This is a genomic window from Burkholderia alba (assembly GCF_034721475.1).
GTDB classification, from domain to species: domain Bacteria; phylum Pseudomonadota; class Gammaproteobacteria; order Burkholderiales; family Burkholderiaceae; genus Burkholderia; species Burkholderia alba.
Genome location: NZ_JAWJWL010000011.1, coordinates 1 through 57,671, shown reverse-complemented (window position 1 = coordinate 57,671; position 57,671 = coordinate 1). Strand labels below are relative to the sequence as shown.

48 protein-coding genes and 1 pseudogene (1 of these 49 running past the window's edge) are annotated in these 57,671 nt (G+C 68.6%); 25 read left to right on the top strand and 24 right to left on the bottom strand.

The genetic code is table 11. The features are described 5' to 3' along the window. The 5 genes from RZR99_RS14460 to RZR99_RS14440 all read right to left on the bottom strand — a co-directional run. Positions 1-629, bottom strand: partial view of an MDR/zinc-dependent alcohol dehydrogenase-like family protein gene (locus RZR99_RS14460; RefSeq protein WP_323120604.1) — the 5' portion only. The gene continues 436 nt to the left of window position 1, outside the view; 629 of the gene's 1,065 nt are visible here — the first part of the coding sequence; it begins with the start codon at positions 627-629; the stop codon falls past the left edge of the window. Between the two features lie 134 nt (positions 630-763). Further along, positions 764-1,534 (bottom strand): SDR family oxidoreductase, encoded by a 771-nt coding sequence (locus tag RZR99_RS14455; protein WP_323120461.1) that lies wholly within the window; start codon positions 1,532-1,534, stop codon positions 764-766. Between the two features lie 13 nt (positions 1,535-1,547). After that, positions 1,548-2,576 (bottom strand): substrate-binding domain-containing protein, encoded by a 1,029-nt coding sequence (locus RZR99_RS14450; RefSeq protein ID WP_323120460.1) that lies wholly within the window; start codon positions 2,574-2,576, stop codon positions 1,548-1,550. Positions 2,577-2,620: 44 nt separating this feature from the next. Beyond that, the gene (locus tag RZR99_RS14445; protein WP_323120459.1) at positions 2,621-3,610 is read right to left on the bottom strand and encodes an ABC transporter permease; all 990 of its coding nucleotides are present in this window, start codon (positions 3,608-3,610) and stop codon (positions 2,621-2,623) included. Further along, on the bottom strand, positions 3,607-5,088 hold the full coding sequence (locus tag RZR99_RS14440) for a sugar ABC transporter ATP-binding protein (RefSeq protein ID WP_323120458.1): 1,482 nt from the start codon (positions 5,086-5,088) through the stop codon (positions 3,607-3,609). Before RZR99_RS14440 ends, RZR99_RS14445 begins: the two co-directional genes overlap by 4 nt. Before the next feature lie 269 nt (positions 5,089-5,357). Between RZR99_RS14440 and rpiB the strand changes: the two genes are divergently transcribed. The 9 genes from rpiB (at position 5,358) to RZR99_RS14395 (ending at position 14,773) form a co-directional block, all read left to right on the top strand. Then, positions 5,358-5,852, top strand: a complete 495-nt coding sequence (rpiB, locus tag RZR99_RS14435; protein WP_323120457.1) for a ribose 5-phosphate isomerase B — start codon at positions 5,358-5,360, stop codon at positions 5,850-5,852. A gap of 37 nt (positions 5,853-5,889) precedes the next feature. Further along, positions 5,890-6,858, top strand: a complete 969-nt coding sequence (locus tag RZR99_RS14430; RefSeq protein WP_323120456.1) for a sugar-binding transcriptional regulator — start codon at positions 5,890-5,892, stop codon at positions 6,856-6,858. Between the two features lie 144 nt (positions 6,859-7,002). Further along, positions 7,003-7,230, top strand: coding sequence for a hypothetical protein (locus RZR99_RS14425; protein ID WP_323120455.1), 228 nt, complete (start codon positions 7,003-7,005; stop codon positions 7,228-7,230). A 395-nt stretch (positions 7,231-7,625) separates the two neighbouring features. Beyond that, on the top strand, positions 7,626-9,902 hold the full coding sequence (locus RZR99_RS14420) for a TonB-dependent hemoglobin/transferrin/lactoferrin family receptor (protein WP_323120603.1): 2,277 nt from the start codon (positions 7,626-7,628) through the stop codon (positions 9,900-9,902). Between the two features lie 49 nt (positions 9,903-9,951). Next, positions 9,952-11,040 carry a hemin-degrading factor gene (locus tag RZR99_RS14415; RefSeq protein ID WP_323120454.1) on the top strand — a complete coding sequence of 363 codons (1,089 nt, stop codon included), beginning with the start codon at positions 9,952-9,954 and terminating at the stop codon, positions 11,038-11,040. Continuing rightward, positions 11,037-11,951 (top strand): heme/hemin ABC transporter substrate-binding protein, encoded by a 915-nt coding sequence (locus RZR99_RS14410; RefSeq protein ID WP_323120453.1) that lies wholly within the window; start codon positions 11,037-11,039, stop codon positions 11,949-11,951. The genes RZR99_RS14415 and RZR99_RS14410 overlap by 4 nt, the downstream gene beginning before the upstream one ends. 27 nt (positions 11,952-11,978) lie before the next feature. Then, positions 11,979-13,103: a FecCD family ABC transporter permease gene (locus RZR99_RS14405; RefSeq protein ID WP_323120452.1), complete on the top strand. Its 1,125-nt coding sequence runs from the start codon at positions 11,979-11,981 to the stop codon at positions 13,101-13,103. A gap of 401 nt (positions 13,104-13,504) precedes the next feature. Then, positions 13,505-14,326, top strand: a complete 822-nt coding sequence (locus RZR99_RS14400; RefSeq protein WP_407655451.1) for a heme ABC transporter ATP-binding protein — start codon at positions 13,505-13,507, stop codon at positions 14,324-14,326. Between the two features lie 54 nt (positions 14,327-14,380). Further along, on the top strand, positions 14,381-14,773 hold the full coding sequence (locus tag RZR99_RS14395) for a VOC family protein (protein WP_323120450.1): 393 nt from the start codon (positions 14,381-14,383) through the stop codon (positions 14,771-14,773). A gap of 98 nt (positions 14,774-14,871) precedes the next feature. Here RZR99_RS14395 and RZR99_RS14390 read toward each other — a convergent pair whose 3' ends face one another. After that, positions 14,872-15,480: a trimeric intracellular cation channel family protein gene (locus tag RZR99_RS14390; RefSeq protein WP_323120449.1), complete on the bottom strand. Its 609-nt coding sequence runs from the start codon at positions 15,478-15,480 to the stop codon at positions 14,872-14,874. 28 nt (positions 15,481-15,508) lie between these two features. Beyond that, positions 15,509-17,665: a penicillin-binding protein 1A gene (locus RZR99_RS14385; protein WP_323120448.1), complete on the bottom strand. Its 2,157-nt coding sequence runs from the start codon at positions 17,663-17,665 to the stop codon at positions 15,509-15,511. Between the two features lie 151 nt (positions 17,666-17,816). On the opposite strand from RZR99_RS14385, the gene RZR99_RS14380 reads away from it, so the two are divergent. After that, entirely contained in the window at positions 17,817-18,728 is a 912-nt protein-coding gene (locus RZR99_RS14380) for an HTH-type transcriptional regulator ArgP (protein ID WP_323120447.1), read from the top strand. Between the two features lie 252 nt (positions 18,729-18,980). Further along, positions 18,981-19,226 (top strand): annotated as a pseudogene (locus tag RZR99_RS14375) (PAAR domain-containing protein); the annotation flags it as partial. Between the two features lie 76 nt (positions 19,227-19,302). Here RZR99_RS14375 and ltaE read toward each other — a convergent pair. The 4 genes from ltaE to RZR99_RS14355 all read right to left on the bottom strand — a co-directional run bounded on the left by ltaE (position 19,303) and on the right by RZR99_RS14355 (position 22,775). Then, positions 19,303-20,316: a low-specificity L-threonine aldolase gene (ltaE, locus tag RZR99_RS14370; RefSeq protein WP_323120446.1), complete on the bottom strand. Its 1,014-nt coding sequence runs from the start codon at positions 20,314-20,316 to the stop codon at positions 19,303-19,305. A gap of 153 nt (positions 20,317-20,469) precedes the next feature. Beyond that, positions 20,470-21,084 carry a hypothetical protein gene (locus RZR99_RS14365; protein WP_407655447.1) on the bottom strand — a complete coding sequence of 205 codons (615 nt, stop codon included), beginning with the start codon at positions 21,082-21,084 and terminating at the stop codon, positions 20,470-20,472. A 16-nt stretch (positions 21,085-21,100) separates the two neighbouring features. After that, positions 21,101-21,463 (bottom strand): hypothetical protein, encoded by a 363-nt coding sequence (locus tag RZR99_RS14360; RefSeq protein ID WP_323120445.1) that lies wholly within the window; start codon positions 21,461-21,463, stop codon positions 21,101-21,103. Positions 21,464-21,857: 394 nt separating this feature from the next. Next, positions 21,858-22,775 (bottom strand): LysR substrate-binding domain-containing protein, encoded by a 918-nt coding sequence (locus RZR99_RS14355; RefSeq protein WP_323120444.1) that lies wholly within the window; start codon positions 22,773-22,775, stop codon positions 21,858-21,860. A 130-nt stretch (positions 22,776-22,905) separates the two neighbouring features. Here RZR99_RS14355 and RZR99_RS14350 point away from each other — a divergent pair, with 130 nt between their 5' ends. From RZR99_RS14350 to scpB, 3 genes are read left to right on the top strand one after another with little or no spacing between them, the layout of a single operon-like run. Beyond that, the gene (locus tag RZR99_RS14350; RefSeq protein WP_323120443.1) at positions 22,906-24,228 is read left to right on the top strand and encodes an MFS transporter; all 1,323 of its coding nucleotides are present in this window, start codon (positions 22,906-22,908) and stop codon (positions 24,226-24,228) included. A gap of 43 nt (positions 24,229-24,271) precedes the next feature. Further along, on the top strand, positions 24,272-25,522 hold the full coding sequence (locus RZR99_RS14345) for a CaiB/BaiF CoA transferase family protein (RefSeq protein ID WP_323120442.1): 1,251 nt from the start codon (positions 24,272-24,274) through the stop codon (positions 25,520-25,522). A 5-nt stretch (positions 25,523-25,527) separates the two neighbouring features. Beyond that, positions 25,528-26,316 carry a methylmalonyl-CoA decarboxylase gene (gene scpB / locus RZR99_RS14340; protein WP_407655450.1) on the top strand — a complete coding sequence of 263 codons (789 nt, stop codon included), beginning with the start codon at positions 25,528-25,530 and terminating at the stop codon, positions 26,314-26,316. Between the two features lie 98 nt (positions 26,317-26,414). On the opposite strand, the gene RZR99_RS14335 is transcribed toward scpB, so the two are convergent. From RZR99_RS14335 to RZR99_RS14305, 7 genes are read right to left on the bottom strand one after another with little or no spacing between them, the layout of a single operon-like run. Then, positions 26,415-27,773, bottom strand: a complete 1,359-nt coding sequence (locus RZR99_RS14335; protein WP_323120440.1) for a hypothetical protein — start codon at positions 27,771-27,773, stop codon at positions 26,415-26,417. A gap of 21 nt (positions 27,774-27,794) precedes the next feature. Next, the gene (locus tag RZR99_RS14330; RefSeq protein WP_323120439.1) at positions 27,795-28,559 is read right to left on the bottom strand and encodes an outer membrane lipoprotein-sorting protein; all 765 of its coding nucleotides are present in this window, start codon (positions 28,557-28,559) and stop codon (positions 27,795-27,797) included. Between the two features lie 43 nt (positions 28,560-28,602). Next, positions 28,603-29,829 (bottom strand): ABC transporter permease, encoded by a 1,227-nt coding sequence (locus RZR99_RS14325; RefSeq protein ID WP_323120438.1) that lies wholly within the window; start codon positions 29,827-29,829, stop codon positions 28,603-28,605. Continuing rightward, a complete protein-coding gene (locus tag RZR99_RS14320; RefSeq protein ID WP_323120437.1) occupies positions 29,829-30,533 on the bottom strand; it encodes an ABC transporter ATP-binding protein in 705 nt (234 codons plus the stop codon). The genes RZR99_RS14325 and RZR99_RS14320 overlap by 1 nt, the downstream gene beginning before the upstream one ends. A 17-nt stretch (positions 30,534-30,550) precedes the next feature. Beyond that, positions 30,551-31,573, bottom strand: coding sequence for a zinc-dependent alcohol dehydrogenase family protein (locus tag RZR99_RS14315; RefSeq protein WP_323120436.1), 1,023 nt, complete (start codon positions 31,571-31,573; stop codon positions 30,551-30,553). Further along, positions 31,570-32,910, bottom strand: a complete 1,341-nt coding sequence (locus RZR99_RS14310) for an aminotransferase class I/II-fold pyridoxal phosphate-dependent enzyme (RefSeq protein ID WP_323120435.1) — start codon at positions 32,908-32,910, stop codon at positions 31,570-31,572. The genes RZR99_RS14315 and RZR99_RS14310 overlap by 4 nt, the downstream gene beginning before the upstream one ends. Positions 32,911-32,947: 37 nt before the next feature. Further along, on the bottom strand, positions 32,948-39,280 hold the full coding sequence (locus tag RZR99_RS14305) for an SDR family NAD(P)-dependent oxidoreductase (RefSeq protein ID WP_323120434.1): 6,333 nt from the start codon (positions 39,278-39,280) through the stop codon (positions 32,948-32,950). Positions 39,281-40,291: 1,011 nt separating this feature from the next. Between RZR99_RS14305 and RZR99_RS14300 the strand changes: the two genes are divergently transcribed. The 4 genes from RZR99_RS14300 (at position 40,292) to RZR99_RS14285 (ending at position 43,352) form a co-directional block, all read left to right on the top strand. After that, on the top strand, positions 40,292-40,498 hold the full coding sequence (locus RZR99_RS14300; protein WP_323120433.1) for a hypothetical protein: 207 nt from the start codon (positions 40,292-40,294) through the stop codon (positions 40,496-40,498). A 272-nt stretch (positions 40,499-40,770) separates the two neighbouring features. Then, complete coding sequence (locus RZR99_RS14295) at positions 40,771-42,183, top strand: cytochrome ubiquinol oxidase subunit I (protein ID WP_323120432.1); 1,413 nt, start codon at positions 40,771-40,773, stop codon at positions 42,181-42,183. Positions 42,184-42,208: 25 nt separating this feature from the next. Continuing rightward, positions 42,209-43,216, top strand: a complete 1,008-nt coding sequence (gene cydB / locus RZR99_RS14290; RefSeq protein WP_323120431.1) for a cytochrome d ubiquinol oxidase subunit II — start codon at positions 42,209-42,211, stop codon at positions 43,214-43,216. Further along, positions 43,188-43,352 (top strand): hypothetical protein, encoded by a 165-nt coding sequence (locus RZR99_RS14285; protein WP_323120430.1) that lies wholly within the window; start codon positions 43,188-43,190, stop codon positions 43,350-43,352. Before cydB ends, RZR99_RS14285 begins: the two co-directional genes overlap by 29 nt. Before the next feature lie 30 nt (positions 43,353-43,382). Here the strand turns inward: RZR99_RS14285 and RZR99_RS14280 are convergent, their stop codons facing one another. Both RZR99_RS14280 and RZR99_RS14275 read right to left on the bottom strand, forming a co-directional pair. Further along, a complete protein-coding gene (locus tag RZR99_RS14280; protein ID WP_323120429.1) occupies positions 43,383-43,574 on the bottom strand; it encodes a YqaE/Pmp3 family membrane protein in 192 nt (63 codons plus the stop codon). Between the two features lie 208 nt (positions 43,575-43,782). Further along, the gene (locus RZR99_RS14275) at positions 43,783-44,832 is read right to left on the bottom strand and encodes a phytoene/squalene synthase family protein (RefSeq protein ID WP_323120428.1); all 1,050 of its coding nucleotides are present in this window, start codon (positions 44,830-44,832) and stop codon (positions 43,783-43,785) included. 261 nt (positions 44,833-45,093) lie between these two features. On the opposite strand from RZR99_RS14275, the gene RZR99_RS14270 reads away from it, so the two are divergent. Together RZR99_RS14270 and RZR99_RS14265 are read left to right on the top strand one after the other, a co-directional pair. Continuing rightward, positions 45,094-45,378 (top strand): hypothetical protein, encoded by a 285-nt coding sequence (locus RZR99_RS14270; RefSeq protein ID WP_323120427.1) that lies wholly within the window; start codon positions 45,094-45,096, stop codon positions 45,376-45,378. 121 nt (positions 45,379-45,499) lie between these two features. Next, positions 45,500-45,892 carry a VOC family protein gene (locus RZR99_RS14265; protein ID WP_323120426.1) on the top strand — a complete coding sequence of 131 codons (393 nt, stop codon included), beginning with the start codon at positions 45,500-45,502 and terminating at the stop codon, positions 45,890-45,892. Between the two features lie 112 nt (positions 45,893-46,004). Here the strand turns inward: RZR99_RS14265 and RZR99_RS14260 are convergent, their stop codons facing one another. Continuing rightward, complete coding sequence (locus RZR99_RS14260) at positions 46,005-46,541, bottom strand: carboxymuconolactone decarboxylase family protein (RefSeq protein WP_323120425.1); 537 nt, start codon at positions 46,539-46,541, stop codon at positions 46,005-46,007. 135 nt (positions 46,542-46,676) lie between these two features. On the opposite strand from RZR99_RS14260, the gene RZR99_RS14255 reads away from it, so the two are divergent. From RZR99_RS14255 to RZR99_RS14235, 5 genes are all read left to right on the top strand, one after another. Next, positions 46,677-47,618, top strand: a complete 942-nt coding sequence (locus tag RZR99_RS14255) for an AraC family transcriptional regulator (RefSeq protein ID WP_323120424.1) — start codon at positions 46,677-46,679, stop codon at positions 47,616-47,618. Positions 47,619-47,878: 260 nt separating this feature from the next. Beyond that, complete coding sequence (locus RZR99_RS14250; protein WP_323120423.1) at positions 47,879-49,552, top strand: alkaline phosphatase family protein; 1,674 nt, start codon at positions 47,879-47,881, stop codon at positions 49,550-49,552. A 151-nt stretch (positions 49,553-49,703) separates the two neighbouring features. Next, complete coding sequence (locus RZR99_RS14245; RefSeq protein WP_323120422.1) at positions 49,704-49,922, top strand: hypothetical protein; 219 nt, start codon at positions 49,704-49,706, stop codon at positions 49,920-49,922. Between the two features lie 478 nt (positions 49,923-50,400). After that, positions 50,401-53,010: a glycoside hydrolase family 15 protein gene (locus RZR99_RS14240; protein ID WP_407655449.1), complete on the top strand. Its 2,610-nt coding sequence runs from the start codon at positions 50,401-50,403 to the stop codon at positions 53,008-53,010. Continuing rightward, positions 53,004-53,345, top strand: a complete 342-nt coding sequence (locus RZR99_RS14235; RefSeq protein ID WP_323120600.1) for a hypothetical protein — start codon at positions 53,004-53,006, stop codon at positions 53,343-53,345. The genes RZR99_RS14240 and RZR99_RS14235 overlap by 7 nt, the downstream gene beginning before the upstream one ends. A 73-nt stretch (positions 53,346-53,418) precedes the next feature. Here RZR99_RS14235 and RZR99_RS14230 read toward each other — a convergent pair whose 3' ends face one another. The 3 genes from RZR99_RS14230 to RZR99_RS14220 all read right to left on the bottom strand — a co-directional run bounded on the left by RZR99_RS14230 (position 53,419) and on the right by RZR99_RS14220 (position 56,695). Further along, positions 53,419-53,682 carry a hypothetical protein gene (locus tag RZR99_RS14230; RefSeq protein ID WP_323120421.1) on the bottom strand — a complete coding sequence of 88 codons (264 nt, stop codon included), beginning with the start codon at positions 53,680-53,682 and terminating at the stop codon, positions 53,419-53,421. Between the two features lie 77 nt (positions 53,683-53,759). Continuing rightward, the gene (locus RZR99_RS14225) at positions 53,760-54,176 is read right to left on the bottom strand and encodes a hypothetical protein (protein ID WP_323120420.1); all 417 of its coding nucleotides are present in this window, start codon (positions 54,174-54,176) and stop codon (positions 53,760-53,762) included. Positions 54,177-54,376: 200 nt separating this feature from the next. Beyond that, on the bottom strand, positions 54,377-56,695 hold the full coding sequence (locus RZR99_RS14220; protein ID WP_323120419.1) for a galactose oxidase-like domain-containing protein: 2,319 nt from the start codon (positions 56,693-56,695) through the stop codon (positions 54,377-54,379). Positions 56,696-57,671: the final 976 nt, after the last annotated feature.

Here is a 57,671-nt window from a genome sequence, read left to right as displayed (position 1 = left end):
TCCGGCTTCATGTCCAGCACGATCAGCCGCTTCGGATTGCGCATCCGCACCGCGCCGACGATGCCGAGCCCGAGCGTGCCCGCGCCGGCCACCACCACCACGTCGTCGAACCCGACGTCGGCCCGGTCGGCGGCATGCAGCGAGCAGGCGAGCGGTTCGATCAGGATCGCCTCGCCGGGTGGGATCGCGTCGGGCACCCGATGCACGATGCCTTCCTTCGTGAAGATCATGTACTCGGCCATCGCGCCCTGCACGTTGTTCTGGAATCCGTACAGATCGTGCTTCTGGCACATCCAGTACTGGCCGTGGTTGCAGAACCGGCAGCCCCAGCACGGCACGATTTGCTCGGAAATCACCCGGTCGCCCACCCGCACGCCGCGGCTTTCCGCACCCGGCCCCAGCGCGACCACCCGGCACACGAACTCGTGCCCGGGAATCATCGGCGGCTTCACGTAGCGCGGCTGCACCGCGCTGCCCCAGAACGACGGCGCGCCCCGGAACGTCTTGATGTCGCCCATGCAGATCCCGACCAGCTCCACCCGCGTGAGGATTTCGTGCGGGCCGGGCACCGGCACCGGCACCTGTTCCAGCCGGTAGTCCTGCGGCCCGTGGCACACTACCGCGCGCATCGTGTCCGGCAGCGCGCGCGCTTCGTCCCGCCCGTCCGGCTGCCGCGCCGGCGCAAGCGTTTCGACTATCGACGCCATGCAATGTCTCCTGGTTGTCCGTGTTTCGATCCGTGTCCGCGGCGGGTCGGCGCGGATCAGCGCACCGTGTAGCCGCCGTCGATCACGACGTTCTCGCCGGTCATCATCGCGGCCGCGTCGCTCAGCAGGTACAGCACCAGCGCCGCGATCTCGTCGGGCTGCGCGAACCGTCCGGCGGGAATCTCGCGCTTCGCGCGCTCGCCCGCCTCGCCCGCCCACGCCTTTTTGCCCAGCTCCGTTTCCACGATGGTGGGCGACACCGCGTTGACCGTGATGCCGTGGCACGCCCATTCGAGCGCCAGCACCTTCGTCATGCCGACCACCGCCGCCTTGCTCGCGCAGTACGCGACATGGCGGTCGAGCCCGATCACGCTCGCCTGCGACGCGAGATTGACGATCCGCCCGCCGCGCCCGCCCGCGATCATCTGCCGCGCCGCCGCCTGCGCGATGAAGAACGACGCCTTCAGATTGATCGCCATCGTCGTGTCCCACGCCGCCGCATCGACGTCGAGCGCGGGACCGAGCAGCGCGACGCCCGCGCTGTTGACGAGCAGATCGACGCCGCCGAAGCGCGCGCTCGCCAGTTCGACCGCCGCCTGCGCGGCGGCGCCGTCGCGCAGGTCGAGCGCGAAGCCCGCATGGCGATCCGCGCCGCCCGGCAGGGCGGCCGCGATCCGCGCGGTGTCCGGATTCAGGTCCACCAGCGCGACCCGTGCGCCGCGCGCGGCCAGCAGCTGCGCGCACGCGTGCCCGATACCCGCGGCGCCGCCCGTGACGAGCGCGACGCGCCCGTCGAGATTGAAAGCCCTATCCCAGAGATTCGACATGGCCGCCTCGCGCTCAACCGCCCGTGACCTGCTTGTACAGCTGGTCGGCATTGGCCGGCGTGACCGGCACCCACGGCAGGATGTAGCGCTTCGCGGTGCCGTCGTCCCACTTCAGATCTTTCGCGTAGCGCTGCCAGATCACCGACTGCGGCTTGTAGCTCGACCCGACCAGCTGCCGCAGCACCAGATCGAGCGCCCCCTGCGACTGTGCCTGCGCGTCCTGCAGGAAAGTCGTGATCTCGCCCTTCTTGGCCGCCTGGATCGCGTCCGGCATCCCGTCGATCGACGTGATCGGAATGTCCTTCGGCGTGAGGCCGCGATTCTTGATCGCCTGCAGCGCGCCGAGCGCCATGTCGTCATTCTGCGCGATCACGCCGTTGATCTGTTTCGGATGCGCGTTGAGCCAATCCTCCATCAGGTTCATCGCTTCCGCGCGCGACCAGTTCGCGGTCTTCTTCTCGACGATCCTGATGCCCGGATATTTCGCGAGCACTTCCATCTCGCCCTTCTCGCGATCGATCTGCGCCGACTGTCCGATCGGCCCCTGGATGATCACGATGCTGCCCTTGCCGCCCAGCTGCTTCGCGAGCGCCTCGGCCTGCAGGCGGCCGCCCTGCACGTCGTCGTTGCCGATGTACGGCACCTGCGGCGTCGCGAGCATGGTGTTCGACGCGATCAGCGGCGTGTCCGACGACGACGCGCGGGTCGCGACGCCGATCCCGGCCTTGGTGTCGATCGGCACGAACAGGATGCCGCTGTACTGCTGCGTGAGCATCGTCTCGATCTGGTTGTTCTGCGTGAGCGCGTCGTAGTTGCCGTCGAACACCGTGAGCTGCACGGTGCCGTTCTTCACGGCGGGATGCGCCTTGATCTCGCGCACCCAGTTCTGCATGAACTGCCCTTTCATGCCGTACACCGCCGCGCCGACGCGATACGGCGTGCCGGCGGCCTGCGCCGCGCCGCTTGCCGCCGCGGCGGCGAGCGCGGCGGTCAGCATCGCGGCCGCCGCGACGCGGCCGATCCAGTTCCTGGTCGTTGTCATGCTTGTCTCCTCCGGTTGGAATGCTTGTGTCGGCGCCGCGTGAATCAGCGCTGCTGTTTGCGCGCGACGTCGACGAGGACCGCCAGCACGATGATGAGACCCTTGGCGATCTGCTGGTAATACGACGACACGCCCAGCAGGTTCAGCCCGTTGTTGATCACGCCGATCAGCAGCGCGCCGAACAGCGTGCCGACCACGCCGCCCTGCCCGCCCGACAGGCTCGTGCCGCCGATCACGACGGCCGCGATCGCGTCCAGCTCGTACGACACGCCCGCCTGAGGCAGCGCCGACGTGGTGCGCGCGGCGAGGATCATCCCGGCCAGTCCGGCGAGCGCCCCGGACACCACGTACACCGAGAACACCACCTTGCGCACGCCGATCCCCGAGGTTCGCGCGCTCTTCTCGTTGCCGCCGACCGCATACAGGTAGCGGCCGTAGGTCGTGTAGCGCAACACCCACCAGCCTGCCAGCGCGACCGCCGCGAAGATCAGCACCGGCATGCCGAGCGGGCCGAGCTTGCCGATGCCGAGCGACAGATAGCTGTCGGGCAGGTTCGCGACCGGGCTGCCGTCGTTGACGATGTAGGTGACGCCGCGCGCGATGCTCAGCATGCCGAGCGTGACCACGAACGGCGGCACGTTGAAGCGCGCGATCGTGATGCCGTTGAGCGCGCCGAGCGCCGCGCCGCATGCGATGCCGGTGGCCAGCGTCGCGACGAGGCCGTGCCCCGCCGCGCCCGCGAGCCCGCTCACGATCCCCGCGAGCGCGAGCACCGATCCGACCGACAGATCGATACCCTTGGTCAGGATCACGTAGGTCATGCCGATCGCGAGGATGCCGTTGATCGACGTCTGGCGCAGGATGTCGCCCCAGTTGCGCCACGTGAAGAAGTACGGACTCGCGAACGCGAGCACGATGCACAGCACGACGAAGATCAGCGGAATGCCGAAGCGGCTCGCGAGATCCGCGAGATTCACGCGCTTCGGCGCGGCGTCGACGGAGGAGAGGGTCTGGGTATTCATGGGCTCGTTCATGAAGCGAGATGCAGCAGGGTTTCCTGGGTGGCCTCGTCGCCCGCGCACACGGCGGCGATGCGGCCGCCCTTGAACACGGCGATGCGGTCGCTCACGTACAGCAGCTCCGGCGCCTCGGACGACACGACGATCACGGCGCCGCCGTCGCGCGCGAACGCGTCGAGCAGCCGGTAGATCTCCTGCTTCGCGCCCTCGTCGATGCCGCGCGTGGGCTCGTCGCACAGCAGCAGCACGGGATCGGTAGACAGGCACTTGGCGAGCACGACCTTCTGCTGGTTGCCGCCGCTCATCGCCGCCACCGGCATCCGCAGCGACGCCGCCTTGATCCGCAGCCGCTCGGCCATCGACTCGGCGAGCCGGCGCACCCGCGCGCGGCGGATCACGCCCGCGCGCGACAGCCGGCCGTAGGCGGACATCGCGATGTTGTCCTGCACGCTGCCCGACAGCACCAGGCCGGACGCCTTGCGATCCTCGGTGACGAGCGAGATGCCCGCGCGGATCGCGCGCGCCGGATCGCCCGGCGGCAGCGGCGCGCCGTTCAGCGTGAGCGCGCCCGACGCGGGGCGCGTCAGCCCGTACACGCAATTGAGGAATTCGCTGCGCCCGGAACCCATCAGCCCGTAAATGCCCAGGATCTCGCCGCGCCGCACGTCGAGGCTGATGTCGTCGAACTCGCCCGCGCGCGTCAGGTTGCGGACCGACAGGCACGGCGCGCCGTCCGCCGGACGGCATGCCTTGTCGACGACCGGCATTTCCCGGCCGACGATCGTGCGCACCAGATGCGCGCGATCGATGTCGGCGATCCGGCCGCTCTCGACATACGCGCCGTTGCGGAACACCGTGTAGTCGTCGGCGATGTCGAACAGTTCGCTCAGACGGTGCGACACGTAGATGATGCCGGCGCCCTGCGCGGTGACGTTGCGGATCGCGGCGAACAGCGTCTCCGTCTCGCGCTCGCCGATCGCGGAGGTCGGCTCGTCCATGATCATCACCTGGCAGTCGTGGCTGAACGCTTTCGCGATCTCGACCAGCTGAGTCTGCGCGAGGCTCAGCCGATGCATCGGCGCGCCCGCGTCGATCGCGAAGCCGAGCCGGTCCAGCAGGTCCTGCGCGCGCCGCCGCAGCGCGCGGAAATCGACCACCACGCGCGCCAGGGTCGGCTCGCGGCCGAGGTAGAGGTTTTCCGCGACGCTCATGCCCGGCACCGGCGACAGCTCCTGCGTGATGATCGCCATCCGGTGCGCGAGCGCATCGGCCGGCGAGGCGAAGTCGACTTCCCGGCCCTGCAGGCGGATCGTTCCTTCGTCGCGCCGCAGCAGCCCCATCAGGATGTTCAGGAAGGTGGACTTGCCCGTGCCGTTGCCGCCGCACAGCGCATGCACGCGGCCCGCCGACAGGGTCAGGCGGCCGTCGCGCAGCGCGCTCACGCCGTTGAACCGTTTCGCAACCTGGCTTGCTTCGAGCAGAACAGGAGTCACTGTCGTATCCCGGATGATCTTTTGTTCACCAACGATGATTTGATACAGCGTGAACGGATGGTAGTCATCGTGATTTCAGCATGTCAATTACAGGTAAACGCTAGTCGTCACTAGAAAATCATCATCAAATCATTGATATATAAAGAATAATTATGATCACATCAAGCCGTGAGCAAAAATTCGCCCTTTGCCAAATGTTCATTTCGATCGTTATAATTGCTCACACTTGCACATTTGCGCACCCGATGCGCGCGTCACGGAGGCCCACCATGAAAGTGGCGATCGGCTGCGATGAAGCGGCCTACACGCTCAAGGAGTCGATCAAACGGCACCTGCGCGCGACTCATCCCGATGTCGAGCTGGTCGACTTCGGTACGCACAGCGCGGAACAGTCGGTGCTGTACCCCGACATCGCGATCGACGTCGCGCAGCGGGTCGCCGCCGGGGATTTCCCGCGCGCGATCCTGCTGTGCGGCACCGGCATCGGCGTCGCGATTTCGGCGAACAAGGTGCCCGGCATCCGCGCCGCGCAGTGCCACGACACCTATTCGGCCGAGCGTGCGCGGCGCAGCAACGACGCGCAGATCCTCACGATGGGCGCGCGGGTGATCGGCAGCGAACTGGCGAACAGCATCGTCGACGCGTGGCTTAAGGCAGAATTCGACGGCGGACGCTCGCAGCCGAAGGTGCAGCGGATCGCGGAATACGAACGCAGGGCCGGCATGACCCCCGCCGGCCCGAACGATGCGCCGTGCGGTTCATGACCGCGCGCGGCGCGGCGCCACAAGCGAACAAGACAACATGACAAACGACGAACTCACACAACTCGCGAAGTGCTACTACGTCGACGGGTTGACCCAGGAAGAGCTCGCGCGAAAGTTCGCCATCTCGCGCCCGAAGGTGGGCCGGATGCTCAAGCGCGCGATCGAGGAGGGCATCGTCGAGATCCGCGTGCGCCATCATCCGCGCGCGGTCCAGGATCTCGAACAGGAGCTGGTCGCGCGTTTCGGCATCCAGCGCGCGATCATCTCGGTCGACCACAAGGATCAGGACAGCCAGCGCGAGCTGCTGGCCGGACTGGTCGCGAGCTATCTCGACCGGGTGCTGACGGACGGCACCATCGTCGCGGTCGGGATGGGCCGCAACGTCAGCGCGGTGTCGCGCCACGCGGTGTCGACGACGCAGCGCAACTGCTCGTTCGTATCGGGGATCGGCGGCTCGTTCCGCGGCGGCGAGACGATGAACGCCGACCACATCTGCCGGCGCCTCGCCGCGCGCTTCGGCGGCGAAAGCGAAACGCTCTACGCGCCCGCGCTCGTCAACGATCCGCAGCTCTTTCAGGCGCTGCTCGACAACGACATCGTGCGCCAGTCGCTGAACAAGGCGCAGCGCGCGTCGGTCGCGCTGGTCGGCATCGGCGACATCCTCGAGGACAGCAACATGGTCCGGATGGGCTGGTTCACGCCGGAGGAAATGGCCGACGCGAAGCGCGCCGGCGCGGTCGGCGACATCATGGGCTACGACTTCATCGACATCCACGGCCGCCCGGCGACGACCATGCTGCGCGGCCGCGTGATCGGCCTCACGCTCGACGATCTCAAGCGCATCCCGAACGTGATCGCGACCGCCAGCGAGCCGACCAAGGCCACCGGCATTCTCGGCGCGCTGCGCGCGGGCGTGATCAACACGCTCGCCACCACCCAGTCGATCGCGCAGACGGTACTGAGTCTCGCGCAGGCGACGGAGCCGATCGTGGCGGCCGCCGAGTGAGCGCGAAGGGAGGCGGACGCACGGCGGGCCTCGCGGCGCGGGCGACGTGACGCGTTGCGCGTCCGCGCTCGGCTTTTGCAGCCGGCAGTCCTAGTATGGAAAGACCGGCGCCGCGCGGCGCCGGTTTTCTCGACGGAGGTCGGCATGAACGTCCAGGCGCTGTCCGGCGTGCTCCACGCCCAGGAATTGCTGCTCGTGTCGGTGATCCGCGCGCTGCCGCCCGACGCGCGCCGCGCGCTGGGCGACGAGTTCGAACGTCAGATCGAGCTGGCCGAAACGTCGCACCTCGACACGCGCGGCGATCGCGAAGCCCATGACGCGTATCTCGCGCACATCCGCAAGCTGCTGATCCGGCTCGAATCGATTTCGTGAGCCCGGCGCCGCGCCGGAACGGCATCGCCCTCGGCGCGATCCGCATCGCGCATCGCCGCCCTGCCGGCTGCCGGCTGCCGGTATCCGGCGCCGGCGCGGCATCGCGGGCGGCCTCACTTCGCGGATGCCGGGCGACTAGACCGTTAGTTGCACATCGAATCACGCACTACCTCATCTTCCATCATCAATTCAATGAATTGATTCGAATTACGCATCGACAGCATGCGTTGTATTGATAATCATTCTCAATTACACTGGCGTTTTACTGTCGAATTCTTTCATTTCTTTCCGCTCGCCGCCGCTCGCGGCGCGAGCGGCCAGCCAGGTGTACGCGTTCACCCAGCCAGCCTCGAGGCTTATTCACCACTGGGAGACCATCCGTGCATCCACATTTGTTGGCGCGGCGGCCGCTTTGCGCCGCGCTGTTCGGCGCGTTCGGCGCATTCAGCCTTTACGCCACCGCCGCCCACGCAGCCGATCCGGCTGCCGCGGCCGATTCGTCCGCAGTCAAACCGGCACCCGCCATCCAGCTGGCCACCGTGCGCCACGACGGCCAGCAGTTCGACCCGATCACCGTCACCGCGACACGCACCGCCACGGCCGCGAGCCGCACGGCCGCCAGCGTGTCGGTCATCACGTCCGAGGATCTGGAGGAACAGCAGGCCACCAACATCAAGGATGCGCTGCGCTACGAGCCGGGCGTCACCGTGCGCCGCACGACCTACCGGCCGGGCAGCGCCGCGCTCGGCGGCGGCCGCGACGGCGATTCGAGCATCAACATCCGGGGCCTCGAAGGCAACCGCGTCCTGCTGATGGAAGACGGCATCCGCCTGCCGAACTCGTTCTCGTTCGGTCCGCTCGAAGCAGGCCGCGGCGACTACGCCGATCTCGACACGCTGAAGCGCATCGAGATCCTGCGCGGACCCGCCTCGGCGCTGTACGGCAGCGACGGGCTGACGGGCGCGGTCAACTTCATCACGAAGGATCCGAAGGACCTGCTGTCGGTCTACGGCAAGAAGACGTACTTCTCGTTCCGGCCGAGCTACGACTCGACGGATCGCAGCGTCGGCGCCACCGTGTCGGCGGCGGCGGGCAACGATCTCGTGCAGGGAATGATCGTCGCCGACGGCCGGCGCGGCCATGAGGTCGACACGCGCGGCAGCAACAATTCCGCCAGCACCAGCCGCACGACCGCGAATCCTCAGGATACCTATACGGAATCGGTGCTCGGCAAGCTGGTCCTGACGCCCACCCCGTACGACACGATCAAGTTCACCGCCGAGGCGGTGCGCCGCCGCATCGACACGAACGTGCTGTCGGCGATCAATCCGCCCACCACGCTCGGCCTCGCCGCCAACGACCGGATGGAGCGCAACCGCTACAGTGTCGACTACGACTTCCGCAATCCCGACATGCGCTGGTTCCAGACCGCGCACGTGCAGTTCTACTACCAGGACGCGAAGCAGGATCAATATTCGTTCGAGACGCGCGGCGGCCGGCTGTTGTCGCGCTCGCGGGACAACCAGTACTCGGAGCGCGCGATCGGCGGCTCCGCGTTCGCGGAAAGCGGCTTCGCCACCGGCCCGCTCGCGCACAAGCTGCTGTACGGCGTGGACGGCAGCGTCACCCGGGTCAAGAGCCTGCGCAACGGCACCGTGCCGGGCGTCGGCGAATCGTTCCCGAACAAGGCGTTCCCCGACACCGACTACACGCTGTTCGGCGCCTTCCTGCAGGACCAGATCAGCTTCGGCAAGCTGATCGTCACGCCGGGCCTGCGCTTCGATTCGTACCGCCTGAGCCCGACGGCCGGCGATCCACTGTTCACCGGCAAAGCCGTGAAGTCGAGCGACCACGAGCTGTCGCCGCGTCTCGCCGTGCTGTACGAGGTGACGCCCGCGCTGATTCCGTACGCCCAGTACGCGCACGGGTTCCGCACGCCGACGCCCGACCAGGTCAACAACAGCTTCTCGAATCCGGTCTACGGCTATACGTCGATCGGCAATCCGAACCTGAAGCCGGAAACCAGCGACACCGTCGAGCTGGGTCTGCGCGGCAAGCTCGGCACCGGCTACGGGCCGCTGCGCTACAGCGCCGCCGCGTTCGCGGGCAACTATCGCAACTTCATCTCGCAGCGCACGATCAGCGGCAGCGGCCGGCCGAACGATCCGCTGGTGTTCCAGTACGTGAACTTCGCGAAGGCGCGCATCCACGGCTTCGAGGGCCGCGCCGAATGGGTGATGCCGAACGGCATCACGCTGAAAACCGCGATGGCCTTCACGAAAGGCTCGTCGCAGGACAACGGCGCCGCCAGCCAGCCGCTCAACACGATCAACCCGTTCTCGGCGGTGTTCGGCGTGCGCTACGAACCGGGCGAACGCTGGTTCGTGCAGACCGACCTGCTGTACCAGGCCGCTAAAAAGCAGCAGGACATCGCGACCGACGCCTGCTCGAACAAGACCTGCTTCTCGCCGCCGTCGTCGTTCATCGTCGACCTGCGCGGCGGCTACCGTTTCAACAAGCACGTGAGCGCGACGCTCGGCGTCCACAACCTGTTCGACCGCAAGTACTGGAACTGGTCCGACGTGCGCGGCATCGCGTCGGATTCGACCGTGCTCGACGCCTACACCGCGCCGGGCCGCAGCGTGTCGGTCAGCATGAAGGTGGATTTCTGATGCCGTGCGCGCGTACTTTTCTCTAATCCGGCCACCGAAGGAGCCAGACATGATGAACACCGTCAACCCGGGCACGCCGCCCGCCGCCAAACTCGCGCCGCGCGAGCTGCGCGACGCGTTCCTGCATCTGAAGACGTCGCAGAAGCTGCGCAACCGCGAGGCCGCGCACGTGCTCGGCATCAGCGAGGGCGAAGCGCTCGCGGCGTTCGTCGGCGAGCACGTCGTGCGCCTGGAGCCGACCTTCACCGAGCTGTTCGAGGACATGCCGAAGCTCGGCCGCGTGATGGCGCTCACCCGCAACGAAGCGGCCGTGCACGAAAAGGACGGCGCCTATGGGCAGATGAGCCACGACGGCCCGGTGGGGCTCGCGCTCGGCGCGATCGACCTGCGGATCTTCTATCGCAACTGGGCGTCGGGCTTCGCGGTGCGCGAACAGACCGCGCACGGCACGATGAAGAGCCTGCAGTTCTTCGACGCGCAGGGCTGCGCCGTGCATAAGGTCTATCTGCGCGAACACAGCGATCACGCGGCGTTCGACGCGTTCGTCGAGCGCTGGCGGATGGCGCTGCAGTTGCCGGGCCTGAAAGTCGAACCCGCCGCGCCCGCGGCCGGCGAACGGCCGGACAGCGAAATCGACGTCGCGGGCTTCCACGCGGCATGGGATGCGATCACGGACATCCATCAGTTCCTCGGCATCACCCGCAAGTTCGGCGTCACCCGCACGCAGGCGCTGCGGCTCGCCGAGCCGCGCTACGCGCAACGGGTCGGCGTCGACGCGCTGCGCCGCGTGCTGGACGGCGCGGCCGCGAGCGGTTTGCCGATCATGGTGTTCGTCGGCAACCACGGCATGATCCAGATCCACACCGGTCCGATCGCGAACGTCCGCGACATGGGGCCGTGGCTCAACGTGCTCGATCCGGGTTTCAACCTGCACCTGCGCGAGGACATGATCGCGTCCGCGTGGGTCGTCAGGAAGCCGACCCGCGCCGGCATCGTCACGTCGCTCGAACTGTTCGACCAGGCCGGCCAGAACATCGCGATGCTGTTCGGCGAAGGCAAGCCAAAGCGTCCGGAACTGGCCGGCTGGCGCGATCTGATCGCCACGCTGCCCGCCGCGACCGCCGAGGCCGCGAAGTGAGCGCCGCCCGCTTCGACGCCCGGCGGCGCACGTGGCTCGCCCGCGCCGGCGCGCTCGCGCTCGCGGTGCCCGTCGCGGGCCGTGCGGCGCCGGCGGGCGCGAAGCCCGCCCGCGTGGTCGTGATCGGCGGCGCGCTCGCCGAAACCATCTATGCGCTCGGCGGCGCGGACACCGCGCGCTATGCGCTGGTCGGCGCCGACACGACCTGCACGTACCCGGAGGCCGCGCGCAAGCTGCCGAAGGTCGGCTATCAGCGCGCGCTGTCCGCCGAGGGGCTGCTGTCGCTGCGCCCCGATCTCGTGCTCGCCTCGGCGGAAGCCGGCCCGCCCGCCGCGCTCGCGCAGGTGAAAAGCGCGGGCGTGACGGTCCGGACCTTCGGCGAAGGGCACGACGTCGAATCGGCGCGCGGCAAGATCACCGGCATCGCGCAGGCGCTCGACGTGCAGCCGAGCGGCGCCGCGCTGCTCGCGCGCTTCGACGCGGACTGGCAAGCGGCGCGCGGCGCGGTCGCCGCGCGGCCGCCCGGCCGCAACGGCACGCCGCCGCGCGTGCTGTTCGTGCTCAACCATACCGGCAACCAGGCGCTGGTCGCCGGTCAGCAGACCGCCGCCGACGCGATGATCCGCTATGCGGGCGCGCGCAACGCGATGCAGGGTTTCGATCACTACAAGCCGCTGACGGCGGAGGCGCTCGTCGCGGCCGCGCCCGATCTCGTGCTGATTTCCGACGAAGGCCTGAGTGCGGTCGGCGGCACGGACGCGCTGCTCGCGGCGCCGGGTTTCGCGACGACGCCCGCCGGCCGCGCGCGGCGCGTGGTGTCGCTCGACGCGCTGTTCCTGCTCGGCTTCGGCCCGCGGCTGCCGCAAGCCGTCACGACGCTGCACCGGCGTCTGGCCGATGCCTTCGCCTAACTGCCTTTCGTTCCGCGAGCCGTCCCGATGAACTCCATCGCCCCGCCCTCTCCGCTCCATCCGTCGCCCGCGCCGCGATATCCGGCGTCCGGGCTGAACGGCATCGCCGCCCGGCGCCGACGGCTCGCGCTGCTGGTGCTCGTCGCGCTGTCGGCGGCGCTGGCCTGCGCGGTCATGGCCGCATTCTGCATCGGCGCCTACCGGCTCACGCCGGGTCAGGTGCTGGCCGCGCTGTTCGCGAGCGCGGACGCGCTCGCACAGGATCCGGCGCTCGCGCAAGCGCGCGCGGTGCTGCTCGATATCCGCGCGCCGCGCGTCGTGCTCGCGCTGTTCGTCGGGGCAGGCTTCGGTGCGGCGGGCGCGGCGATGCAGGCGCTGTTTCGCAATCCGCTCGCGGACCCTGGGTTGATCGGCGTGTCGAGCGGCGCGGCGCTTGGCGCGTCGACCCTGATCGTGCTCGGACCGGTGTTGATCGCGGGTCCGGTCGCGCTCGGCTATCTGCCGGTCGCCGCGTTCGCGGGCGCACTCGCGGTCGCCGCGATCGTCTATCGTCTCGCCGCGTCGCGCGGACGCCTGGCGCTGCCGCTGCTGCTGCTCGCGGGCATCGCGATCAACGCACTGGTGGGCGCCGCGATCGGGCTGCTGACCTATGTCGCCGACGACGCGCAGCTGCGTTCGTTGACGTTCTGGAGCCTCGGCAGCGTCGGCGGCGCACAGTGGAGCGTGATCGCGGCGGTCGCGCCGTTCGCGCTCGCCGGGTGCGCGCTGCTCGCGCGCGAGCGGCATGCGCTCAATGCGTTGCAACTCGGCGAGACCGAAGCGCTGCATCTGGGCGTGCCGGTTCAGCGGGTCAAGCGGCGAGTGCTGGCCGCCACCGCGATGTGCGTCGGCGCGCTGGTGTCGTGCACCGGCGTGATCGGGTTCATCGGACTCGTCGCGCCGCATTGCATTCGGCTCGCATGCGGGCCGGACCAGCGCGTGGTGATGCCGGGCGCGGCGCTGCTCGGCGCCCTGCTGACGATCGCGGCCGATCTCGCCGCGCGGACCGTGGCGGCGCCCGCCGAAATTCCGCTCGGTATCCTCACGGCACTGCTGGGCGCGCCGTTCTTCCTCGCGCTGTTGTGGCGCGGGCGCGGCACGTTGGGCGGTTAACGTGATTCGCCGCGCGACACGCCGCCTGCGCGGTGCCGTCCGGCCCGCCGGGCGCGCCGTTCTTCCCCGGGCAGCCAAGGCGCGAGCGCGACACGTTGGGCGGCCAGGCACGATGCGCCGCGTGAAACGGTGCTTGTGCATCGCCGTCCGGTGCATCACCCGGCCGGCGCGTCTCGGGCGTCTCGGGCGTCTCGGGCGTCTCGGGCGTCTCGGGCGTCTCGGGCGTCTCCGGCGTCTCCGGCATCTCCGGCATCTCCGGCATCTCCGGCATCTCCGGCATCCCGGGCATCTCCCGCATCTCCCGCATCCCGCGCACTCCATGCGCACCGACGCCGCGCCGCGACCGCCCACGATGAACCGGACGCGGCCCATCGCGTTCCCCGCCTCTCCTTTACTCAAGCATTGACATGCTGATCGCCGACCATCTTCACGTCGCCCGCGGCGACGCCTCCATCCTCCGCGATCTGTCCATCCGCATCGAGCCGGGCAAGGTCACCGCACTGCTCGGGCGCAACGGCGCCGGCAAAAGCACGCTGCTGAAAGTGCTGGCCGGCGAACTGCGCAACCAGGGCGGGGTACGCGTCGAAGGCGACGTATCGGTCAACGGCATGCCGCTCGAGCGAATCGACTCGCGGCGTCTCGCGCAATTGCGCGCCGTGCTGCCGCAGGCGTCGCAGCCGGCGTTTCCGTTCAGCGTCGACGAAATCGTGCTGCTCGGCCGCTACCCGCATACGACGCGCGCCGGCGGCCTGACCCGCGACGATCGCGACGTGGCGGCGCAAGCGCTGGCGCTGGCCGGCGCGGAAGCGCTCGAAGGACGCGACGTGACCACGCTGTCGGGCGGCGAACTGGCCCGCGTGCAGTTCGCCCGGGTGCTCGCGCAACTGTGGCCGTCGAGTACCCGGCTGACGGCGAGCGTGCCCCGCTATCTGCTGCTCGACGAGCCCACCGCCGCGCTCGATCTCGCGCATCAGCATCTGCTGCTCGGCACCGTGCGGCGCCTCGCGCGCGACTGGGGGATCGGCGTGATGACCGTCGTGCACGATCCGAATCTCGCCGCGCGGCACGCCGATCGCATCGCGCTGCTCGCACAAGGAACGATCTTCGCGCACGGCATGCCGAGCGACATCATGGAGCCGGCTCTGTTCGAGCGCTGCTACGGCTTCGCGGTCAAGATGCTCGACGGCGGCGACGGCGCACCGCCCGTCATGGTGCCGGCCTGATCCGCGGCATTCGTTACCCTCTTCCCGGCAGTCAACCCATCAGGAGCCCTCGACATGACCTCGCCCGCTTCATCCGCCGCGACGCTTCGTCCGTTCATTCCCGCGCTGGATTTCGACAGCAGCAAGCAGTTCTATCTGGATCTCGGCTTCGCGCTCGCATACGACACGCCCGACCTCGCCGCCCTCACGCTGGGTGCGCACGGCATCCTGCTCCAGAACTTCTACGTCAAGGATTTCGCGGAAAACGCCATGCTGCAATTGGTCGTCGACGATCTCGACGCATGGTGGCGGCGTATCCAATCGCTCGATCTCGCCGGCCGCTACGCGGTGAAATCGCCGATCGCACCGAAAATCCAGCCGTGGGGTGCGTATGTCGCGTTCCTGTTCGATCCGGCGGGCGTGCTGTGGCACATCACGCAGGCGGACACCCCCGTCACGGGGACGTGATTGCGACGCGGCCGCGCGCGGCTCCGTCTTTTCCGAGCCGAGTCTTCCCGAGCCGCTTCTTCTCGGCCCAATCGCCTCCCGTGCGGTGAACGCGACGCTCACTCCGCATCCGCGGTTCCGAACGTCTTCATCTTCCAGCCCAGCCGCACCGCCAGCATCCGCGCCCCAAAACCCGCAACCAGCGCGACCACGGTCGCGACACCCGCGTCCACGCCGATGTGCTGAAGCGCGACGTACAGCGCGCCCGTCAGCACCGCCACGCTCGCATACAGTTCCTCGCGCAGGATCAGCGGCATCTCGTTGCACAGCAGGTCGCGCAACATCCCGCCGCACACGCCGGTAATGACGCCCGCGAGCACGACGACGACGGGATTGCCGTTGACCGTCGACGCCACGTCGCAGCCGATGATCGAGAACGCCGCCAGACCCAGCGCGTCGACCGTGACGAACAGCGTGTTCAAGCGGGTCAGGTGAGTGGCCGTCCACGATGCAAACGTCGCCGCGCACAGCGTGATCAGCAGATATTCCGGATGGGCGACCCAGGTCAGCGGATAGTGTCCGAGCAGCACATCGCGCACGGTGCCGCCGCCCAGCGCGGTCACCGCGCCGACCAGCGCCAGCCCGAAGCGGTCCATCCCGCGCCGCATGCCCATCAGCGCGCCGGACATCGCCTCCGCCACGATCGCGATCAAATACAGGGTGTGCATCTCATTCAGCCTTCACGTCCAGTCGGTTTCAATCTTCGGTTCGAAACAGTTCCAGCACCCGCGCGCGCTCGGCCGCATCGACGGGCGGCAGCGGCGCCGGCACGGCGGACGAAGCATCCGCGCCCCAGCCCTCCCGCGTCGCGGCGGCGTCGCTGCGCGTACCGCCGCACGCGAACGCGGAGCGGATATACGGCGGCGGCGCGTCGACGCATTTGCCGCCGGGGTATTCCGCATACACGTAATCGCCGTCGATCAGCGCGACGTCGTTCGGCATCGCGGGGTCGACCGGCATCCGGCCGTCGACCGCCACCTTCATGTAGGCCAGCCAGACCGGCAACGCCAGCGTCGCGCCGGTCGCGCGGCCGAGACTGCGCGGCGCGTCGTAGCCCAGCCACGCGACCGCCACCACGCCCGACGAATAGCCCGCGAACCACACGTCCTTCGACCCGTTCGACGTGCCGGTCTTGCCGGCGGTGTCGGTCCGCCTCAACGGCAGCGCGCCCCGCGCGGTGCCGAACCGCACGACGTCGCGCAGCATGCTGTCCATCACGAACGCATTGCGCGCGGAGATCGCCCGGGTGGTCGCGGGCTCCGGCGCGCGGAACAGTTCGCCGCCGTTGCGCAGCCGCACCGTTTCGATGAGGCGCGGCTCGGCGCGCAGGCCCCCGTTCGCGAACGCCCCGTAGGCGCTCGCCAGTTGCAGCGGCGTCACGGAGCCCGCGCCCAGCGCGAGCGGCAGCGATGCCGGATTGCGCACGTCCTCGAATCCGAAGCCCAGCGCATGCCGCTGCACGAACAACGGTTGCGCGGCCTGCATCAGACTGACGGCCACCAGGTTTTTCGAGCGCATCAGCCCGCGCCGCATCGGGATGAACCCTTCGTAGTTGTTCGCGTAGTTGCGGGGCCGCCAGCGGTTCGCGCCGGTTTCCTCTTTCGACAGCGTCCGCTGCGTATCGTCGACCAGCGTGCCGGGGAAGTAGCCCTTCTCCAGCGCGGCGGAATAGACAAAGGGCTTGAAGCTCGAACCCGGCTGCCGGTAAGCCTGCAGCGCATGATCGAACGGATTGCGCCGAAAATCCGCGCCGCCCGCGAGCGCGAGGATGTCGCCGGTGCCGGCGTCGAGCGAGACCAGCGCGCCTTCCAGCGTATCGCCTTGCGCCGCCGCGTCGGCCGCGCGCGGCGCACCCGGCCGCGCACGCCGCATCCGCGCGTCGAGCACCGCGTGCCGCAGCGCCGCCTCGGCGGCGAGCTGATCGCGCATCGTCACGGTGGTGGTCACGTCGAGGCCGAGCGTATAGGCGTCGTCGCGATACCGCTCGACCATCATCCGGCGTGCCCGTTCCGCAACGTACGGCGCGGCGACGATGCCCGGCGGCGGCGTGTTCGCCAGCGTCAGTGGCATATCCGCCGCCTGCTGGTACGCGGCGCCGTCGAGATAGCCCAGTTCGTGCATCCGGCGCAGCACGTACTGGCGGCGTGCGTGCGCGCGCGCCGGATTGACGGCCGGATTGAAGGCCGACGGCGCTTTCGGCAGCCCGGCAAGCACCGCCGCCTCGGCATCGCTCAATTGATCCAGCGGCTTGCCGAAGTAGATCGACGCGGCCGCCGCGAAACCATACGCGCGCTCGCCCAGATAGATCTGGTTCATGTACAGCTCGAGCAGCTTGTTCTTCCCGTACGCGGATTCGAGCTTGTAGGCCATCAGGATCTCGGCGAGCTTGCGGCTGATCAGCTTGTCGCGCGTCAGATAGAAATTACGGGCGACCTGCATCGAGATCGTGCTGCCGCCCTGCGCCGAATGGCCGGCGACGAGGTTCGTCAGCGTCGCGCGCGCGAGACCGCCGAAATCCACCGGTCCGTGCTCGTAGAAACGCGCATCCTCGGCGGCGAGCAGCGCATGGCGCACGCGCGGCGGGATCTGCCCGATCGGCACGAACTCGCGCCGCTCGATCCCGTATTCGGCAAGCAGCACGCCGTCGCGCGAATAAATCCGCAGCGGCATCGCGGGGCGATAGGTCGCGAGGTGATCGACCGCGGGTAGTTGCCGCCAGATGCGATCGACGGTCCACGCGCCGATCGCGATGCCCGCGACCGTCAGGCCGAGCAACGCGCCGGCGAACGTGCGCAGGTAGCGGCGGGCGCGGGTCGGCGCGGCGGGTGGCGGGGGCGAGGCAGCTGGCGTCATGACGATTCCCTTCAACGTTGCGGCAGCGGCGGCACGAACGTATTCGCTCATGCCGCCCGCTGCGATAAGCCGCCCATTGTCGGGGGATCGGTGTTAACCCGGTACAATCTTTAGCTGAATTTGCAGAGGCTTAATTTTATTTAGGAAGCGCATGGATATCGATCCCAGACAGGCTGCCGCGTTTCTCGCCGTCGTCGAGACAGGCAGCTTCGAACAGGCGGCGCTGCGTCTGCACGTGACGGCATCGGCGGTCACGCAGCGGGTGCGGGCGCTGGAGGCGGGGCTGGGCGCGCCGCTGGTGCTGCGCACGCGGCCGTGCCGCGCGACGGCGGTCGGGCAGCGCGTGCTGCAGCATCTGCGGCGGGTGCTGGTGCTGCAGGCGGACTTGCAGGCGGAACTCGCCGCCGACCGGCAATCGCCGGCCTCGGTGGTGGTCGCGCTCAACTCCGACAGTCTCGGCACCTGGTTCCTGCCCGCGCTGTCGTCGATCCTGGCGGGCGAGCGCCTGCTGTTCGAGCTGATCATGGAAGATCAGGACCACACGTTCTCCCTGCTCGAGAGCGGCATGGCGATCGGCTGCGTGACGACGGTGCAGAAACCGATGCGCGGATGTGCCGCGACGCCGCTCGGCACGATGCGCTATCGCCTGCTCGCCGCGCAGGCTTTCGCGGCGCGCTGGTTTCCGCGCGGCCTGAACCGCGCCGGTGCGCGGCAAGCGCCCGTCGTCGCGTACTCGCGGCGCGACACGCTGCAGTCGGCGTTCCTGCTGGAGAAGTTCGGCCTGCCCGACGGCGCGTACCCGTGCCACTACGTGCCGGGCACGCATACCCATTTCGCCGCCGTCCGGCACGGGCTCGGCTATGCGATGGTGCCGGAGCTGCTGCTCGGCGCGGCGCCGCTCGCCGACCAGGGGCTCGTCGATCTCGCCCCGTCGCATCCGACCGACGTCGCGCTGTACTGGCACGCGTGGAAAGTGCAGTCGCCGAGCATGCTGTCGTTGTCGGCGCGCGTGGTGGAGGCCGCGCGCGGGCTGCTGAGAGCGCCGGTGAAGGGCGCGGACTGACGGGGGTGCCGGGTTTCCTGTTGGCTTCTTGCGCTCACGCTTTGCCGCAAACCCTGGTTTGACGCCCTGGATTGTCCAGCATTGTTCTTGAATGCTTACCCAAAATCGGCAGTTTGCTGTGCTTGAAGGATCCGTGGCGGATTGCCCTCTCAGTCGCGTGCCGGGCCTGTCGGCGTACTTGCCTTGGTGGGGCAAGCGCTACGACACCGACTACAGCGGCTACGGTCAGGACTACGGTTTCCAGGAGCGGCGATGCGCGGCATCATTCGGGGCGGCGACCGGCACAGCCACGGCGGACGGGTCGAGGCGGGCGCGCCGCATAGCGAAGTGATGAATCGAGCTGTCGCTCGTCAGGGCGACCGCTGTAGCTGTCCGATGCACGGTGAATGCGTGATCGCCGAGGGTGATCCGGATTTCATCGTGGACGGCGCCGAAGTCGCATTCGAAGGTCACAAGACATCCTGCGGCGCTACCCCGACGTCGCCGCGCCCCCTCTCATCGCTCGGCATGCGACTTCGTGCCCCCTCCGCCCGGCACGGCGTTCATCGGCAAGCGACGAACGCCGCCCGCCGGCTCAACCCGCGCGCTTCGCGAAATAGTCGCGCACCGCGGCGACAACCGTATCGATATCGTCGCGCGACACGTCGCAATGCGTGACGAAGCGCGTCGCGTACAGCATCTGCGTGAGGATGCCGCGCGCCTTGAGCCACGCCTCGATCGGCGCGCAGTCGGCTTCGGGAAACCGCGCGAACACCATGTTGGTCGCCTGCGACAGTACCGTCACCTGATCGATTTCCGCGAGACCCCGGGCGAGCCGCTCGGCATTCGCGTGATCGTCGGCGAGCCGCTCGACATTGTGCTCGAGCGCATACAGGCACGCCGCCGCCAGCACGCCCGCCTGCCGCATGCCGCCGCCCAGCACCTTGCGCCAGCGATGCGCGCGCTCGACGATCTCGCGGCTGCCGACCAGCACCGAGCCGACCGGCGCGCCCAATCCCTTCGAGAAACAGATCGACACCGAATCGAACGGCGCGCACAGCGCCGCGACCGGCCGGCCCGCCGCGACTGCCGCGTTGCAGACGCGCGCGCCGTCGAGATGGGTCGACAAGCCGTGGCGGCGCGCGAGCGCGACTGCCTCGTCGACGTAGCCCGCGGGCAACAGCTTGCCGCCGATGGTGTTTTCCAGTGCGAGCAGCCGGGTGCGGGCGAAGTGATTGTCGATCGGCTTGATCGCGGCGGCGATCTTGTCGAGCGGCAGCGAGCCGTCCGCCGCGTTCTCGATCGGCTGCGGCTGGATGCTGCCGAGCACTGCCGCGCCGCCGCCTTCGTATTTGTAGGTGTGCGCGAGCTGGCCGACGATATACTCGTCGCCGCGCTCGCAGTGCGCCATCAGCGCGGCGAGATTGCTCTGCGTGCCGCTCGGAAAGAACAGTCCGGCAGCCTTGCCCGCGCGCGCCGCGACGGCATCCTGCAAGCGCAGGACGGTGGGATCGTCGCCCCAGACGTCGTCACCCACTTCGGCGGCGGTCATCGCGGCCAGCATCGGCTGGCTCGGGCGCGTCACGGTATCGCTGCGTAAATCGATCATCGGAGATTCCTGTCTGAGAAGCGGCACGCGGGCGCGGCCGGAAGAGGAACTTGGAAGTGTACGCAAATCGGCCCGAGGCTGCCCGGCGTCAAAACGCGCGACCGCGCCTGAGCGCGGTCGTGTATCCGCATGAACGAAGCGGCGCGGCGCCGCTCAGTAGCCCGGGGGCGGAGGCTGATAGCCGGGCGGCGGCGGGGGCTGATAGCCGGGCGGCGGCGGCGGCGGCGACGCATAACCGCCGCCTCCGCCATATCCCCCGCCGGCGCCGCCGTAACCGCCGCCGTTGCCGTAATAGCCGCCGCTCGGACGGACCCGGCCCGGCACGGGCACGCGGTCGCCCGCCGCGTACATGCACTGCGTGTACGCATAGTCGTAGCGGCGCTGCACTTCGTAGGAAGAGCCCTGCGACGCACCGAGGCCCAGCACGCTGCCCGCGAGCAGGCCGGCGCCCGCGCCGACCGCCGCGCCGCGGCCGCCGTTGAACGCCGCGCCCGCGGCCGCGCCCAGCGCGGTACCGACGGCCGCGCTGCCGAGCGCGCTCGCCGTCGACGCCTGATTCGCCGACACGCCGCCGATCTGGTCGAACGCGTACTGCCGGCAATTGCCGTCGTCGACGCGGAACTGGTCGAAGCTCTTGCCGGTACCCGGCAGCGCCATCACGCTCGGACCGGTCGGCACGACCGCGCATGCGCCCAGCAAGCCGAGCGATGCGAGCACGGCCGCTCGACCGATCATCGTCCGACGCGAATACTTGATTGCTTGGTTCATCTCGGTTGCATCCTGATCATTGAGGGCGGGCCGGCACCGCGCGCCAGCCTGACGCGCATTGCTTCACGTACGGGTAGTACCGCTTCGCGGCGTCGCAGTAGTACCAGGCGTTGCCGTCCTGCGGTGGCGCGCCGGCATCCGGCTGGCCCGGGCCGGGCCCCTGCTGGACCTGTCCCTGCTCGATGTATTCCGGCGGCGGCGGCGGATCGACCGGCACCGCGATGACGGGCGGCGGGTAGTAGTACGGCGCGGGTACGACCGGGTAGTAGTACGGATATCCCGGCCCGATATACACACCGACCCGCGCGGCCTGCGCCGCACCGCTGGCGCAGGCCGCGGCCAGCGCCGCCGCGCCCAGCACAATCTTCAACTTGTTCACATCAATCTCCGCCGCATCGCGAGGGTTGAACATCCATTCGGGTTTCGACACCTGAACGCTATGCCGCTCGCCTGCGCGCATCAATTACACGGACGCCGCGCGATCTTGCCGCGCGTTACAGCTGTGACGAAATACGAACGGCCGCACGGGCGCGCGCCTTCGCCGCTGTTACTTCGTAATGTGTGGAAACAAAGCTGTCAGTTGGTTAACGCCGGCGGACGCGGCCGGAAGGCGCGGCTTGCGACCGGATGCTGTCATTGCGGTTACCGCGGCATGCCGCCGGGGCGCGGCGTGCGCGGCGCCCGACACGGGATGCCGAACGCGAAGCACCGCGTGCCGGGCGCCCGGCGACAAGCGGCCCGGCTCCCCGAAGCACGCCGCCGGCGTCCCGCCTTCAGCCCCCCGCCGCCCACTCCGGCCGCCGGCCGAGCCGCTCGAACAGCTCGACGATGGTCTCCTTCACCTTGAGCACCGCGTTGCTGACGAGCCCCGTGTCGTGCCAGCACAGCGACAGGTCGCGCACGAACAGCCGGTGCGCGACGCGCGCGAGCTTCAGCTTGCGCTCGTCGAGCTCTACATGCGCCGCGGTCCACGGCAGGATCGTGACGCCCAGCTGCGCCATCACCGCCGCGAACAGCAGCCCGGTCGAGCTGGCTTCGAAACGGATGTCGTAAGCGAGCCCCGCCTCGCGCATCGCCCAGTCGACGCGATTGCGGATCGTGTTCGGCGCGCTCGGCAGGATCAGCGGCATGCGCGCCACCTCCGCGAGCGGCACCGGCGCGTCCGGCAGCGGAAAATCCGGCCAGCCGATCAGGTACAGCGCCTCGGTCAGCAACGGCTGCACCGCGACCCCGCGCGTCGCAACGGCATCGACACCGATCGCCAGATCCACCCGCGAGCGGCCGATCAGGTTGTCGAGATCGGCGCTCGGCGCGTCGATCAGCTCGAGCATGATGCCCGGATAGCGCTCGTGCACGAGCCGCGCGAGCGGAATCGCCAGTATCCGCGCCGTGCTCGACGGCATGCCGACCGACACCCGCCCCTGCGGCAGTTCGGCATCGCGGCGCAGCAGCTCCTGCGTGCCGTCGGCCTGCCGCAGCAATTCGATCGCGTGCCGGTACAGCGTGCGCCCCGCCGCGGTCGGCGCGACGCCGTGCGGGCTGCGCTCGAGCAGCTGCATCCCGAGATCGCGCTCGAGGTTGCGCATCTGCTGGCTGACCGCCGGCTGGGCGATATGCAACGCCTCGCTCGCATGCGTCACGTTGCCGTACTCGACCACCTTGACGAAATACCGCAGCTGCCGCAGGTCCATCCATGCCTCCCGTTCCGCGCGCCATAAGCAAATCCTATGGAGCAAGACAAATATCATATTTTTCGGCGATTTCCAGCGTTCCTATACTGAGTCAATAAAAAAACCGGCGCCGGCCGGCAAGGAGACAACGATGTTCAAAGCAATCACCGCATCGGCACACGATGCGAAGCCAGCGCGCACACCGCTCACGCGCGACCAGATCAAGGGATTCTGGGCGGTCTATGCGGGCTGGGTGCTCGACGGCGTCGATTCCGTGATCTACGCGCTGGTGCTGGTCCCCGCGCTCACCGAACTGCTGCCCGCGTCCGGCATCGCCGCGACGCCCGGCAACCTCGGCCTGTACGGGTCGGTCCTGTTCGCGCTGTTCCTGATCGGCTGGGGCCTGTCGTTCATCTGGGGGCCGCTCGCGGACCGCTTCGGCCGCGTGAAGACGCTCGCCGCGAGCATCCTGATCTACTCGGTCTTCACCGGCGCGGCGGCGTTCGCGCACAACGTCTGGGAGCTTGCCGCGTTCCGGCTGATCGCCGGCATCGGCGTCGGCGGCGAATGGGCGCTCGCCGGCACCTACGTCGCGGAAAGCTGGCCCGAGGATCGCCGCAAGATGGGCGCGGGCTACCTGCAGACCGGCTACTACTTCGGCTTCTTCATCGCCGCCTGCCTGAACTACACGATCGGCGCGACCTACGGCTGGCGCGCGATGTTCCTGTGCGGCCTCGCGCCCGCGCTGCTCGCGATCTTCACCGTGATGCGCGTGAAGGAGCCGGACCAGTGGCACAAGCGCGGCGCGCGCGCCGGCGATCCCGCCGCCGCGCCGGCCCGCCACCCGCTGCGCGAGATCCTGTCGCCGGCGTACCGGCGCCGCACGGTGACGAGCGCGACGCTCGTCGGCGTGGCGATCATCGGCCTGTGGGCGGGCTCGGTCTACGAAGCGAGCGCGGTGGTGACGCTCGCGACGCGCGCGGGCATCGACCGGATCGGCGCGCTGCACCTGGCGTCGATCGGCGCGGCGATCCTCTCGTTCGGCACGATCGCCGGCTGCCTCGCCGCGCCGTGGCTGGCCGAACGCATCGGCCGCCGCGCGGCGCTCGGCGTCTATTTCGCGGGCATGGCGCTGTCGATCGCGATCGCGTTCGGCTGGGTGTTCTATTGGCCGAACGGCCTGCGGGCCTTCATGGTCGCGCTGCTGTTTCTCGGTTTCTTCGGCGGCAATTTCGCGATCTTCTCGCTGTGGCTGCCCGAGCTGTACCCCACCCGGATCCGCGCGACCGCGTTCGCGTTCAACGCGTCGATCGGCCGCTTCATCGGCGCGGGCGTCAATTTCCTGCTCGGCGCCGCGATCCACTGGCAAGGCTCGCTCGGCATCCCGATCGCATGGACGGCCGCCGCCTTCGTGGCCGGCATCCTGATCCTGCCCGCCGCGATCGAAACCCGTCACGACACGCTGCCCGCGTAGCCGCCTCCGTCCCGTCTTCTCGTCTTTTCCGCAGGAGCATTGCATGCAAGCGTTACAAGGAATCAAGGTCGTCGATCTGAGCCGCGCGCTGTCCGGGCCGTTCTGCTCGATGGCGCTCGCCGACCTCGGCGCCGACGTCGTCAAGGTCGAGCCCGGCCCCGCCGGCGACATGAGCCGGACCTGGGGGCCGTTCGACCGCGGCATCAGCACCTACTACCTGTCGTGCAACCGGAACAAGCGCAGCCTCTGCGTCGACTTCCGCCACCCGCGCGGCATCGACGCGGTGCGCCGCCTGATCGACGGCGCCGACGTCGTGATCGAGAATTTCAAGCCCGGCACGATCGACAGCATGGGGCTCGGCTACGACGTGCTGAGCGCCGCGAATCCGCGGCTCGTGATGGGCAGCATCACCGCGTTCGGCGCGCAGGGACCGCTGCGGAACTGGCCCGGCTTCGATCAGATCGCGCAGGGCTACGCCGGACTGATGAGCCTGACGGGCTTCGCTCACGGCGAGCCGACCCGCACCGGCACCGCGATCGGCGACCTCAGCTCCGGCATGTGGCTCGTGACCGCGATCGTCGCCGCGCTGTTCGAGCGCGAGCGCACCGGGCGCGGCCAGCATGTCGGCACGTCGCTGCTCGAAAGCCTGGTCGGCCTGCTGAGCGTGCACGGCCAGCGCTACCTGAGCCTCGGCGACGTGCCGCGACGCACCGGCAACGCGCACGCGGTGATCGCGCCGTACGGCGTGTTCGAGACCGCCGACGGCCCGCTCAATCTCGCGCCGATCACCACCGGCATGTGGCAGCGTCTCTGCCAGGTGCTCGACCTGCCCGGCCTGCCGGACGATCCGCGTTTCGCCACCAACGAGGCGCGCGTCACGCACCGCGATGCGCTGAAGACGATCCTCGAAGGCCGTCTCAAGACGCGCGGCAAGCGCGAATGGACCGCCTGCTTCGTCGACGCCGGCCTGCCCGCCGGGCCGATCCATACGCTCGACGAGGTGTTCGACGATCCGCAAGTCGCGCATTGCGGGCTCGTCGAAACGCTCGACCATCCGTCGCTCGGCGCGCTGCGGCAGGTCGTCACGCCGCTCGCGCTGGCGGCCCGCGAAGCCCCCGAGGCGACGACGGCGGCGCCGGTGCGCCGCGCGCCGCCCGGCCTCGGCGAACACACGGTCGAAGTCCTGCGCGAGGCGGGCATCGCCTCGGCGGACATCGACGCGCTGCTCGCCGCGCGGGCTGTCTTCCAGCAGGCGCCGGAAGCCGCCGCCATCGCCGAGGGAGCCGCATCGTGAACGACATTCCGACGACCTCCTTCGTCACCGCGGAGCCGGTCAACGACCGGATCTGGCAAGTGCGGTTCGGCAACCCCACGCGCCGGCACGCGCTCGACGCCGGCCTGCTGGATGCGCTCGACGCCCGCCTGGCGGATCTCGCGATCAGCCGGATTCCCGTCGTGGTGATCGGCAACAGCAGCGGCGACGACGTGTGGAGCGCCGGTCACGATCTCGGCGAACTGGCGCTCGACCGCGATCCGATCGCCCACGACAAGCCGCTCGAACGCGTGCTGCGGCGCATCCGCGCGTATCCGGGCGTCGTGATCGCCTGCGTATCGGGTTCGGTGTGGGGCGGCGCGGTCGATCTCGTGATGAGCTGCGACCTCGTGATCGCCGACCGTCGCGCGAGTTTCGCGATGACGCCGGTCAACATCGGCCTGCCGTACACGACGAGCGGCCTGCTGCGCTTCTTCCACAACCTGCCGATCCACGTGCTGAAGGAAATGTTCTTCAGCGCGCTGCCGATCGACGCGGAACGCGCCGAGCGCTTCGGCGTCGTGAACCGGCTGGTCGATACCGACCAGCTCGATGCGACGACGCTCGAACTCGCGCGCACGATCGCCGCCAAGGCGCCGCTCGCGGTGCAGGCGGTGAAGGAGCAGCTGCGCGTGCTGGAGGATGCGCGGCCGATGCCGGTCGATGCGCTGGAGCGCATCGCCGAGCTGCGCCGGCAGGCGTGCGCGAGCGACGATTTCAGCGAAGGACTGCGGGCGTTCGGCGAACGCCGCAAGCCGTCATTCCGGGGGAAATAGGCGCGAAACCAAGCTACGCGGGCGAACGGTCCGCGCCGCGCGCCGCCGTGACATCGGCCCGCTTCCGATGCGCGCGGGCGATCTTGCCGCGCGCATCGTCAGTTCCAGTAGTAGCGCAAGCCGCTCATGATCGAGAAGCGCGACAGCTGCACGAACTCCGACTGCGGGTTGCCGACGTTCCATTGCGCGAACGCGAACCATTCGGTGCTCAGCCCCAGCTTGTAGTTGAGCGACAGCGCGACATTCCCGCCGCGCGGCGCATCGAACGCCTGCGTATAGCGCAGCGTGACGTCGAGCTTGTTGAACAGATCGGTGCGGTTGAGCTGATACATCGCATAGCGCCGGCCGAGCAGATTCTGCTGCGGATTGAGCGCCTGCCCCAGCAGGCCCGCCGCCGCGAGATTGCCCGCCGCGAACGCCGCGTTGCCCGCGCGGATCGCCTGCTGATACGCCTGCCGTTCGCCGCTCGTATAGCCGTCGCCGTTGTAGAGAAGCTCCAGCGTCTGCGTCCACCCGGAGACGAGCGTATAGCTCGCGCCAAGCAGCGCGCTCGCGTGGAACGCGTGGTCGCCGGTCTGGTTCTGCACGAAAGTCCAACCGCCCGGCGCACCGGGTTGCGCAACGGGGAACAGCGCATTGTTGCCCTGCCCGAGCGATGCGTCCGCGTAGAGCAGCAGCGCGTTCGACGCAGTCCACGTGCCGTACGCGCCGAGCCGGTTCACGCCGTTGTCGCGATGCGACGCCAGCACGCTCGCCGACGCCGCGTCGCCTGTCCAGTTGAGCTTCAGCGCGCCGACCGGCGAGAAATACGCTTTTGTCGTGTCGCGCGTGTCGACGTGGAAATTGCGGATGGCTTCGATGCTCCAGGCCGGCGCGAGCTGCGCGGTGACCCGCACGAAATCCCGGCCCAGCAATTCCCGCACGGGATCGGTCTTGCCGGTTTCGGCGAAGAACGGATTGCTCGGCGACAGCAGGATCGCACTCCCCCACAGCAACACGCCGCGCCCGGCTTCCGCGTTGATCGCGCCGGACACGCGGCACGACAGCCGCCCTTCGTTCAAATAGGCATCGGCCGAGCCGTAGCCGGCCGATGCGGGCGTCCCGCTCTGCCAGACGAAGAACGCGCGAGGCTTCAATTGCAGAAAACACGGCTTGGTCTTGAAGGTCAGATCCAGGCGCGGGTCGATCTCGGCCTTGCTGTCCGAGAGGGCGGCGATGCGGTTGCCCGGGTTGGCGAGCGACGCGCGATTCGGCACGGTCTCCGTCCCGTAGCCGAGCACCTGCAGATTGGACTGGAACGACAGCCAGTCCATCATGCCGCTGCCGCCGCCGTCAGTGCTGCCGCCGGCGGCCCGGGCAGGCGCCGCGACGCCCGCCGCGCCCATCGCGGCCGCCGCGAGCAGCCACGCGGCCGCGCGCAGTCCGCGTCGCCCCCTCCGCCCCCCGGTCGGATTCATCGTCGAGCCCGGCATCCGCCGTCAGGGTCGATTGAGCGCATCGATGCCGAAGGTATCGGCGTCGAATTTCTTCGTCCTGACGTCGCGATACTGCAGCACCGAGTAGTTCGACTTCTCGATCGTGTCCTGGATGGTCATCTTGCTGACGAAGGTCTGGGGCTTGCCGTCGATGTCCAGCCGGTTGTCCATTTCGAACGCGGCGGTCTTGAAGAGCTTGCCGGACACGGTATAGAACTCCGCCTTGAGCGGCACGAGCCGCGCCACGGACACGTAATAGACGATCCGGTCGTAGGTGACGAACTTGCTCCTCGCGACCAGGTTGATCACGTAGGCGTTCTCGCCGTCGACGGGCTCGGTGCGCAGGATCGTCGCGTCGTAGTCCTTCGCGTAGTTCGTCGACGCGATGTCGCCGTTCGACGCGGGGCCGACCATCTTCTGCCGCGCGGAGATCGACACCGGCTTGGTCAGGCTGGGCTTGCCGAACCACATGCTGCGGCCGTTCTGCAGCAGCCGGCTGCCGGAATCGCGGGGCGGAAAGGTCGATTCCGCGAGGCTGTCGTCGTCGCTCGCGCGCACCACGTAGCTGCGCTTGTCGATCGGGCTGCCGCCGTCCTGACCGGTGATGTCGAGCTGCCATTCGACGCCGCTCAGACCGCCGCCGCGCGCGCGGTCGCTGGCCGCGACGATGCGGGTGACTTCTTCCGCCGACGGCGCAGCCGCCGCGAGCGCCGTGTGGAGGCCGGCCAGGGAGGCCGCCAGGACGACCAGGTGCTTCATACGTTGCATGATGGGAAATCCTCGAAAATGGGGCGACGGCATCGCATGCCGGTCAGACGAAGGTGAGCGCGTCGACGATCTCGATCCGCGTGGCGCGATACGCCGGATAGGCGGCGCACAGCACGGCGAAGCACACGACGACGAGCGCGATCAGCGCCATGCGGGCCCAGTCCAGGTCGATCTGCAGCAGCACCTGCTGCGACGAATTGGGCGGCACGTAGCCGATCTGCGCGGCATTGAGCGCGACGGCGACGACGAGCGTGACGACGAACCCCAGCAGCGCGCCGAGCAGCGCGATCCAGAAGCCCTCGAGCGCGAACAGCCTGACCACGCCGCCGTGCGTCAGGCCCAGCGCGCGCAGCGTGCCGATCTCGCGGGTGCGCTCGACCACCGCCATCGACATGGTGTTCGCCACGCTCATCGCCGAAATCACCAGCACGATGCTGGCGATGAACGAGAAGATCATGTCGAACAGCCCTTTCACCTGGGTGTAGAAACTCGACAGCTCCTGCCACGTCCTGATCTCGACGTCGAAGCCGGCGGCCCGCAGGCTGTCGCCCAGATCCGTCCTCGCCCGTGCCGTCAGGTCGGCGCGATCGAGCAGCACGACGAAGCGCTCCACCGCATCGGTATTCATCAACGATTGCGCCAGCGCGAGCGGCACCAGCAGGTACTTGTCGTTGGTGCCCGCGTTGCCGGTATTGAAGACGTCGGACACTTCCGCGTCCACCGCGTTCGCCTGCCCGTCGAAAGTCGACGCGAGCAGGCTGAACACCTCGTCCTTCTTCAGGTTCAGCAGCTTCGCCAGATCCTCCGACACCGCGACGCCGTTTTCCCGCCCCGCGTTGAGCCGGCCGCTGGAGTCCCCCGGCGTCGAGCCGCCCAGCGCGTCGTTGTGCGCGGGCACGATGCCCTCGCCGATGAAGATGGTCGACGCCTGGCCGTTCGACGCCAGCCCGTCGAGGCTGAGCCGCGGCGACACCAGCTTCACGCCCGGCTCCCGGCGGATGATCGACTCGACCCGGCGCGTCTCCTCCGGCGTGAATAGATAGCGCTTCGGCTTCAGCTTGCCCTCCAGCATGAAGCCGCGCTTGAAGATGGTCAGGTGTCCGAGCCGTTCGCCCATCACCGCCTGCTGCTCCAGCCCCGCGTAGACGTTCGCGATGTAGCCGCTGAACAGATTGATCGCCGCGAGCCCGAACGCGATCGCGGTGAGCGTGACGAAGCTTCGGCGGCGGTTTCTGAACGCGTTCTTGAGCGCGAGTACAAAGGAATGCATCAAAGTTCACCTCGATCGGGAAGCAGGCCGTCGCACAGGGTCAGGCAGCGGTCCATATAGCCCAGCGCCCGTTCGTCGTGCGTCGAAAACACGAAGGTCACGCCGTGGCCGCGATTGAGCCGCTGGAACAGCTGCATCGCGGCGCGGGTGTTCTGGCTGTCGAGGCTCGCCGTCGGCTCGTCGGCGATCACCAGCCTCGGCTGCGCGATCAGCGCGCGCGCGATCGCCACCCGTTGCCGCTGGCCGCCGCTCATCTGGTCGGGGCGCTTGTGGATCTGTTCGATCAGCCCGACCTCGCCGAGCAGCGCCTGCGCCCGCTCGCGCTCGGCCTGCGTCGTGCGGCCGTTGAGCCGCAGCGGCAGCAGCACGTTGTCGAGCGCGTCGAGCACCGGGATCAGGTTGTAGCTCTGGAACACGAAGCCGATCGCGCGGCGGCGGCGCTCCGCATACTGAGCGGGACTCAGCGAGGTGGTCGATTCGCCGAGCAGTTCGATTTCGCCGACCGACGGCCGGTCGAGCAGGCCGATCAGGTTCAGCAGCGTGGTCTTGCCGCTGCCCGACGGCCCGACGATCGCCAGCATCTCGCCGTTCCTGACCGTCAGGTCGATGCGGCTGAGCGCCTCGACGTCGCGATAGCGCTTGCTCACCCCGATCAGGCGCGCGATCGGGGTGCCGCCCGGCGCGATCGCGCCGGGGGAGGACATGTCATGCGATTCGATTTTCATGGTGCGGGCAGGGAGGCGGCGGCAAGCGCCTGGACAGGGCCGTTCGGCAGCAGGTACACCCTGCCTTGCCGTCCGGGTTCGTCGGCATGACGCAGCGCCTTCGCGATGGCGTCCAGCGGATAGACGGCGGCGACTTCGGCGCGCAGCACGCCCGCGCTCAGCAGCTCGACCGCTTCGCCGAGCAGCGCGTCGCGCTGCGCATGGGTCATCCGCGACAGCCGCTGCGTGAGCCAGAAACCCTTCAGCGTCATGCCGTGGAAGATCAGCGCGTCGCCGGCGACGCGCACCGGCTGGCCCGACAGCATCCCGTAGTTGACGATCGTCGCGCCGGGTTCGAGCAGTTCGGCAAGCCGCAACGCGGCGTCGCCGCCGACCGCGTCGAGCGCGAGGGGCGCGGCGTCGCCGCCCATCGCGGCGCGGGCGAGCCGCGCCATCTCCGGGCCGTCCTCGACGGCGGCGTCGCCGCCCGCGGCGAGCACCTGCCCGACGGCTTCCGGACGCCGCACGATGTTGAGCGTGCGCAAGCCGTCACGCCGGGCCACCTGCATCACCGCCCGACCGACGCTCGACAGCGGCGCGTTCTGGACCAGCCACGCCCCGCGTTCGAGCGGCCGCTCGCGCCGCACCAGTTCGAGCGCGGTGCAGGCGCTCACCTTGAGCGACGCGAGCTGCAGCACGTCCAGCTCCGGCGCGACCTTGTGCACGAGCGACGCGGCGATCCGCCGGCGCTGGCACCAGTTGTCGTTGCCGACCAGGATCACGCGCGCGCCCACCGCGACATCGCGCACCGATGCCCCGCAGGCCGCCACCCGGCCGACGGCCTCGAGGCCGAGCGTCGCGGGCAACTTCGGCAGCTCGCCGTAGCGGCCGGCGAGCCGCGCGAGATCGGCCGGGTTCACGGCGCAGGCGTCGATGTCGACCAGCACCTCCCAGGCCGACGGCGGACCGGGATCGTCGACGTCGCAGCAACGGGCCGCCAGCGCGGGGGAACCGAAGGCACTGAAACGGATCTGCTTCAAATCAACCCCTTGCTGGCCGGCGCCCGCTGTTTCAGCGCCGCGAGCAGGTCGATCGTCGTGTCGATGTGCTCGCGGGTGTGCGCCGTGTTGATGAAGAAGCGCAGACGCGCGGCATCGCGCGGCACCACCGGAAAGATCATCGGGAACGTGAAGATCTGCCGGTCGAACAGCTGCGCGGTCAGCCAGAGCGCCAGCTCCGCGTCGGGCAGCATGATCGGCACGACGCCCGAGCCGTGGCTCATGCCGATGTCGAGGCCCGCCTGTTGCGCGCGCGACCGGAAGTAGTCGGCGTTCTCCACGACGCGCCGCGCGCGCTGCGGCTCCGCGCGCATGATGCGCAGCGCCTCCAGCCCGGCCGCCGCGTTCGACGGCGTGAGCGGCGCGGCGTAGAGGCCGAGCCCCGGCGCATAGTGCTTGAGCATCGCGATCAGTTCCTTGCTGCCCGCGACATAGCCGCCGACCGTCGCGAAGGCTTTGCTCATCGATGCGTAGTGAATGTCGATGTCCGTGCCGTCGAGTCCGAAGTGATCGACCACGCCCAGCCCGCGCGGGCCGATCACGCCCATCGAATGCGCTTCGTCGACCATCAGCAGCGCCTGATGGCGCCGCTTGATGTCGATCAGGCGCGGGATGTCGGGAATGTCGCCGTCCATGCTGAACACGCCCTCCGTCAGGATCAGCACGCGCTCGAAATGGCCGCGATGTTCGGCAAGCAGCCGCTCCAGCGCGTCGTAGTCGTTGTGCGCGAACGCGAAGCGGCGCGCGCCGCTCAGCTTCGCGCCGGTCAGCATGCTGTTGTGCACCAGCTCGTCGTACAGCACCAGGTCCTGCTTGCGCGCGAGATAGCCGATCGCCGCGACGTTGGTGCCGTAGCCGCTCACGCCGAGCATCGCGTCCTCGACGCCCAGCACCTCGCTCAGCATCCGCTCGAACTCGCCGTACAGCGGAATCTCGCCGGTGATGATCCGGCCGGAGCCGGTCGAGGTGCCGTACACGTCGATCGCGTGCTTCGCGGCGGCCCGCACCCGAAGGTCGCCGGACAGGTCGAGATAGTTGTACGAGGAAAAATTGACGACCTTGCGCCCCGCGATCTCGATCTCCGCGCCGGCGAGGCCCGCGTGCTCGCGGTACATGTTCCACTCGTACCCCTGCTTGTCGTAGTACCAGCGGGTATTCGCGTACTCGCGCAATTCGGGGAAGTGCGCGAAGTCGTAATGCTCCGGGCCGATCTTCACCTTGGCCGACGCGGCGCGCGGCACGATCGCGTCGTCGTCCCCCGCGCGCGGCTTGCCGAGCAGGCTGGCGCGCAGGCGCTCGACGTGCAGTTCTGGTTTCATGCTCGAATCTCCTTTCATGGGCGGGTCCGGTTCGCGCTCAGGCGGCTTCGACTCGCGGCACGGCCGCGCCGTCCGCTGCCTCGCCGAGACCGAAGCTGCCGAGCGCCTTGTCCGCGATCGCGCGAATCGTGAGGTCGTCGAGAATCTCGAGCACCGACACGGTGATGCCGAGATCGCGGCGCAACAGCGACTGGATCTCGGTCGCCATCAACGAATCGACGCCGAGGTCGAGAATCGGCCGGTCGACCGGAATCGCGTCCGCCGCCGTCTCCAGTTCGTCGGCGATCAGCGACGCGATCAGGCTCGCCAGCACCGTGAAGCGATCGGCGGCCGGCAACGCGGCCAGCTCCACCCGCAACAGATCGCCCGCGTCGCCGTTCGCCTGCGCGTCGGCGGCGATCAGGTCGGCATAGCGCGACGACCGGTCCGCCAGCGTCTCGTAGCGCCCCCAATCCGCCCAGCTCGTGATCAGCGTGATGCCGAGCTGCGTCACGCCGCGCCGCATCGCGCGTTCGAGCCAGTCGAGCGCCTCCGCCGACTCCATGCCGCGCAGCCCCATGTAGCGCATGAACTGTTCGAGCTTTTCGTCGCGCGTGACCACGCCGACGTCGGCGATCGCCCCCCAGTTGATGCTGGTCGCCGGCAGCCCCAGCGCGCGCCGGTGCCACGCGAGCCCGTCGAGAAAGCCGTTCGCGCTGACGTAGCTGGCCTGACGGCTGTTGCCGACCAGGTTGGCGATCGACGAGTACAGAACGAAATGGTCGAGCGGCATCGCGCGCGTCGCCACGTGCAGCAGCCGCGCGCTTTCCGCCTTGCTGCGCATCACCTGCAACAGATGCCGCGGATCCAGGTCGACGATCGGTTCGTCGATGATGACCGCCGCCGAATGAAACACGCCGCGCAACGGCGGCGCCGCCTCCGCGATGGCCGCGAACAGCTTGCGCACCTCGCGTTCGTCGGCGAGATCCGCGCTCACGCACAGCACGGTCGCGCCGCGCGAACGCAGGTCCGCGACGAACGCGGCGCGCTCGGGCGTGTCCGCGCCGGTGCGCCCGGCCAGCACGATATGCCGCGCGCCGCGCGCCACCAGCCAGCGCGCCGTCTTCTGGCCGAACCCGCCGAAGCCGCCGGTGACCAGGTAGCTCGCATCGGGCTTGAACGCCGCCGTTTGCAGGACCTGTACCTGAAGCGCTTCGGCGCTCTCGTCGAACGCCACGATCAGCGGGATGTCCGCGTCGGGCAGCGCGAGCTTTCTCGTCGCCAGATCGGCGATCGACACCGACAGGCTGTCCGTCGGCGGGCAGCCGCCGGCCCCGGCGCGCGCCACGGCCCGGCGCAGCGCCGCCGCGAAGCGGTCGGCGCGCTGCGTCAGCACCGACAGATCCGCCCGCACGATCGACGACGCCGCGCGCGGCACCGTGAACGGGCGCGTGTACGGCTCGGTGTCGATCAGCACGCCGCCCGTCGCGAGCGCGCGCCAGCCGAACCGGTCGGCCCACGCGGCCATCGGGCCGACGAGGGCATCGAAGCCCCGCCCGCCGGTGCCGTCGAGCACGGCCGCCTCCAGTGCCGCGTGCGAGGCCGGCTCCAGCATCTGTCCCACCGCCTCCTGCACCGCCGCGCCCGGCGCGCCCAGCAGCGTGGTACGGATGCTGCGCCGGCGCAGCGCCGCGTCCACCGCCAGGCCGAGTTCGTCGGCCTCGACCAGCACGTGCGCGCCCGCATCGAGATCGGCCTGCTCGGCGAGGCGCTCCGCGACCGCCTCGCGTACCGCGACGAACAGCAGCCGCGCATCGTCGACGCCGGCCTCCAGCTCAACCACGTGAAACGCCGAACGCGGCCCGCGCAGATGGCTGGCGAACTCGGCGGGCGCGAGACCGTAGACGCGCTGCCCGACGCGCAGGTCGACCACCCCCGCGCCGATGCCCGCCACCGTACCGATCACTTCCACGTGATCCCGGTCCAGCGTCTGGCCGTTCGACGTGCGCAATCCGCGCATCGTCAATGCGACGCGCTCGACCCGCAATTCGATCTCGCCGGCATGCAGCGGCCCGCGCGGTACTTCGATCAGCTTGACGCTGCCCGGGCTGCCGTCCAGCTCGTCGGCGCCGCGCACCCGCACCGCGCGCTCGCCGGTCAGCGGCAGCGCTTCGACCAGCGGCTCGGTCAACCACGGATTCACGTCGAGACGGCTCGCGAAGCGGCGGCCCCGCCGGATCGCGACTTCGTCCTCGGCGGCGTCGCACACCAGTTCCAGCACGCCCGCGCGGACGTCGCCCTCGGTCGCGAGCGCGGGCAGGTCGACCGTGCCGAAGCGCATCCCGTCGATCTCGTTGAAGGCGACGCGGGCGAAGCCGTTCAATGCCGTCTGCGCGGGCTGTACCGGCGGATCGCTGTCGGTCACCTTGAATGCGTCGCGGGTCACGACGTAGGCGCGCGGCCGCTGCGCCGCCGGCAGGCCCGCCAGTTGCCGAGTCACCGCCAGCATGAACAGCAGCGCGCCCGTTCCGGTCGGATCCTCGCCTTCGAGCAGCGCCTGTCCGCCGTGCACGAACACGACCCCGTCCACCGGGCCGGCGGCGGCGAGCGCCTGCTCGACGTCGCCCGCCACGTCGACGCGCACGGTCGTCCGTTCGCCCTGAACGCCGAACACGGACCCGGCGCGCAGCCGCGCGCAGACCCGCGCGCCGAAGCCCTCCAGGCCGGACGCGATCCGGTCGGCGAGCGAGCGGCTCGCGTCGTCCTCGACCACCAGCCAGTGGCCGAGCCGCTTGGGCTCGGACAGGTGTCCGGCGTCGCTCCATTCGTAGCGCGCCATCTGCAGCTTCACCGGATCGCCGAACGCGTCGGTGCGCGCGAGCTTCGTCGACGATGCCGTCACGCGCATCCCGCGTATCACGGCGAGCACCGTGCCGGCGTCGTCGCAGAGGGTGAGATCGGCGTCGACGTGCGCCGGCCCGGAGCGAACCTGCACCGCCTCGCACCAGTAGCGCGCGGGCAGCGCCGGCACGAGCAGCCGCAGTTCCTTGAAGCCCGTCGGCAGATAGGTCGCGTCGTTGCCGTCGAGCAGACCGACCAGCACCTGGAAACACGCGTCGAGCATCGCGGGCTGCGCGCGATATCCCACGCCCGACAGATCGTCGGGGCATTCGATCAGCGCCAGCACCCGGCCGCCGGACCCGCCCGCGTACAGCGCGCGCACCGCCCGGAAGCTCGGCCCGTACTGCAGGCCCAGGCGCGACAGCCCGAGATAGAACGCCTCGGGCGCCTGCCCCGCGTCGAGCGACGCCTTCAGCGCGGCCAGATCGATGCGCCGGGTCTCCGCCGCCTGCAGCGCGCCCACCTGGCCCGTCAGATGCAACTGACCTTCACCGACCTTGCCGCTCTCGACGCTGCGGATCGACACGTGCCCCGTGTCGCGTGCGCAGCGGGACACATAGTCGAGCGCGCGATCGTTCGAAATCACCAGCGGCGCGCGAATCTCCACGTCGCAGATCCGCCAGCCCGGCGCATCGGGATGCACCGCCGCCGCGACCTCCAGCAGGGTTTCCACATACCCCGCCGCCGGCATGATCGGCACGCCGGAGATCACGTGGTCCTTCAGGAACGCGAGCGCCTGGTGTTCGAGGTCGTTGACCCACACGTCGGTGGCCGGATGTTGTTCGCAGCCGAGCAGCGGCAGATCGGTGGGGCTCACGCGCTGATACATCGCGCGCTCGGTCTCGAGCCACGTGCGCTCGCGCTGCCACGGATAGTTCGGCAGCGCCGCGAAGCGGCCGGCGCCGTTGAGCGGGGCCCAGTCGATCGCGCAGCCGCTCGCGAACACCTGCGCGACGGTGCGATGCACGCGCGCGCACTCGGGCTCGTTGCGACGCAGCGTTTCGACCACGCGGATTTCCTTCGCATGCTGCTTCGCGCAGTCGCGCAGCGCGCTCGACAAGACAGGATGCGGGCCGATCTCGACGAACGTCACGAAACCGTCGTCGAGCAGCGACTGGATCGCGTCCAGAAAGGCAACCGGCTGGCGCACGTTCAGCGGCCAGTAGTCGGCGCCGAACGACGGCCCCGTCGCGCGCCGCCCGGTCACCGTCGAGACCAGCGGCAGCAACGGCTCGCGGGCCACGATCGGCCGCAGCGACGCACTCAGCTCGTCGAGGATCGGGTCCATCAGATGGCTGTGATACGGCACCTCGACCGCCAGCTGGCGATTGAACACTTCGTGCGCGCTCAGCGCTTTCGCCAGCGCTTCGATCGCCGCCGTCTCGCCCGACAGCGTGAGGGTGTTCGGTCCGTTGACCGCCGCGATCTCGACGCGCCCGGCGAACGGCGCCAGCCACGCTTCCATCTCCCTCACGCCGAGCCCGACGGCCAGCATGCTGCCGGTGCCGGCGGTGAGCGCCTGCAGGCGGCTGCGCTCGTAGCTGACGCGCAGCGCGTCCTCCAGGCTCAGCGCGCCGCTCACGCACGCCGACGTGACCTCGCCGACGCTGTGGCCCACCACCGCGCCGGGCCGCACCCCCGCGGCGCCGAGCAGCGCGGCGAGCCCCCACTGGATCATGAAGTTCGCGGGCTGCGCGTAGGCCGTGCGCACGATTTGCGATTCGGCCTCGCTCTTGAGCATCTCCGCGACGATGGAAAAGCCCGCGATCCGCTGGAAGATCTGGTCCGCTTCGTCCACCGTCGCCCGATACAGCGGCTCGTCGCGATACAGCTCCTGGCCCATTGCCCACCATTGCGGTCCCATGCCGGTGAACACCCAGACCGGGTCCGTGCGGCCGAGCGCGGCCTGCCGGCCGGAGACGACCTCGGCCGATTGCTCGCCCTGCGCCAGCGCATCGAGCCCGCGCCGCAACTGCGCGCGATCGGCGCCGGTCACGACAGCCCGGTGGCTGAGCGGCGCGCGATGGAACGCGGCCGAATGCAGCAGGTCCGCGAGATCGTCGCCGGACGCCGCCAGGTGCTCGTCGTAGCGACGGGCCAGCGTCTTGAGCGCCGCGGCGCCGCGCGCCGACAGCGGCAGATAGAGCGGATGGCCGGCAGGCCGCTCCGCCGCCCCGGCGCGCGCCGGTTCGGCGGCCGGCGCCGAGCGCAGCACCACGTGCGCATTGGTGCCGCCGTAGCCGAACGAGTTGACCGCGACGAGAAACGGCTCGCCGGGCGCGGCGAGCGGAATCGGCGCGTCGGCCAGGCGGACGCCGATCTCCTCGAACGGAATGCCCGGATGCGGAGTCTGCAGGTTGCCGAGCGCGAACGCCTCGCGATGCATCAGGGTGAGCACCGCCTTGATCACGCCGGCAATGCCCGCGCCCGCCTCCAGATGACCGATGTTGCTCTTGATCGAACCGAGCACCACGCGCGCGTCGCCGTGGCGGTTCGCGCCGTACACCGATCCGATCGACGCGGCCTCGATCGGATCGCCGACCGCCGTGCCCGTGCCGTGGCACTCGACGTAGCGCACCTGCGCCGGATCGATCCCGAACCGGTCGCAGACGTCCCGGATCAGCAGGCCTTGCGCTTCGCTGCTCGGCATCGAGATGCCGGGGGTCCGGCCGTCGGAATTCACGCCCGCGCCCGCGACGGTCGCGAGGATCGTGTCGCCGTCGGCCAGCGCCCGTTCAAGCGTCTTGAGCACCACGATGCCGCCGCCTTCCGCGCGGCCGTAGCCGTCACCCCGGGCGTCGAACGATTTGCATTGCCCGTCGCGCGACAGGAACTGCCCCTTGCACATGCCGATCGGATACTCGGGGCGCGTCATGACGTTCGCGCCGCCGACCACGGCCATGTCGCACTCGCCGGACCAGATGTCGCGGCACGCGTAGCTGAACGCGACCAGCGACGACGAACAGGCCGTGTCGATCGACAGGCTCGGCCCGCGCAGGTCGAACGCATGCGACAGGCGGTTGGCCAGCATCGTCATCATCATGCCAGCCGCCGTGTTGGCGTTGTGACGCGTGCGATTCGTCACCTGCATCAGCGTGATCATGTGGTCGAGCATGAAGCCGCCGACATAGACCCCCACCTTCCGGCCGGCGTGTGCGGGCAGATCGAGCCCGGCGTTCTCGAACGCCTCCCAGATCAGTTCGAGCAGAAGCCGCTGCTGCGGATCGAGATTCTCCGCGACGCGCGGCGGCAGATCGAAGAACTCCGCATCCATCGACCGGACGTCCTGGCTCAGGAAATTGCCCTTGTCGACATAGGCCTTGCCCTTCGCCCCCTCGTCGGCCGCGTAGTAGCGCGCCGCATCCCACCGGTCCGCCGGCACCGGCCCCGCGGTCACCTGACGCGCGCGCAGCGCCGCCAGCAAGCCGTCGAGATCGTCAATTCCCCCTGGAAACCGGCAGGCCATCCCCACCACCGCAATTTCTCTCATTATTCGCCATCCTAAATAATATTGGTTTGATCAACCGGACACGTCGACATTACAAAAAATATCGATATTGATTTTTATTAATGAAATTAAACAAGTTAACCGATGCGCATTGATCATATGCGCAATGGAATTCGGCTCGGATCGATATGTTTTCGATTATCCGATTCGAAATTCGAGTCGATATTCGTCCCCGGCGAGACGCCGAGAAGACGCGTCGCCGCCTGGCCATCATGAGCGTCCCGACACCCGTCGCGGCTCGCGATCCTTCATTCGCTCGGCAGCAGACATCCGGCGCGTTCGTGCACGCAAACGCGCAGGCGTATCCCCCGGACACGGCCCCTTCGGACCGAACCCGTTCCCTGTTCGCGGCCCGCACCGGCCCCCGCTCCTGCTGGCTGATAGCCAGTTCGCTCCGGCAAGCGCCTCAGGCGAAACACCCGGCGACACCACGACCGGAAGCCAGCGGGATCTCCGCCGCCTTCGATCTTCAACCCCGCGCCTTCATACGGAAAAGTCAAGGGTTGTTCAGGCCAACTACACACGTATAGAAGTAAGCCACTAGCCTGTTTGATCAACTGTTCGCTACATGACAAATAGTAACGATTGATAAAAAGTGTAAGGAAAAAGCAGCGAATACCGATACCGATGCTCAATCCGGAATTCGACAAATATGTGTCGATCCGAATTTTTATAATTTCTCTTTTGATGCATATCGATTGACGGGTTTTCGATCGAATAATTGCACAAGGAGCGAATGTCGTGCGCGCCGCGCCAGGCGGCCGGCGCTCCACGCTGCGTCGATTGTCTCAGTGCGGACTGATGCATCGTTCGCGCCGCATCGCCGCCGGGCATCGTGTTGCCGGATATGATCGCCGTGACGAAGCGCGCGTGCGGGAGCCTGCGGCCGGTCCCGGACGTTACGAGGTAACGTCCGGCAACACGGCTGTAGCCCGGCCGTCCGATTCGCCCGCTAGTCTCTTCACTATTGCCCGTCCGTGAAGGAGCGTATCGATGTTGAGCCACCACGAACTCGCGGCCTTGCTGCTGCTGAAGGACATGCCCCGCCCCGCGCATCTGCTCGACGACGATCTCGCGGCGCTGGCGCGCTACCGGCTCGTCGCGCTCGACCAGCGCGACGGCGACGCATCGGTGCTGCACCTCACCCATCGCGGCCGCGCGCTGCTCGACTGCCTGCTCGACGACGCGCGCCGCGTCTGACCCGCTCTGCTGCGGCGCGGTGTATTGCCGCAGCCGAGCCGATCCGCCGTCCGTGTCAACGGAGTAACCAGGTGGATCAAACTTGATGCCAATCAATGATTTAGATCAGGCTTGCTTGCGGCGGCGCTCGACCTCTGCGACGAGTTGGCGCATTTCGCACCGCAACACGGTCGGCCATACTCGGCTCAACCCTGGCGCCCACCCTTCTCGCGCGCGGCGCGGGGTCCGCCGGCAGCCCCGCCGGCGGGTGTCGTCAGCCTCGGTCTACTCGTATGGAAACCGCATTCTCGGCCCTAGATCTGGCCCGCCTGCAATTCGCCTTCACAGTCTCATTCCACATCGTCTTTCCCGCGCTGAGCATCGGACTCGCCAGCTTCATCGCGGTACTCGAATATCGCTGGCTCAAGACCGGCAAGCCGCATTACAAAACCCTGTGCCTGTTCTGGTCGAAGATCTTCGCGGTCGCGTTCGGCATGGGCGTCGTGTCCGGCGTCGTCATGAGCTACCAGTTCGGCACCAACTGGTCGGGATTCTCGAGCTTCGCGGGGTCCGTCACCGGGCCGCTGCTGATGTACGAGGTGATGACCGCGTTCTTCCTCGAAGCCGGCTTCCTCGGCATCATGCTGTTCGGCTGGAACAAGGTCAGCCCGCGCGCGCACTTCGGCGCGACGCTGATGGTCGCGATCGGCACGCTGATCTCGACCTTCTGGATCCTCGCGTCGAACAGCTGGATGCAGACGCCGCAAGGATTCGAGATCGTCGACGGCAAGGTCGTGCCGACCGACTGGTTCCAGATCGTCTTCAATCCGTCGTTCCCCTATCGCCTCGCGCACATGGCGGTCGCCGCGTTCATCGTCGCCGCGCTCGTGGTTGCGGCCACCGCCGCATGGCACCTGCTGAAGGGCCGCCGCGACCGGGCCGTGAAGAAGATGTTCTCGATGTCGCTGTGGCTGCTGCTGGTACTCGCGCCGCTGCAGGCGGTGATCGGCGACCAGCACGGCCTCAACACGCTCAAGCATCAGCCCGCGAAGATCGCGGCGATCGAAGGCCTGTGGGAAACCGAACCCGGCGGCACCTCGCTCAACCTGTTCGGCATTCCCGACATGAAGGCCGAAACCACCCGCTACGCGGTGTCGGTTCCGCATCTCGGCAGCCTGATCCTCACGCACAGCTGGGACGGCGAGATCCGCGGCCTCAAGGCATTCCCGCCGGAGGACCGGCCGAACTCGACCGTGGTGTTCTGGAGCTTCCGCATCATGGTCGCGCTCGGCTTCGCGATGATCGGCCTCGCGCTCGCCGCGTGGTTCCTGCGCCGCCGCGGCCGGCTCTATGAATCGAAGTGGTTTCAGCGCTGCGCGCTCGCGATGGGACCGACCGGCTTCATCTCGCTGCTCGCCGGCTGGGTCACGACGGAAGTGGGCCGCCAGCCGTGGGTCGTGTACGGCGTGATGCGCACGTCGCAGGCCGTCTCGCCGCTGTCGACGCAGCAGGTCGGCCTGTCGCTGATGACCTTCGTGGTCGTGTACTTCCTCGTGTTCGGCACCGGCGTCTACTACATGCTGAAGCTGATGAAGGCCGGCCCCGCGCTGCCCGGCGACACGTCGGGCGACGCGCCCGACAGCCGCCCCGACCACACCGGCCGCCGCCCGCTGTCGGCGACGAACCACTTGATCGACGCGGCCTGACCGCCCACGCCAACGAGGTAGAAAAATGGATGTCACCGTCATCTGGGCCGCGATCATCGCACTGGGCCTGTTCATGTACGTCGTGCTGGACGGCTTCGATCTCGGCATCGGCATCGTGTTCCCGTTCTTCCCGGACGAGAAGGAGCGCGACCTGATGATGAACACGGTCGCGCCCGTCTGGGACGGCAACGAAACCTGGCTCGTGCTCGGCGGCGCCGGCCTGTTCGCCGTGTTCCCGATGGTCTATTCGACCGTGCTGTCGGCGCTGTATCTGCCGCTGATCTTCATGCTGGTGTGCCTGATCTTCCGCGGGGTATCGTTCGAGATCCGCGCGAAGGCGCGCCGCACCAAGCATCTGTGGGATCTCGCGTTCATCGGCGGCTCGACGGGCGCCACCTTCTTTCAGGGGGTCGCGCTCGGCGCGTTCCTGCAGGGCATTCCCGTCGAGAACGGCCAGTTCGCCGGCGGCGCGTTCGACTGGCTCACGCCGTTCAGCCTGCTGACGGGCCTCGGTCTGATCGCCACCTATGCGCTGCTCGGCTGCTGCTGGCTGGTCGCGAAGACGGAAGGCGATCTGCAGCGCCGCCTGCATCGCGTCGTGTGGCCGCTGACCGTCGTGCTGCTGAGCTTCATCGCGGTCGTCAGCCTGTGGACGCCGATGCAGGATCCGTCGATCGCGCAGCGCTGGTTCGATTCCGGCCTGTTCTGGCGCCTGCTGCCGGTGCCGTTCCTGGTCGCGGCATGCGCGGTGTTCATGTATCGCGCGGTGCGCGACCGTCACGACATGACGCCGTTCGTGCTGGCGCTGCTGCTCGTGCTGCTCGGCTATGTCGGCCTGCTGGTGAGCTTATGGCCGTATGCGATTCCGCAAAGCGTGACGCTGTGGGAGGCGGCCGCGCCGCGCTCGAGCCAGATGTTCACGCTGGTCGGCGCCGCGGTGATCCTGCCCATCATCATCGCGTACACCACGATGGGTTACTGGGTGTTCCGAGGCAAGGTGCGTCATGAAGACCAGCACTACTACCACCATTGAGCCGCGCGCCGGCGCGCGCCGGCTGCCCGGCTGGGCGTGGTGCGTCGTCCTGTGGGCGGGCGGCGTGGCCGGCGCCCTGACGCTCGGCTACGCGTTCAAGATCTTCATGAACCTGACGCTGTTCGCGGTGAAGTAGGCGCGCGCGTCGGCGCGCCCGCCGCCGGCGTCAGCGCGTGCGCAGCGCGTGTTCGATCTTCCGGTCGGTCTTGTACTGGCTCAACGCGTACACCGACCAGATCGCGGCGGGCAGCCAGCCGATCAGCGAGATCTGCAGGATCAGGCAGACGAGGCCCGCGAACGGACGGCCGATCGTGAAGAATTGCAGCCAGGGCAGCAGCAAGGCGAGCAACAAACGCATGTGAAAGTCCTCTTGGTCGTATCGCGAAGGGCCGGGATGGCCGCCACGCAGATGGGGCCGGGCCGCGCACGTTCAAGCATGGCCGCCGCGCCGGCCTCTTTCGTTTCGCTCGAAGGCGAACGCGCGCTCGAGCGCTGCTCGAAGGCGCGCGGTTCCGCGTCGGCCGCGCCCTTCCGCGGCGGATGGGAACGCTGGCGGCAACCCGCATTCAGCCGCCGATCCGCGCCTCGACGTCGGCGATCAGCCGCTCGATCCAGATCCGCAGCAGGCCGTTCGACGCCGCCAGCGGCAGCGAGCACGCGACGATCCGGTACACGTCGTTGCGCTTCACCTTCGAGACCCGCGCGGGGTCGAGCCATCCGTCGTTGGACACGAGCAGCACCAGGGTCTTGAGACCGATCAGGATCGGCCACAGGCACGCGAGCCGCAACCGCACCGAATGCCCCGGAATCGCGAACGTGTAATCGACGCCCGCGCGGAAGTGCGCGAGCGTCATGCGCACCAGTTCGACCAGCAGCGGCCGCGCGCGCGTCGATGCATCCGGCCGCAGCAGATCCCCGGGCGCGAGGCCGAACCGGTCGAGCATTTCCGTCGGCAGATAGCAGCGGCCGATGCGCAAGTCCTTGCCGCAATCGCGCAGCACGTTGGTCAGTTGCAGCGCCTTGCCGAAGCGGATCCCGCGCTCCATCATCGTGTCCGGGTGCGCGGCGAGCACGCCCGGCAGGTGCGCGTAGGTCATCTTCGTCCAGAATTCGCCGACGCATCCCGCGACCATGTACGTGTAATGGTCCAGCTCCGCGACGCGCCGCAGCGCGACGATCCGGCCCGACGTTTCGTCGGGGAAGGTGCGCAGATCGAATTCCATGCCCTCCGTCAGCGTCGTGACGATCCCGCGCACCGCCGCGCGATCGGCCGCGCCGAACTGCGCGAGGATCGCGAGCGCGGGTTCGAGCGATTCGAGCAGGGTTTTTTCATCGGACTGCGTCTGCTGCCCCGCCACCTCGACCGCGATGCGCCGCAGCGCCGCGGGATCGGGCGAGCCGTTCACCTGAGCGCGCAGCGACAGCAGCAGCGCGAGCCGCTGCTCGGGTGCGATCAACGACGTGTCCGCGATGGTGTCGGCGGCGCGCGCGAGCAGATAGGCGAGACCGATCGGGTCGCGCATCCCTTCGGGAAGCACGCGCAGCGTCAGATAGAACGAGCGGGAAACGCCTTTCAGCAGGGGGCCCAGCAGGAAGGCGCGAGGTGGTGTGGCCATGAATGGATCGGGTCAGGAAATCGGAAGCTGCCGAATTGTATCCGGCAATGCGGGCCGAGGCCTCTGCCGGCCGGCCGACATCGGGCGGGCAGGATAGGCGGGCCACCCGTGGCGCGCCCGCCGCGCGGCCGGCGGGACGGCGCAAGCCGGCCGCCGGAACCCTCGCGCATGGCCGTCGCGCTCCCGGCCCGCGGCGCGGCAAGTGTGCGCCGCGCGGCGCGATGCGTACAATCGCACACATTTACGTAAAAGGCGTCCGCCATGACAATGAAGAAAACCGATCTCGAGAAAAACAAGGCACTGAAGCTGACCCAGGCGATGAAGCAGGGCAGCTCCGCGCGATTCGGCAAGGGGGCGGAAGAACCCGCGCTCGACCGCCGCGAACGCCGCAAGCTCGACCAGGCACAAGGCCTCGTGCCGTTCGCATGCAAGCTGAACGGCGAACTGGTCGCGCAACTGAAGGACCGCGCGGCAACGCATCCCGACGGCATGACCGGCCTCCTGACCGAGCTGCTGCAGAACGGCCTCGCAACGCCCGCCAAGTAAGCCCCGGCGCGCTGCCGGCGGCAGGGGCCGCGGCGCGCCCCGCGCGGCGGCGGCGGAACTGCCCGCGATTCGCTATGCTGGGTGCCGGGCTTCCCCTTCCTTTCCCGTCAGGAGCGCCGCCATGCATGCCCCGGTTCTGCGCGTTGCCCGGCCGACCAACGATCTGGCCGCCGCCGTCCGCTTCTACACCGAGGCGCTGGGCCTCGACATCCTCGCCCGCTTCGAGGACCACGCCGGTTTCGACGGCGTGATGCTCGGCAAGCCGGGCCTCCAGTGGCACCTCGAACTGACTCACCAGCGCGGCGTGACGGTCCGCCACGCCCCGACCCCCGAACACCTGCTGGTCCTCTATCTGCCGGATCGCGACGCATGGCGCGCGGCGGTCGCGCGCGTGCGCGCGTTCGGCGCGGAACCGCGCGCCGCCGAGAATCCGTACTGGGATCGCGACGGCCTGACGTTCGAGGATCCGGACGGCTACCGGATCGTGCTGCAGAACGCCGCCTGGTCGCTTTGAACGCGCGCCGGCGCGGGCCGCCGCGACGGCCTCGCGTCGCCCGTCGCCCGTCGCCCGGCGGTCTCGTCCTTCCCCGTTCGTTACCGCGCAAAGGCGTCCGGCCGCCGCCCGCTCAATCCGCCGCCGGAAAATCCAGATCGGTATCGTTGGTGCGATTCACGAGATTCGTGAACGTGATCGCCGTGATCGTAAGCGCCACGTCGATCACCTGCCGTTCGCCGTAGCCTGCGGCGCGAAACGCGTCGAGCGCGTCGGCGGGCACCGTGCCGCGCGTCTGCACCAGCGTGCGCACGAACCGCACCAGCGCGTCGCGCTTCGCGTCGCCCGTCGCTTCGCCGTGACGAATCTGCTTCATCGTGTCCGGCGCGAGTCCCGCGAACTTGCCTGCCAGCGTATGCGCGGCCACGCAGTAGTCGCAGCCCGCCGCCTCGCTGACCGCGAGCCGCACGGTCTCGATCTCGGCCTTCGACAGCGAGCCGGCCGCCACCACGGCATCGACGGCCAGCATCGCGGCCAGCGCATCCGGGTTGTGCGTGCCGATCGTCGCATAGGCGTTCGGCACCTTGCCGATCGCCTTGCGGATCTTCGCGAATACGTCGGCGGCGGCGCCCGTGGCGTCGGCGGGATTGAGGGTCGTCAGTCGGGACATCGTGCATCTCCTTGAGAAGGGGTTTCCGTTCGACCCGCCAGGTCAGGCGGTATGGAAATCAGTCTAGGCCGACATCCCGATCTTTTTAATGCCACAATATCGCCAATTCATGCTCAATCATCTCATCCACCGCTCATGGATCTGCTCAGCCGTCTGCTTGCGTTGATGCCCGTCAGCGGCCGCGTGGACACGCGCTGCCACTTCGGCGCCCCGTGGCGCCTCGACCATCCCGTGTCGGGCGAGCGCGAGATTCCCTACCACGTGCTGCTGAGCGGCGACGCGCTGATCGAGGACGGCCTCGCCCCGCCGCTGCGGATGCGCGCGGGCGACATCGTACTGTTCCCGTCCGGCATCCCGCATGCGCTTCGCGACGGCAGCGACGCCGCGCCGCGCGCGGCGCAGGTTCGCGACGAAGCCGGGCTGGAGATCGTGACGAACGACGGCGACGGTCCCGAAGCCGACATCCTGTGCGGCCGCTTCCTGCTGCCGGCCATGCCCCGGCAGCTGTGGCGCCAGGATCTGCCCGCGCGGCTGCTCGTGCACAGCGACGCGGCGCACGCGCCCGGCACGGCGGCGCGCGGCGGGCGGCTCGCCCGCCTGATCGGTCTGATGCGCGAGGAATCGCTGGAGCGCGGGCCGGGCAGCGATACGCTCGTCGCCGCGCTGTCGGGCGCGCTGTTCGCGCTCACGCTGCGCTACGCGAGTGCCGGCCCCACACCGCCGGGGGGCCTGCTGTCGCTCGCGCAACGGCCGCGTCTGCAACCCGCGCTCGACGCGATGTTCGAGCAGCCGGGCAAGCCGTGGACGCTGCCGGAGCTCGCCGCGCTCTGCCATATGTCGCGCGCCACCTTCGTGCGGCACTTCGACGACGCGATCGGCCGCTCGGCAAGCGACGTGCTCGCGGAAATCAGGATGGCGCTGGCGAGCCGGCTGCTCGCGCGGGATGCGCGTCCCGTCGCCGAGATCGGCGAAGCGGTCGGCTATCTGTCGGACGCGGCATTCCAGCGCGCCTTCAAGCGCCTGGTCGGCGTCACGCCCGCGCAATGGCGCGCGCAGGCGCGGCAAGCCGCGGATTGAGCCGGACGCGCGGGCATGCCGATGTTTCCGCATGCCCGCGCTATCGCGCCGACAACATCGGCATCCTGATCAACTGCCTCATCGCCCGCCGTGCGCGGATACAAATTCTCACAACCCGGCTGTCCCGCACCGCACGGCCGCGCGCTCCCGCCCGATAGAAAAACGAAAGCCCGGCGTCACGACACATTCGCATTCCCCACGCAGATTGCGTGTCCGGGTGCGGGTGTTTCAACGACGGTCCAACCAACGAGGTCAATGACATGAAGCGAGCAGAAAAAGGGATTCGCAGGCGGGCGCTGTTCGGTGCGAGCGTGGTGGCGTTCGCGAGCCTGTGCGGCGTCGCGCACGCTCAGAATCAGGATCGGGGCCGCGAGGGCGCCCCCCCTCGCGACGGCGCGAAGCGCGTGCTGCTGATCAGCGTGGACGGCATGCACGAACAGGACGTCGCGCGCTGCGTCGGCGCGAACACGTGCCCGAACCTCGCGCTGCTCGCCCGCTCGGGCGTGACGTACACGAACGCGCACACGCCGGGGCTGTCGGATTCGTTTCCCGGTCTCGCCGCGCTCGTGACGGGCGGCTCGCCGAAGAGCGCCGGGCTCTTCTACGACGTGTCCTACGACCGCACGCTGTACGCACCGTCCGATGCGGCCTGCACCGGCAAGCAAGGCTGGAACGTCGTGTTCGACGAAACGACCGGCATCGACGCGGAGAACGGCGGCGCGCTGGTGCACCTGAACGGCGGCGGCGCGTTCAACCCGCAGGCGATCCCGCACGCGCTCGTGAACGGCCGGTGCGTCTCGGTCTATCCGCACGACTACGTGAAGACCAACACGGTGTTCGAAGTGGTCAAGCGCCATCTCCGCGGCGCGCGCACCGCCTGGGCCGACAAGCACGCGTGGGGCTACGACTGGCTGAACGGCCCGTCGGGCGACGGTGTCGACGATCTCGCGCGCACCGAGATCAACTCGATCGATCCGGCGACGAACACGAACTACACGGACCTCTATTCGCATACCGAAAAGTTCGACGACTACCACGTGCAGGCGCTGATCAACGAGATCGACGGCAAGGATTCGACGGGCGCGGCGAGCGCCGCCGTGCCGACGGTGTTCGGCACCGATTTCCAGACGTTGAGCGTCGCGCAGAAGGCGACGGTCGCGTCCGGCGGCGGCTATCTCGACGCCGGCTTCACGCCGGGCATCGAGGTCGCGAACGCGATCGGCTACGTGGACGGCGCGCTCGGCCGCATCGTCGCCGAGTTGAAGCAGCGCAACCTGTACGACTCGACCGTGGTGATCGTGACCGCGAAGCACGGCCAGTCGCCGACCGATCACACCCAGCTGGTGAAGAACGGCGACACGCTGACGCAGCTGCTCGAAGCGAACAACTATCTCGACCCGAACGGCAACTTCGGCCAGAACAACACGCGCACGGGCAACCTGAACGACGGTAGCGGCCTCGTCGACACCGGCTTCGTGCAGACGGACGACGTCGGCCTGATCTGGCTGCGCGATCGCGGGCAGTTGAACGCGGTGGTCTCGACGCTGAAGGCCAACCTCGGCTGCAATGCGCCCGGCATCTGCGCGAACGGCCCGCAGGCGTACATCCTGTCCGGCTCGCGCATCGCCGAACGGTTCGGCGATCCGGCGTTCGGCCGCACGCCCGACATCATCGTGCAACCGAATCCGGGCGTGATCTACACGTCGAGCAAGAAGAAGGACGAGGAACACGGCGGCAACGCGCCGGACGACAGCCATCTGGGCCTCGTCGTGTCGTACGCCGGATTTCGTCACGGCCGCACGGTCGATGCGCCGGTTCTCACGACCCAGGTCGCACCGACGATCCTGCGCGTGCTCGGGCTCGAGCCCGAGCTGCTGCACGCGGTCAGGCTGGAAGGCACGCGCACGCTGCCGGGCCTGGGCATCGCGCACTGACGCTCAACCCATCGCCCGCGCCGCGCGCCGCCCCGGCAGCCCGGGCGCGGGCGAGCGAGATCCGCCGCGCCTTCGGGCGCATTTTTTTTTCGGGTTGGCGAATCACTATTGACGTGCGATAACCGGGTTATCCCTTACCCGGAGCGACCCGATGGCCACGCTTGAAGCCTTCCGATCCGTGCTCGACGATGCGCGCACGCCCGAGATCATCCGCAACCACATCATCGATTCGCTGCAGTACGCGCTGCGCAACTACGGCGAGGTGTTTACCGAGAAGGAGGTCGAGTGGCTGACGGCGTGGGACGATGCGCGCATCCCGCTCGCCGCGCGCAAGGAGCTGCAGAAACGGGAGCTGGACGTCGTGCGTTGATCCCGCGCGGCGCGGCGCGCTTCCGGGAGCCCCGCGTCCGGCGGAGACCCGGCAATCCTCGGCGCCGGGACGCGCATCGCTGCGCCGTCGGTGCCGCATCCTGATTGATTCGATCAGCATTCCTTGATTTCCCGGCGTGCGCGGATCGCACCTCCGGCCAGCGTCCGCTTGCGCCGGGCCCGGCGCGCTTTCCTCCGCGCATTGCGCACAATGCGGGCGAACCGTTCCGTTCGCGAAACAATCGGGCATGCGTGGCGGCGTGCTCCGCCTCGCGCCCACCCTCCCCTCGATCCGGCGACACGCCTATCGCGCGTGCCTTTGTCGAGCGCGCGCCGCGTTTGTCATTCAACGTCAGAACGATTGACGCTCGCGAGCGCTCGTGAGATACAGCAGACGTCGCGCGACGACAGAATCGGCGACAAAACACAAAGCACAATACATAACGGAGAGAGACGAAATGCCGACGCGAGGCTTCAGTATGACAATGGCGGCGCTGACGGGCCTCTTGGCCGCCGCCCTGGTTCAATCCGCGCCGGCGGCCGAAGCGTTCGGCTCGCCGGGCGCGACGCCGGTGCGCGGCCCCGCCGCCAAATCGTTCCTGGGCACCGCGGTCAACGGCGCGTCGCGGGTCTACTTCACCGGGTATCGCGGCATCCTGTCCGAGGTCTACTACCCGGTGCTGGACACGCCCGAATCCATCGACCTGCAGTTCCTGGTCGGCGACGCGGGCAAGACCTTCGTCGACGAGGAAAAACTCCAGGCGTACACCGCCACCCAGACCGATGCGCGCACGATGAGCTGGCAGGTGGCGACCAGCAACGGCGCGCACAACTGGCAGATCCGCAAGGTGATCTTCGCCGATCCGAACTACAACGCGATCGTCCAGCGCGTGACCTTCACCGCGCTCAACGGCCGCAAGGTCGGCGATTTCAACCTCTACATGCTGTCCAAGCCCTACCTCGACAACGCCGGCAGCAACAACACCGCGCAGACCATGGCATCGGGCGGCGGCACCGCGCTGGCCGCGAGTCACAACAGCCGCTACGCCGCGCTGGTGAGCAATCGTCCGTGGAAGGTGGTCAACGGCGTGAGCATGACGTCGAACGGCTTCGTCGGGCAAAGCGACGGCTGGACCGACCTGCTCGGCGGCAGCGCCGACAAGACGATGGACTGGACGTTCTCGTCGGCGACCAACGGCAACGTGGCGCAGATGGGCTGGCTCGATCTCGGCGACCCCACCGCCACCAGCGTGTCGTTCGACGTGGTGCTCGGCTTCGGCGGCAGCCAAGCGCAGGCGCTGAGCGACGCGGGCTCGGTGCTCGGCAGCAATCTGAGCGCCGAGCAGCAGCAGTACGACACGGCCTGGCACACCTATGCGGCCGGCCTGTCGACGCAGAACGGCGCGGCCGACAACGCCTACTATCTGGCGGCGATGACGCTCAAGACCATGCAGGACAAGAGCAACGGGGCGATGATCGCCGGCATCGGCACGCCCTGGGGCGAAACGCAGGGCGACGCCAACGCGGGCGGCTATCACCTGGTCTGGCCGCGCGATCTGTTCAAGTTCGCCAACGCGCTGACCACCGCCGGCGACACCGCGACCGCGTCGAGCGTCGTCGGCTATCTGTTCAACACGCTGCAGCAGACCAGCAACTGCGGCGTCGCCGAATACAACGCCTCCGGCTGCGCGCAGGGCTACAGCCGGATCGGCCGCTTCCCGCAGAACGCGTGGGTGAGCGGCTGGCCCTACTGGCAGGGCACGCAGATGGACGAGCAGGCGATGCCGATCATCCTCGCGTGGCGCCTGGGCCCGAGCGTATTCAACCCGCTGTGGCCGAAGATCAAGCTGAGCGCCGACTACATCGTCAACACCGGCCCCTGGACCTATCAGGAACGCTGGGAAGAGAACTCGGGCTATTCGCCGTCGACCATCGCCGCCGAAATCGCGGGGCTCGTCACGGCCGCCGACATCGCCGGCCAGAACGGCGACACCGCCAGCGCCGCGCGCTACCTGGCGACCGCCGACTACTGGCAGGAAAACGTCGCGGCCTGGACCTACACGTCCACCGGTTCGTTCGGCAACGGCAGCTACTACGTGCGGATCAATCCGGCCGGCCGCGCCGGCAGCGGCGTCGATCTCGCCAGCTTCGCGCCCACCGCCGGCCCCGACACCGCGCAAACGCTGGCGGTCAAGAACGGCGGCGGCAATCACGACGCGCGGCGCGTGGTCGACGGCGGCTTCTTCGAGCTGGTCCGCATGGGCGTCAAGCGCGCGACCGATCCCACCGTCGTCAACACGATCGCGGTGTACGACAGCGTGCTGGGGCAGTCGCTGGCCCTGCCGAACACACCGGCGCTGTCCCCCAACGCGTGGTTCCGCTACAACTTCGACGGCTACGGCGAACACAACGACGGCAGCGACTTCGACGGGACCGGCGCCGGCCGCCTGTGGCCGATCTTCACCGCCGAGCGCGGCATGTACGAGATCGCGCGCCAGGGCAGCGGCCAGGCCGGCGCGGCGTATCTGTCCACGCTCAAGCAACTGGCCACGCCGCAAGGCTTCCTGCCGGAGCAGGTATGGTCGAATTCGACCACGCTGCCGGACGGCTGGGCCGTGACCACGCCGGCCGGCTACTCCCCGGGCCAGCCGACCAAGTCGATGGCGCCGCTCAACTGGGCAATGGGCGAATACATCAGCCTGCTGGCCTCGATGCAGGCGGGCCGCATCGTCGACATCCCGTCGATCGTCTGCGCGCGCTACAACAACTGCGTGGCGCCGCTCCAGAGCGGCCAGGTAAGCGTGGCGATCAACGTCAATGCGAGCACGCAGCCCGGTCAGCAGGTCTACGTCACCGGCAGCGTCGGCGCGCTCGGCAACTGGAACACCGATCTCGGCATCCCGGTCGATCCCGCCGGCTACCCGGTGTGGAGCAACACCGTCAACCTGCCCGCCGGCCAAGCGATCCAGTACAAGTACTACCGCAAGAACGCGGACGGCAGCGTCAGTTGGGAGAACCGCTCCGCCAACCGTCAGTGTCAGACGCCGGCCAGCGGCACGCTGGCGCTGAACGATCAGGTGAGCTGGTGACGCTGCGTGCCCGCTGGTTCTTGATGATCGCCGTGGGGCTGTTGGGTCTGGCGGCGGCGCTGGGGCTGTGGCGCTATCGCTCGCCGGACGCGCCGGTCGCGCCGGACACCGCGCCGCCGCCGGCCGTGTCCGGCGATGGGCGGGCCGCGCCGCCGCCCGCACCGTCCCCGGCGTCCCCGCCGGCCGCTCCGCTCGTCAAGGCGCTGCCGCCCGTGAAGGTCAAGCAGGGCGGCACCAGCTGGAGTCCGGACCCGGCCGTCGCGCCGGCGCCGGTCGAAGCCCAGCGCGGCGCACCCGATATTCCGGGTGCGCAGCCGCTGCGGCCGCCGCCTTGAACATCGTCCCGCGCGGCGCGGGCGGAACGACGCGCGGCCACCGGTTCGCTGCCGGGACGCGCCGGACCGTCCGTCAGGAGCCGGCCGGCGCGCGGCAGTACTGATCGAACGCGTCGGCGGTCGACGGCAAGCCGCGCTCCTTCGCAAGCTCCCACGGCCGCTCGCACTTCGCCGTGCGTTCGCACCACGCATAGCCGGCGGACGGAATGCAGCCATGCGCATCCCGATCGGAACCCGGCGCGATCTTCCCGCCGGCGACCGGCGCGCTATCGCACGCACTGACGCAAAGCACCAGCGCAACCATGCCGATGCCCCGGTAACGCAAGAACGTTGTCATTCGTTTGTCCCTCCGTGAAATGTCCAACACTGTCGCATCGGCCAGTCGGACCGACAACGCCCGCTTCCGTTCGTCCGTCATTGGCCGACGAACGCCGGATGCCTGCGCGCCCTGAGATAGTGCGCGACGTCGTCGAACCCCACCGACCCGCTGCCGGACGCGTCGATTTCGCTGAAGTGATCGGCAACCGCCGTCCACCCGGTCCGGCGAGCCTCCGCCAGCGACATGCGATGCGTCACCGGATCGGCCGCCGCATTGAAGCGGCGCTTCAACTCCATCACGGCCTGATCCCGCTGAGCCCGGTCGCGCGATACGGGCGCTTCTCCCGGCGTCGTCGGCGGACGCTGCGCGTCGTCGCTCACCCTGACCACCCGCACGGCCGGCCGCGCACCCGCGCCGGACATCGGCATCGAATACGCCACCGCCTGAGCCGCCGGCGCGGCAGTCGCCGCCGCCGCGATCAACATCGTTGCTGCACCTGAAAAAATCGTCATGACGTCCTCGTTTCAAGTCCTAATCATCGGGGCCGGCAATGCCGGCCCGCTCACGGTGCGGCTGCCGCTCGAGCCGCCGATCGCCGGCCGCCTGTGAATCCCCGGCCGTGCCAGTCCCGCTTTCGCCCGCTGCGCGGCGATCCGAACGACGATCCCCGCCCGAGCATCCGGAGCGGCCGCCCGAATGCCGCTGTCCGCACTCACGTCGCCCGCTTCGCGGCCGACGTCCCCACCGCGCGAACGATGCCGTCGAACCATATCTTCGCGAGCTTCGTATGGCCGTTGTCGTTCGGGTAGAGCGCGTCGTAATAGTCCACGCCCACCTTCGGAATCAGGACCGCGCTGTCGACCAGAACGACATCCTGGTACTGCGCGGCCTGTTCGCTCGCGAGACTCGCCACTTGCGCATTGAACTTGCCGATGCGCGCCTGCGTGGCCGCATCGGGCGTCGGCGCAAGCGTGGAGAGAACGATCCTGACGCCGGGCGCGGATGCGCGAACGGTCTCCACCAGCTTCCTGAGCCGCGCTTGCGCGGTATCCGCCTGATAGTTGGTCAGCATGTCCGTGAAGCCCATTTGCAGCAGCACGACATCGGGTCTCGCCTTCGCCACCCAGTTCGCGGCGTTCGCCGCCATGTCGGCGATCAGCATGCCGGGATGGCCTTCATGATGGGTATCGATGCCGTACACGCCGTTGCCCGGGTAGACGGACCCCACGAACTGGACGTTCATGCTGGCTTTCGCGAGCAAGCCCTGCAGCGGCGCGCGATACCCCGAGTACTGGGTGCCCGGCAGGTTGATGTAGCCGTACGTGATGGCGTCGCCCAGCGGCATGACGCGCAGGGTTCGGGTCGCCGTGGCCGCAATCTCCGGGTCCGGATCGACGCGCACCAGGCTGGCCACGGAAGGAACGCCGCTCGCGTTGATCGCGAAGACCATGTAGATGCCCGGCGTGAACTGATGGCGATCGTTGGTCAACGTGGCGGTCAATTGCGCGCCCTGCTGGGTGAAGCGCAATTCGATGAAGCGCTGCTCCATGTTGAACGAGTGCGTGGTCGAGCCGGTCTTCACCATCGTGACGCGCCGGATCGAACCCGCGTCGGACGAGGTGAGCGCCAGCGTGCCGTTGGCCGTCGCCGTGGCGGGCGCCAGGTCGATCACCGGCCGCGTCGCGCGCGTTCCGTCGGCATTGAACAGATACGGCGGGTAATAGATTTCCGCATTCGTATTGACGGGAAATTCGGGGCCCGGATAAGTCGGCGTGCTGGCGCCGCCGCCGCCCGTCAGCACGGTCGCGTCCGGCAGCAGCAGCGACGTCGCGTGATACATGCGCGAATGCGCGGCCGTCGCGCCGTCGCTCCAGCTGTTCGTCGCCGGATCGTAAAGCTCGGCGGTATAGCTGCTGGTCGCCAATTCGTTGTAGCCCAGCGACCCGCCGTTGACGAACACCTGCCCGTTCGGCAGCACGGTCGCATGGCCCCAGGTGCGCGGACGCTTCAGTTTCGAGCTGGCCGTGACGGCGGGTATCACGCTGGGCGTCGACGACGCGCCCGAGCCGGTCGCCTCCATCGCGTTGATGTCGATCACGCTGGCGGCGCGCGCGTCGCCGCCCGTGCCGACCACGAGAATCCTGCCCGGCGCGAACATCACGACCGCCTCGCCCCGGCTGCCGGCCGCGAACGGGTTGTACGGCGCGGTGCGGCTCAGCGTCTTGGTGGAGCCGTTGCCTTTGGGGTCCACCTCGAAAAGCAGCACGCCGGTCTTGCCGAATATCTTGCCGTTCGGACCCACGAAATTGCGCGGATACCAATCGTCGTATCCGCCCGTGTAGGCGCCGTTCAGCAAGTGGTGGACGCCGTCAGGCACGCCGCGGATTTCCGGATAGGCGTTGCCGCCCGTGCCGCCCTGCAGATAGATTTCGTTGTTGGGCAGCACCGTCGCGGTGGAGTACCACCTCGGCAGCACCATCTGATTGTTCTGCTTGACCAGCTGCTTGGTGCTGTCCGCCGTGCCCGGGTCATACACGGTGATGTATGCATTGGTGAATGCGTTGACGGAATAGCCCGTGCTGTCGCTGGCGCCGACCGTGACGTCTCCGCCGAAGATGCCTACCGTCCCGTCCGCCATGGTGAGCTGCGAACTGCAGAAGAGATCGACTTTCGTGTTGTTCGGCAAGGTTTGATGGGCTCCCGGCCCCGACCCGAGGAACGGCGACCAGACGTCGTAATAGAACATCCCCGACTGGAAGCCGCGCTTGGTGCTGCCGTAGGTCAACACCCGCCCGTCCCGGGTCAGGATCGCGTGAATCGGAATCATCGGCCAGTCGATCACCGGCGAAAACACCCCGCGAACCGGGTCGCCCTTGTCCGGCACCAGTGTTCCGATGTTCTGGGAAGTGAGACCGCCCTGGCTGGTGCCGCCTTTCGCCGGCGTGAACAGCGATGCCGTGACGACACCCGAGGCGGCCAGCCCCGTGGCCACCATCACGCGTCTTCTCTTGGGATTCAAATCGTTCTTCATGGGCTGTTCCTGTTGTAGTGATGATCGATGGCTCAGTCCGCCCTCGGATTGCCGGCGACACGCTTGCGCCATCCGATCGCCGGACCTCCGCGCGGATGTCTCCGCGCCCGCCTGGTCTCCTCATCCGCATGTCCCGGGCTGCGGCCAATCGCCTCCGCGGCCCTGTCTCGACGCACCCGGAGGCCGCGCCTCGCTGCTTCTGTTTTTACTGATTACTTAGGATTTCTAGATAAATAGACCGATCGCCCGATCGACTACCGTCCTCCGGAATGACGATCCATGGACGATCTACGCGACCGGCATCCTCCGTGCTCGTGAGCGGCCGAATCAGGCCACTCGAAAATAAGTAGGATCTCTATATTTTTACCTGACGATTCTTACGGTTGTGTTGGGCAGCCCACCGATCCGCCTTTTTTATCGAAAGTGCACAGGTGGAGAGCGAAAGCCGATGTTCCGCTCGCGTGACATCGCCCCTCGCCGCGAGCAGAGGATGGACATCGGAGCCTATGTGATGATGGACAAGGAGAACCTGCCGGAATCGCGAGCCGCGATCGCTGCCTGCCGATGCGGTGACCTGCCGTTCATGCTGCCATCGGCCGACCCGGCGATCCGCCGTCGCCTCGGTCCTTCCGGCCGCGCGTCTCCCCTGGAAAGGCGCCCCGGTCCTGGCCGCCGGAATCGACGATCCCCACCGACGCGGCGGACGGACCGGCCCGTGCCGCGCGGGCCGTCGGCCGCGATCGGCCGCAACGCCGAAAGAAAGGGGCGCGGTGCCGCCCGCGCCCCTTCCCCTTCACGAGACAGTGTCGACCTATTGTTTTTCGTTGATGGATTGAATGATGTCCAGCGACACCTCGCTGACCCCGGCGGTACCCTGGATCCTGGCGAGCGCCGCCAGTGCGAGATCGAGGGAACCGTACTTGATCACCCCGCTGCCATCGACACCGGACGCATAAACCGCCTGACCGCCGGTCTG

Excerpts from the sequence above, each read along its gene's own strand:
- RZR99_RS14330 (WP_323120439.1), bottom strand. The coding sequence starts at position 28,559 with ATGCAACGTATGAAGCACCTGGTCGTCCTGGCGGCCTCCCTGGCCGGC.
- RZR99_RS14245 (WP_323120422.1), top strand. The coding sequence starts at position 49,704 with ATGGCCACGCTTGAAGCCTTCCGATCCGTGCTCGACGATGCGCGCACG.
- RZR99_RS14385 (WP_323120448.1), bottom strand. The coding sequence starts at position 17,665 with ATGACGCCAGCTGCCTCGCCCCCGCCACCCGCCGCGCCGACCCGCGCC.
- RZR99_RS14295 (WP_323120432.1), top strand. The coding sequence starts at position 40,771 with ATGGAAACCGCATTCTCGGCCCTAGATCTGGCCCGCCTGCAATTCGCC.
- RZR99_RS14345 (WP_323120442.1), top strand. The coding sequence starts at position 24,272 with ATGCAAGCGTTACAAGGAATCAAGGTCGTCGATCTGAGCCGCGCGCTG.
- RZR99_RS14335 (WP_323120440.1), bottom strand. The coding sequence starts at position 27,773 with ATGAATCCGACCGGGGGGCGGAGGGGGCGACGCGGACTGCGCGCGGCC.
- RZR99_RS14320 (WP_323120437.1), bottom strand. The coding sequence starts at position 30,533 with ATGTCCTCCCCCGGCGCGATCGCGCCGGGCGGCACCCCGATCGCGCGC.
- RZR99_RS14260 (WP_323120425.1), bottom strand. The coding sequence starts at position 46,541 with ATGTCCCGACTGACGACCCTCAATCCCGCCGACGCCACGGGCGCCGCC.
- cydB (WP_323120431.1), top strand. The coding sequence starts at position 42,209 with ATGGATGTCACCGTCATCTGGGCCGCGATCATCGCACTGGGCCTGTTC.
- RZR99_RS14270 (WP_323120427.1), top strand. The coding sequence starts at position 45,094 with ATGACAATGAAGAAAACCGATCTCGAGAAAAACAAGGCACTGAAGCTG.
- RZR99_RS14380 (WP_323120447.1), top strand. The coding sequence starts at position 17,817 with ATGGATATCGATCCCAGACAGGCTGCCGCGTTTCTCGCCGTCGTCGAG.
- RZR99_RS14240 (WP_407655449.1), top strand. The coding sequence starts at position 50,401 with ATGACAATGGCGGCGCTGACGGGCCTCTTGGCCGCCGCCCTGGTTCAA.
- RZR99_RS14415 (WP_323120454.1), top strand. The coding sequence starts at position 9,952 with ATGATGAACACCGTCAACCCGGGCACGCCGCCCGCCGCCAAACTCGCG.
- RZR99_RS14255 (WP_323120424.1), top strand. The coding sequence starts at position 46,677 with ATGGATCTGCTCAGCCGTCTGCTTGCGTTGATGCCCGTCAGCGGCCGC.
- RZR99_RS14455 (WP_323120461.1), bottom strand. The coding sequence starts at position 1,534 with ATGTCGAATCTCTGGGATAGGGCTTTCAATCTCGACGGGCGCGTCGCG.
- RZR99_RS14305 (WP_323120434.1), bottom strand. The coding sequence starts at position 39,280 with ATGAGAGAAATTGCGGTGGTGGGGATGGCCTGCCGGTTTCCAGGGGGA.
- RZR99_RS14325 (WP_323120438.1), bottom strand. The coding sequence starts at position 29,829 with ATGCATTCCTTTGTACTCGCGCTCAAGAACGCGTTCAGAAACCGCCGC.
- ltaE (WP_323120446.1), bottom strand. The coding sequence starts at position 20,316 with ATGATCGATTTACGCAGCGATACCGTGACGCGCCCGAGCCAGCCGATG.
- RZR99_RS14350 (WP_323120443.1), top strand. The coding sequence starts at position 22,906 with ATGTTCAAAGCAATCACCGCATCGGCACACGATGCGAAGCCAGCGCGC.
- RZR99_RS14355 (WP_323120444.1), bottom strand. The coding sequence starts at position 22,775 with ATGGACCTGCGGCAGCTGCGGTATTTCGTCAAGGTGGTCGAGTACGGC.
- RZR99_RS14425 (WP_323120455.1), top strand. The coding sequence starts at position 7,003 with ATGAACGTCCAGGCGCTGTCCGGCGTGCTCCACGCCCAGGAATTGCTG.
- RZR99_RS14265 (WP_323120426.1), top strand. The coding sequence starts at position 45,500 with ATGCATGCCCCGGTTCTGCGCGTTGCCCGGCCGACCAACGATCTGGCC.
- RZR99_RS14430 (WP_323120456.1), top strand. The coding sequence starts at position 5,890 with ATGACAAACGACGAACTCACACAACTCGCGAAGTGCTACTACGTCGAC.
- RZR99_RS14275 (WP_323120428.1), bottom strand. The coding sequence starts at position 44,832 with ATGGCCACACCACCTCGCGCCTTCCTGCTGGGCCCCCTGCTGAAAGGC.
- RZR99_RS14285 (WP_323120430.1), top strand. The coding sequence starts at position 43,188 with ATGAAGACCAGCACTACTACCACCATTGAGCCGCGCGCCGGCGCGCGC.
- RZR99_RS14390 (WP_323120449.1), bottom strand. The coding sequence starts at position 15,480 with ATGCACACCCTGTATTTGATCGCGATCGTGGCGGAGGCGATGTCCGGC.
- RZR99_RS14395 (WP_323120450.1), top strand. The coding sequence starts at position 14,381 with ATGACCTCGCCCGCTTCATCCGCCGCGACGCTTCGTCCGTTCATTCCC.
- RZR99_RS14230 (WP_323120421.1), bottom strand. The coding sequence starts at position 53,682 with ATGACAACGTTCTTGCGTTACCGGGGCATCGGCATGGTTGCGCTGGTG.
- RZR99_RS14250 (WP_323120423.1), top strand. The coding sequence starts at position 47,879 with ATGAAGCGAGCAGAAAAAGGGATTCGCAGGCGGGCGCTGTTCGGTGCG.
- RZR99_RS14220 (WP_323120419.1), bottom strand. The coding sequence starts at position 56,695 with ATGAAGAACGATTTGAATCCCAAGAGAAGACGCGTGATGGTGGCCACG.
- RZR99_RS14405 (WP_323120452.1), top strand. The coding sequence starts at position 11,979 with ATGAACTCCATCGCCCCGCCCTCTCCGCTCCATCCGTCGCCCGCGCCG.
- RZR99_RS14225 (WP_323120420.1), bottom strand. The coding sequence starts at position 54,176 with ATGACGATTTTTTCAGGTGCAGCAACGATGTTGATCGCGGCGGCGGCG.
- RZR99_RS14280 (WP_323120429.1), bottom strand. The coding sequence starts at position 43,574 with ATGCGTTTGTTGCTCGCCTTGCTGCTGCCCTGGCTGCAATTCTTCACG.
- rpiB (WP_323120457.1), top strand. The coding sequence starts at position 5,358 with ATGAAAGTGGCGATCGGCTGCGATGAAGCGGCCTACACGCTCAAGGAG.
- RZR99_RS14445 (WP_323120459.1), bottom strand. The coding sequence starts at position 3,610 with ATGAACGAGCCCATGAATACCCAGACCCTCTCCTCCGTCGACGCCGCG.
- RZR99_RS14310 (WP_323120435.1), bottom strand. The coding sequence starts at position 32,910 with ATGAAACCAGAACTGCACGTCGAGCGCCTGCGCGCCAGCCTGCTCGGC.
- RZR99_RS14365 (WP_407655447.1), bottom strand. The coding sequence starts at position 21,084 with ATGAACCAAGCAATCAAGTATTCGCGTCGGACGATGATCGGTCGAGCG.
- RZR99_RS14300 (WP_323120433.1), top strand. The coding sequence starts at position 40,292 with ATGTTGAGCCACCACGAACTCGCGGCCTTGCTGCTGCTGAAGGACATG.
- RZR99_RS14450 (WP_323120460.1), bottom strand. The coding sequence starts at position 2,576 with ATGACAACGACCAGGAACTGGATCGGCCGCGTCGCGGCGGCCGCGATG.